We start from the raw sequence: 57,671 nt of genomic DNA, 5'->3' as shown, positions 1-57,671 counted from the left end.
CGGATGGCCGGTCAGCAGCAGCAACGGCTACAGCAATGTCGAGCTCGTGCGGGCGAGCCTGCCGCCTGGGTCCTGGGCCTACCTGCGGGTGAAGAGCTACGCGTCGAGCACCGGCTACTACCGGCTGAGCCTCTCCGAGCCCGGCGCCGAGAGGGGGGAGTCGTCTCACCTCTGGCCGGGCAGCTATGGCTACCCCGCGCTCCAGCACCCTGCCCGCTTCCGCGTGGACGCGAACGAGGTCGATTACTACGCAGTGTCGAGCTGGAACGGAATCGGGCAGATCACTGTCGAATTCAACCACGCGGCGGGCGACATCGACGTGGCCCTCTACTCCTGGACGGGGGCCATCGTCGCCTCCAGCACCGGCGTGACGAACAGCGAGACGATCACCCTGCCCGCCGCGCTCGACGGCCCCCACTTCCTGAAGGTCTACGGCTATCTGGGGGCCGTGAACGACTACTCCCTGATCGTGACCCCCCGCTGAGCGACCCGGGGGCCGGCGCGAGCGCATCGCGCCAGCCCCGCACGGCGATCCGCAAGCCACGCCGAGCGCATCGCACCGGCCCGGGTCAGCTCTGCAGGGCGGGAGACCCCGAGAGGCCGTCCCCTGCCCGCCCGCGCCGCGGCGGCGGCGCGCCGTGGCCCGCCGCCTGCGCCACGGGCTCGCCCGTCTCGAGGTCGATCTCCTTCTTGGGCCCGTCGGGCCGGGGTGCCCTCGAGTCGAGGAGCGTCACCCGGCGATATCCGAGCGCCACGAGCTCGCGCGCAGCCACGGCGAGCTCGAGCCCGATCGTGACGTCCGCTCCCGCGGCTATCGGCTCGGCCGGCGGGGGCACATAGACTACCGCGCCGGCGCCGGCCGCCTCGATGTCTCGCAGGGCGTCGAACAGAGGGGCGTCGCCGAGGAGGTCCGAGACGAGCGCGGCGCGGTGGGTGTACACGAGGGCGGGGTCGCCGGCGTGCGCCGGCGCGCCGTGCGTCAGGAGGAGCAGCTGCCTCTCGCGACGTAGCGTGTACGTGTGCGCCCGCCACTCGCCGCTCGGGCTTCCTGCAGGCCGGAACGGGGCGCTCCGGACGCGCGCGGCGACGTCCTCGGACCGCACCCGGCAGCGGATGAGGTCATCGATGGAGACGAGCGGCAGCCCCTGTCGCGCCGCGAAGCGCGCGAGGTCCCGGCGGCGCGCCATCGTCCCGTCGTCATTCAGGATCTCGCAGATCACGGCGGCCGGCAGCGCCCCGGCGAGCCGCGCCAGGTCGACGGCGCCCTCGGTGTGCCCCTCGCGCTCGAACACCCCGTCCCGGCGCGCCCGCAGCGGGAACACGTGCCCTGGCGACACGACGTCTCGCGGCGACGCGTCCCGCGCGATCGCGGCCGCGACCGTGCGCGCCCGGTCGCGGGCGCTGATGCCGGTCGTGACGCCCTCGCGCGCCTCGATGCTCACCGTGAACGCCGTCGACCGGCGGGCGCCGGGCCGGGTCGCCATGAGCGGCAGCCCGAGGCGGTCCACCTGGTCCTCGGTGAGGGCGAGGCAGATCAGCCCCCGGCCGTGGGTCGCCATGAAATTGATGGTGGCCGGCGTCGCGTGCTCCGCCAGGACGACGAGATCTCCCTCGTCCTCGCGCGCCTCGTCGTCGACGAGGATCACCATACCGCCGGACTGGAGCTGCTCGACGGCAGCCTGAACACGCAACGTGGATGTCGAAACGGCCATGGATTCCTCTTCGCTCAGCGGGCCGGGAGCGGCGCCAGTCGATCGATCTCTTCCAGATCGGCCCCGGTCAGCCGGAAGCCCACGGCGGCGGCGTTCGCGCGCACCTGCTCCGGCGACGTCGCGCCGGCGATCACGGAGGCCACCGCAGGCCGGCTGGCGAGCCACGAGAAGGCCAGCTCCAGCAGCGTGTGGCCCCGGGACGCCGCGTAAGCGCCGAGCGCCGCGGCGGTCTGCCGGTTCCGCTCGGTCAGGAAGCGCGCGGAGAGCGCCGTGTCCTGCGACGAGAGCCGCGCGCCGACGGGCGCCGGGGCGTCGGGCCGGTACTTGCCGGAGAGCAGCCCGCTCGCCAGCGGGAAATAGGGCAGAAAGGCGATCCCCAGGCGCTTGCTGTCCGAGAGCACCTCGCGCTCGGGCTCGCGCTGGAGCAGGCTGTACTCGTTCTGGACGCTCACGAAGCGCGCTTGCCCCGGGCGGGCGGCCTCCTCGGCGACGCGGATCTGCGCGGCCGAGAAGTTGGAGCTGCCGATCTCGCGCACCTTGCCGGCGCGGACCAGCGCGTCGAGCGCCTCGAGCGTGTCCTCGATCGGCGTCTCGGGATCGGGGCGGTGCAGCTGGTACAGGTCGATCCAGTCGGTGCCCAGCCGGCGCAAGCTGTCCTCCACGGCGCGCTGGATGTACGCCGGCCGCGCGCCGCCCCTGCGCTCGTCGTCGAGCGGGACGCCGAACTTGGTCGCGATGATCACCGAGCTCCGCCGGCTCCCGAGTGCCTTGCCGAGCAGCTCCTCGCTCTTCGTGCCGCCGTAGACGTCCGCCGTGTCGAAGAAGTTGATGCCGACGTCGAGCGCCGCGCCGACGACCGCCGCCGTCCTTTGCTCGTCGATTCGACCGCCGAAGTTGTTGCACCCCAGGCCCACGACCGACACGTCGAGCGAGCCAATCCGCCTCTTCTCCATCAGGTCATTCCTTGCAGCAAGTTGGGTTCGAGCGAGTCGCCAGCGCTGGCGGCGCAGGCCGCGCGTCGCGGCCCGCGCCCGCGTGCCGTCAGCCCTTCGGCTTGCCGTTCGCGTCCCACTCCGCCCAGAAGCGCTCGAGCCCGGTGTCCTTCAGCGCCCGGTTGAGGAAGCGCCGATCGGTCCAGGGCTCGACCTCGAACGTGCTCCTGATCAGGCCGTACTTCTTCGAGTCGGCGACCGCCGACTTGTACCGGGCGATGGCGTACTCGTCGAGCAGCGGGCTGGCGTTCTGCTTCATGTCCTCGCCCTGCTGCGCTTCCTTGTAGTTTGCGAAGGGCGTGCCGGACTTCGACCAGAGCTGGAAGGCCTGCGTGCGGTTCTTCTCGTCCGAGACCCACGCCGCCGACTTCACCGCGAGCGTGATGATCTTCTGCACGACGTCGGGGTACTCGTTGATGAAGTCCTCCCGCGCGATGATGCCTGAATTGCTCGGGTAGGTAGGGGAATCCCCCTTGGTCGTGTAGACGATCTTCCCGATCCCCTGGTCGCGCAGCGAGAGGTAGTCCGTGCCGCCGAACACCGCGTCGATGTCCTTCGTGGCGATCGCCGCCTTCGCGGTGGAGGCATCCATGCTGATGGACCGGATATCCTTCTCGGTCAGCCCGTGGCCCTCGAGGATCCGGTTCGCGGACAGCTGCGAGGCCGTGCCCTTCTGGAAGGCCACCTTCTTGCCGCGCAGATCCTTGACGCCGGTGATCGGCGAATCGGCGGGCACCACCAGGTAGGCGTGTCCGCGCCGGCTGGCGCTGGCCAGGAGCCGCGTCTTGAGGCCGCTCGCCCGGCCGACCACGGAAGGCAGGTGACCGTGAGTCCAGATGTCGAGCAGGTTGTTCGCGACCGCCTCGTTCACGGCCGGGCCGGCGCCGCGGAAGAAGTTCCACTTCACCTCGATGCCGTCCTTCTTGAACTCCTCGGCCAGGGTCCCCTGGAGGTGCAAGAGGGAGAAGAAGCTTCCTCCGGTGACGGGGCGATTGCCCACGCCGACACCGGGCACCCCGACGCGGATCACGCTGGGCCCGGCGGCCCGGGCCCTGCCTGCGAGAAGCGCTACCGACACCGCTGCTGCGGCGCCTCCCAAGAACTGACGTCTTTGCATGGCGCCGTGATGTGCACCGTGCGTGCCATTCCATGAAACGCTTGGAATCAAGGGTCTGCCGCGCGGCACTGTTGCCAGGGAAGCACCCGATCCGCAGGGCTGCTGGCCCAGCGGTCACCACCGTGAACGTGGTCGTGGTCGTGAACGTGGTCGTGGTCGTGGTCGTGGCCGTGGTCGTGGCCGTGGCCGTGGTCGTGGTCGTCGACGACACGATCGTAGACGTGAACGTTCCGCCGGTACCTTGGTCGACGAGTGTCGCTGCCCCCGGCGACTTCCGGGGACGTTCACGTTCACGACAAGCCGTTGACGACCACGACCACGACCACGACCACGTTCACGACCACGTTGGTGACCGGGGGGGCGGGCTTGGGGCTCCACGGCACTCCCGCGCAACGGGTGAGCCGCGAGGCCGCTTCAGCCGCCGAGCCCTCCCGGCCGGGCGCTCGCGAAGATCGCGACGTTCCTCGGCGTCACCTCGGTCTCGAACACGAGGGCCGCCTCGACCTCGTGCCCTCGCTCGCCGAGGGCCATCGCGCGATCCAGCGCGACCGCGACCTCCGTGAGCCGGGCCAGGAGCGCGCGCGGCAGCGTGAGCCGGCGCATCTGGCCGAACGCCGCGCGCGCCGCGACCTCGCGCTCGCGGAGCTCGGCCTCGGTCGCCGGGCCGAGGCCCCGCAGGGCGAGCGCCCGGGCCGCGAGCTCGCGCAGCCCGCCGTGCGCGCGCCGCCGGTTGATCCCGCGCATCTCCTCGCCCAGGGCGACGTCGAGCCCGCGGCCGCGGAGCAGCGAGAGCAGCGCGTGCCGCCGCTCGCGCGCCAGGAGCTCCTCGTCGAGGCTGGCCTCGACCCCCGCGGGGCGCGCCGTCAGGTTGGTGAGCCCCAGCGCCTCGCGCTTCAGGACGAGCCCCGCCGCCCTGGCCGCGGCCGAGAGCGGGGCGCGGGCCGGCGCGCCGATCTTCTGCAGGCAGCACGAGACGAGCGCCAGGTCGCAGGGCGCCTCGGCCGCCGCCGTCGCCGTGCGGTCCCCGAGCTCGCCGCAGGCGTGCAGGCCCACCGCCAGGTCGTCCGGACCGAACGCCAGCGCCTGCTCGAAGGCGTCGAACGCCACGAAGCGCGCCCGGCCCCCGGCGGCCAGCGCGGAGGCGGTGGCCACGCGGTCGGGCTCGCGCTCCAGGCCGACCGCATCGCGGTCGAAGCGCGCGGCGGCCAGGCGGGTGAAGTGGCCGTGCCCCGCGCCCACGTCGACGAGGCGGCGGGCGCGGGCAGCCATGGGGGCCACGGCGCCGAGCAGGGCCTCCAGCTGGAGCCGCTTGCGCGCGGGCACCGCCCGCAGCTCGTCCAGCGACGCCGGCGGGAGCGGCTGGACAGGCCGCCGCGGCAGCCTGGCCGCCTCGTCCGCGGCGCGCGCCAGGGCCACGAGGCTCGGGGGCGGGCGCTCGAGGCCGTCGATGCACGCGGCGAGCCCCTCGGCCTCGCAGCGGGCGAGCTCGGCGTCGGAGAGCGACAGGAGGAAGCCCGTCCAGCCCCGCGCCTCGCACCAGGCCGGCGGCGCGCCCTCGTCGACCCGCGCTTCGACGATGTCGAGCGCCGGCACGAGCACCGCTAGGGCGCGCGCGAGGCGCTGGGCGACGGAGGGAGGGGTGGTCGATGGAGGCATGCGCGGCCCGGAGGCGGGGCGAGGACTACCGGATCCGCGCGCCGCCAGGAAGACGCCTCTGGCGCGTCGCCAGGGGAGATCGCCGAGGCCTGAGCTCGGCTCCGATCGAGATTTGCCTGTGCACGGAGCTGCCGCAGCAGGCGCTGGATCCCTCGGCTTTCCCCCTCCCCTCACCGCCGCGCCGCCCCTACACCACCGCGAGGCGCGGCACCACGCGGCGGCGCTGCGCCGTCGCGTAGAGAACCGCGCCCTCCAGCGCCCCGGCGCGTGCCCGCCGCCCACGAGGACCCATGGGACGAACCTTCTCCGAGCTGGACGACGACCTCATCGGCTTCCTCGCCGAGCAGCGCCTCTTCTTCGTGGCCTCCGCCCCCTCGGGCAGCGGCGGGCACGTCAACCTGTCGCCGAAGGGGCACGACACCTTCCGCGTGCTCGACCCGCGGACCGTGGCCTACCTCGACCTGACCGGCAGCGGCGTCGAGACCATCGCGCACCTGCGCGACAATGGCCGCATCACGCTGATGTTCTGCGCGTTCGACGGCCCGCCCCGCATCCTGCGCCTCCAGGGCCGCGGCGAGCCCGTCTTCCCCGGCGACCCGCGCTTCGGCGCGCTGGCGGACCTCTTCCCGCCGTTCCAGGGCGTCCGCTCGGTGATCCGCGTCGAGCTCGAGCGCGTCGCCACGTCGTGCGGCTACGCCGTGCCGCGCATGGCCTACGAGGGCGAGCGGGAGACGCTGTCGAAGTGGGCGGAGCGCAAGGGGCCGGAGGGCCTCTCGCGCTATCGGCTGGAGAAGAACACGACGAGCATCGACGGCCTGCCGGGCCTGCCGCCGCCGTCGGAGGACGCGTGATCTCAGAGCCTGCGGGTCTCGCCGACGTCGAGGATCCAGAGGCGCTCCATGTCGCCGCGGCCCTTCAGGAAGGCCTCGCGCGCGAGGACCGGCGGCTCGCCGATCGGCTCGTCGGTGAGCTTGTACGTGCCCCAGTGCATCGCGACGAAGGTGCGCGCGCCGAGCAGCTTGGACGCCTGCACGGCCTCTTCCGGGCCCATGTGCTGCGGCTCCATGAACCAGCGCGGGGCGTAGGCGCCGATGGGCAACATGGCCCAGTCGATGGATCCGCCGTTGCGCTCGCCGATCTCGGCGAAGCCGTCGAAGAAGCCGGTGTCGCCCGAGTGGTATGCGGTGCCCTCGGGGCCGCGGATCACGAAGCCGCCCCAGAGCGCCTCGTTCCTGTCCCAGGGCATGCGCATCGACCAGTGCCGCGCGGGCACGAGCGTGATCTCGACCTGGCCGACGTGGACAGACTGCCACCACGCGAGCTCGTCGATCGCGCCCGCGCCCAGCTTCGCGAGGAGCGCGCCGTTGCCCTGCGGCACCACGAAGCGGGGCCGGAGCGTCGAGCTCTTCTTGCCGAGCTTGCCCGGGTGCACGGCGTGCGCCGCGAGGATGCGCGAGAGCGTCGGCGTGTCCAGGTGATCGCGGTGGTTGTGTGTGATCAGCACCAGATCGATCTCGGTGAGGTCCTCGAGCGGGATGCCCGCCGGGGCGAGCCGCTTCGCGGTGCCGAGGCCCATCGCGAGGATGGGATCGATCAGGATGCGCAGGCCGCCCAGCACGAGCAGGAACGACGCGTGGCCGATCCACGTGAGCGAGGCGCGGCCGCTCTCGACGAGCGAGCGGTCGTACGTGCGGTGCGGCGTGACGAACCCGTCAGCGACGGCCTTCTCGCGGGCGCCGAGCTTCCACTTGAGGACGTCGGCCGCGCCGCGCGCGGGCGTGGTGGCGAGATGATCGAAGCGTCCCACGCAGGGCGGTATACCACGTGGGGCGAGCGGCCCATGAGCCCGCCGACCATGACCACGCTCCCGCGCCCACGTCGCATCCAGGACGCCAGGGCGCCGGAGGATCTGACCCGTCACGGGGCGACCCTGGCTCCGCCCGGCTCGCCCGCCGGAGAGCGCGCGCGGGAGGACGGCAGCCACCCGTACGCGGAGAGGAAGCGGAGCAGCGCCGGGTCGTCGACCGACAGCGGCGGCAGGTACTCCTCGACGCGGACGCGGCGCCACCACGCGCCGCTCCCGTCGCCGATGCGGGTGAAGCTGTAACGGTAGCGCTCGGCGCGGATGTACCGGGGCGGCGCGCCGGGGAACGGGTTGCCGGCGAGGAGGCGCTGCGCGCCCGCGTCGCCCGAGAGGAGCTTGTAGATGAAATGAACGAGCCACGGCTCGCGCTCGTAGCTCCCGAACGCCGCGAACCATATCTGCCAGTCGAGGCGGTAGTGGTACGGCGAGATCACGCACGGGCGCCGGCGCACGTCGCCAGGCTTGCACGGCAGGTCGTACTCGAGCCACCGCGTCCCCTCGCCCAGCGCCTCGTCGCTCGTGCCCTCCAGGATCACCTCGTAACGCTCCCGGCCGACGCTGCCGAACGCGCCGTAGGTGTTCACCAGGCCGAAGCTGTCGAACGTCGCGTTCATCGCCTGCCGCGGCGAGAGCAGGTTCATGACCGGGTTCACGCTCAGGCAGAGCACGGTGATCGCGAGCGCGACGGCGGCGGCGCGGTGCGCCCGCGACGGGGAGAGCTGCGCCGCGAGCGCCGCGGCGCGCTCCCGGAGCCGCGACGGGAAGAGCCGGCCGAGCGCGCCGTCGTCGAAGCAGGCGATCGCCGGTACGATGGTGAGCCAGTTGAGGAAGGAGAGGTTGCCGCTCGCGATCAAGATCCCCTGGAAGAGCACGAGGAAGACGCCGGCGACGTGACGAGCGCGCCGGGGGCCGAACGCGAACCAGGGGACGACGAGCTCCACGAAGTGATTGAAGAGCACGCCGGCCGCGTGCACCGGCGCCGGGAGCTGGTGGAGGTAATAGCTCAGCGGGTTCGGGACCGGCTGCGTCTCGTAGTGGTAGACAAGGCAGGTCAGGTCGCGCCAGCACGGGTCGCCGCGGAGCTTGATGAGGCCAGCGCCGAGCATGATCCGGAAGATGAGCCAGCGAAAGAGCCAGATCACGACCACGGGCGGCGGCGGCGCCCGGAAGGGCCGGAATCCGCGAACCGGGCAGAGGAAGACGGCCAGAAAGCCGGTCTCGGCGAGCTGGTGCTCCCAGCCGTAACCGTAGAAGACCTGCCCGATGTGCACGAACGAGAGGTAGAGCGCCCAGAGCGCGAGCTGCACGACCGCGTTGGTGACGCCGGCGCACACCGCGAGCGACAGCGCCACGCCGAGCCACGCGGCGGCCTGGAGGACGCCCTCGGAGGCGCCGAGCCACAGGAACAGCGTGGGGAGCCGGCGAAAGGCCGCGCCCTCGGAGCCGGTCACGGCGACGAGGCGATCGAGGAAGCGGTCGGCGGGCAGGAGGCCTTGCGGGCCGAGCAGCGGGCCGAGCTGCCGGGCGAGCGAGAAGAAAGCGATGAAGTACACGAAGCCGAGGAGGCGGAGCAGGACGAAGCGCGTGAGGAGATATGTCTGCGGAGGGCCGAGGAAGCGGCAGAGCGGGTGGCTCCGGATGCGACGGAGCAGCGCGGCGTCGTCGTCGGCCCCATCTTGGGGCGGTGCTTCGCGGGCCATCGGGCGCGAGAGGATAGCCCTCCCGCGCGCCGGTCATCCACCGCGCTTCATCGTGGCGTGGATGAGCCCGTAGGGGATGAGGTCACGCACGGCCGTCGCACGTCGGACATGCCGCCTTGACGGGCGAGCGCCCCGCGCATTCTGGCGGCCATGTCGCGGCCGAAGGCGTGAGGGTCAGCCCGCGTTCGCGAGAGGCGCCGGCGCTCGCCGCAGCGCGAGCTTCTTCAGGAACGTCACCGGGTCGAGGTAGTACGGATTTTCGTGCACGTGGCCGCCGATGATCACGTGCGAGTGCGTGGCGAGCACATCGGCGATCACCCGGCCGCTGAAGCGATTGACGTCGTAGCAGCAAAGGAGCGTGCAGTCGTGCTTGGGCGCCAGCGTGTTCACCTTTGCTTCGTAGACCATCAGGTCCTCGGTGCCCGGCAGGCTCTTCAGCGCCCATTCCATGTCGCCGCAGGTGCGAACGGACTTGAACTCGCCTTCGGCTGCGCCCTGGAGCACGCCCTCGAGCGTCGAGAGCATGCGGTCCGCGACGAACACGTTGTCCTGGAGGTACGTCTGCTCGGAAGGCACGACCTTGAGCTGGCCACGCTGAATCGCGTCCTGCACCGGCACGCCGCCCTTTTGCATCCGATTTACATGGTCGTCATGTACGCTCGACTCGAGGATGGTCACCACCTCGTCGCCGATATCGATTCCTTCCTGGAAGTACGGATTGAGGACGTCGTACATTTCCTTGCGCGAATCGAAGAACGCGCAGATGTGCTGCAGGCCATGAAGCTCCTTGCCGCAGAGACTCACTTTTCGCGTGCGTGATGGCGCCATGTTGCACTCCTGAAGTCCGTACGCGTACCACCTCGTCGCATCCGCGTCGACCCATATCTCGGCGGCGCTCGGCGAGCTCGTGTGCTTCGGCGTGTGGCGGAACTCGAAACGCGAGGCAAGCGCGTGGTCCCGCTCGGTCCCGAAGGCCTCGATGAGCATCGCGAGCTCTGCCATGCATTCGGCCTCAGCCGCGCTGCAACGGCACAAGCTGGGGTGGATGCGCGAACCCTGCTTCGCCACGAACATGGATGGAGATCCCGGTGCATGACGAAAGGTGCACGCCGGGTCTGGACGGGGGCGGCCAAAGACCGGTCTGGCGCAAGCCGGGCACGGCGCCGGCCGTCCACCGAGCTACGAATGCGACAGCCGCGCCCTCTCGCCGGAGACGCCATCCTGTGCCCGGCGTCGCAGTCGGCTGTGATGCACGACAGATCTACACGACAAGGACCATGGCGGGAACACCGAGGCGAACGCGCATATCCGTTGCGAAGGACAGTTCATCCGTTATAGTGGACACATGCTGCCCGCCTCGCTCGTGCAAGCCACCGCCGTCGAGCTCCTCGCGCTCTATCGCTCCCGCAGCGCCTCCCCCGTCGAGGCGCTCCGCGCCGTCCTCGCCCATGTGGAGCGCCACGGAGCGCCGCTCAACGCGTTCGCGCTCCTCGACGAGGAGCGGGCCCTGGAGGCCGCGCGGGCGTCCGAGGCGCGCTGGGCTCGAGGCGAGCCGGTGGGGCGCCTGGACGGGGTGCCTGTCTCGGTGAAGGACCTCCTGCTCACGCGCGGCTGGCCGACCCGGCGGGGCTCGCGCACCGTGGATGCGGCCGGTCCCTGGACGGAGGACGCGCCCGCCGTCGCCCGCCTGCGGGAGCACGGGGCGGTGCTCTTCGGGAAGACGACGACCTCCGAGTTCGGCCTGAAGGGCCTCGGCGACAGCCCGCTGACCGGGATCACGCGCAACGCGTGGGACCCGCGGCGCACGCCGGGCGGCAGCAGCGCCGGCGCCGTCACGGCGGTGGCGGCCGGCTTCGGTCCGCTCGCCGTCGGAACGGACGGCGGCGGCTCGATCCGCGTGCCGAGCGCGTTCTCCGGGGTGGTGGGGTGCAAGCCGACCTTCGGTCGCGTGCCCGCGCACCCGGCGAGCGTGGTGGGGGTGCCCCCGCACGTGGGGCCGATCGCGCGCACCGTCGGCGACGCGGCGCTGCTCCTCTCGGTCCTCTCCGGTCCTGACGACCGCGATCCGTTCCGGGCCCCGCCGCCGCGCGAGGACGCGCTGTACCTGGGCGCGGTCGTCGCGGTCGACGCCTCCGACGCCCCCGACGCGTCCAACACGCTCGACGCGTCTGACGCGCTCAATGCAAGGTTCCTGCGCCGCGTGCGGGTCGGCGTGAGCGCCACGCTCGGGTACGTCGATCTGCCGGGCGAGACGCGGGCCCGCTTCGACGCGGCGGTCGCGCTCCTGCAACGGCTTGGCGCCGAGGTGGACGAGGTGGCGCCGCCGTTCGCGGACCCGGGGGGCGTGCTGCGGACGCTGTTCGCGGCGCGCGCCGCGCACACGGTGCGGGAGCTCGGACCGGAGCAGCGCGCGCTGCTCGATCCGGCGGTCCAGAGCGCGGCAGCCCAGGGAGAGGCGCTGAGCGCGGTGGCGTACCTAGAGGCGGAGCGGCAGCGCGCGGAGCTGGCGCTGACCATGGCCGCGTTCCACCGCCGCTTCGATCTGCTGGTGACGCCGACGTCGGCCGGGGCCGCGCCCCTGATCGACGGCGGCGCGCTCCCCCCCTCCTTCGCCGCGCCCTTCAGCCTGACGCGCCAGCCGGCGATCAGCGTGCCGATGGGACTCACCAGCGCCGGCCTGCCGCTCGGGCTGCAGATCGTGGGGCGCCACTTCGAGGAAGCGCTGGTCCTGCGCGCCGCGCTCGCGCTCGAGCGAGAGAGCGCTCCGCTGCAGGCGCCGCCGCTCCGCGCGAGCTGAGCGGTCGCGCAAGGCCACGACCCGATGGGCGCGATGGTCCGCTTCGTTGCGCGACGCTCTCGTTCATCCGGTGCCCGAGCTCGCGACCGCAGCCCGGGACCGGCGGAGCGCCGGCGAGGGCGCGGGCGGCATCCTCAGGATGCCGCTCGCGATGCGCGGCTATGCGCGCAAGTGAGCGAGGTTCCGCTTAACCACGCGCAAGTGAGCGAGGTTCCGCTCAACTACGCGCGCAAGTGAGCGAGGTTCCGCTCAACATGCCACGCACCCCTCCGAGGAATAGCCCGAAGAATCGGGGGGTTTGATGCGTGGGCACCTGCCTTGCTCTGAGGGAACAGCGAACCCTCACAAGGAGCTGCTCACATGAAGAATACCCTTCGCGCCGCGCTCGCCGTCTTGTCTCTTGCCTCCGGCCTCCTGGCCGGCTGCGTCGTAGCCCCCGAAGAAGCGACCACTCCGGAGGAGACGACGGCCGTGACAGAGGCGCTCGTGAACAACGGTGGGGGCACTGGTTCGCTCAGCTGGTGGTGCAGCGAAGACGGAAGCTGCACGTGCGAGGGTGGAACGCTGTCGTCAGACTGCTGGGGGCTCTCTCCGTACTGCATCGACAGGTTCGAGTGTCGCATCAACCCGCCGTACCTGTGCTATTGCCACTGGAAGGCCGTGCGACAAACCCCGGGCGTCAAGGCGACGACGGGGACAGTCGGGAACGCGACAGTCGGGACAGCGATCAGTCCGTGAGCGCCCGCGCGGCGGCAGGGCTCGCCTAGGCGGGCTATCCACCGGCATGCTGTCGAATTCACGCCATCGGGATACCCCGCCGTGCCGCCCCCGCCCACCGCGAAAAGGTAGCGTATCCGACCGCCGCCCCGTCCTGTCGAGGAGACCAGCCGAGCGCCGTGGAGGCGCGCGGGCTCCACACGGGACGACGAAGGCGCAAGCAGGGTGCCCCACGAGCGCCTGCGGGGGGGACAACGACCGCTCCGTAAGCCGAGCTCGCACCGCGGCCCATCCTCACCCTGGTCGCACGCCTCCGCACACAAGTTCTTGGGCCGCGCCTCTCGCTCTTCCTTCTTGCAACTGGTCAGCGGAGGTGGCCTCCTGAATCCTGGGGACGAATAGCCTGGTTGATGCTGGTTGAACACCACGGGAGGAGCGCTCCATGCAGCCTCGAACGACAGCGAGCAACGCACCCATCGCCCCGGTTCGCCGGTCCGGCGCGCCGCCCATCGACATGGCGCTGAACCACGGCACGTACTGTTCCGAGCGGTGCGCGGACGTCCTGCGGCGCCACGCCGGCAACATCTCGCTGCGGAGCTACCCGGCCGGAGACAACGGAGATCTCCGGCGCGCGCTCGCCGCGGACGCGGGCGTCAGGCCGGAGAACGTGCTGGTCGCCAACGGGAGCGGCCCGCTGCTCAAGACCTGCATCCCGTTCCTGATCGAGCGCGAGATCAAGCGTTCGGCGATGCGAACGCTGCGCTTCTTGCTGAAGCGCACGGCGTATCCCATCATCACCACGCGGCTCACCTACTCCAAGGTGCCTGCCTCCGGTGTCCGCGTGGGGCTGCGATGCGAGCTGCTCCCGCTCTGCCCGGAGAACGGCTTCGCGCTCGACATGAACATGCTCGAGTCGCGCCTCTCGCGGCAGGACGGCCTGGTTTACCTCTGCAACCCCAACAACCCCACGGGCAACGTCCTCATCACGAGGCAGGAGCTCGGTCCGCTGCTCACCCGGTTCCCGAAATCCCTCTTCTTCATCGACGAAGCCTACGTGCACTATCTCGAGGAGAGCCCGAACACCCGGATGGCGGACCTGGTGCTGCGCCATCCCAACCTGATGGTGCTGCGCAGCTTCTCCTTCGCCTACGGGCTCGCGTCGGTGCGCGTGGGGTACGCCATGGGGAACGCGAAGGTGGTGGCGCAGATGGAGGCCAAGATGACGCCGCACCGCGTCGGGCAGCTGGCCGCGGAGCTCGCGATGGCGTCGCTCCAGGACAGCGGACACCTCGGATTCGTCCGGCATCAGACAGCGAGGGAGCGAGCCAGGCTGATGGCAGCCATCGGAGCTCATCGCGCTCTGGAGGCCTATCCGTCACAGACCAACTTCATCCTGTGCCGCGCGCGCGGGGCGTGGTCCGGGGCGAAGATCCACGACGCGCTGCTCGCCCGAGGCGTGAAGGTGAAGGCCTTCGAGCCGTTCGGCGACGAGCGATACGATGAATACTTCCGCGTGACCGTCGGCCTGCCGGCGGAGAACAGCTGCTTCATCGAGCAGCTCGACGCCCTGATGAGCCCGCGCCGCAGGGAGGAGCCCTCCATGACGGCGGCGCCGGCGGTGCGCCAGGTCGAGCTCTCGGAGCTTGCTTAGCCGAGAGTTTGCTCAAGGTTCCGGGAATGGAGCCCCGAGGACCGAGACCCGTCCCTGCCTGCCTGATCGACACGCAGCGGGAGATCCTGGAACCCCTGGTACCAGCGCCTGAGCCCGCTCTCCAGCCTGTATGAAGCATGCGGAGCAGGTGACGCTGATACGGCGCACGCTCGATCTGATCCAGCGGCGGACCACGGACATGGACGCGGAGCCGGAGCAGAGGCCGGTGGACATCTACACGTCACCGACGCGGCTCGAGAGGGAGCGAGGGCAGCTGTTCCAGCGCTACCCCATCGTCCTGACGAGCGCGGCGCTCCTGCAAAGGCCGGGCGATTACGTCACCCACGACGGGCTGGGCGCGCCGATCCTGCTTTGCGTCGACAAGGAGGGCCAGATCAGGGGGTTCTTGAACGTCTGTCGCCACCGAGGTGCCCGGCTCCTCGACGGCCCGACGGGCGTCGCCCGGAGCTCCTTCACGTGCCCTTTCCACGGATGGACCTATGGGCTCGATGGCAAGCTGCTGCACGTCCCGCACGCCTACGGCTTTGCCGAGGGGCATTGCGAACGCACCGCGCTCACCCCGTTCCCTGTGCGGGTGAAGTTCGGCATGGTGTGGACCGATCCTGGGCCGGATCTGGACGCTTTTCTGGGTCCCCTCGCGCAAGAGCTCGCCGGCTGGAACCTCTCGCGCCTCCAGCCGGCATATCAGCTCACCTTCTCGCCCAACGCGAACTGGAAGCTCCTCATGGAAGTGGCATTCGAGGTCTATCACTTCCGGAAGACGCACGCGCAGACGATCGCACCCTGGTTGCACGACAATATCGCCTTGCATGACGACTTCTATCCCCACCAGCGCATGATCGTCCCCAGAAACAGGATCAACGCGTGCCTGGACCGCGATCCAGCGAGCTGGGATCTCCTCTCCGTCGCGAATGTCGTCTATCTGATATTTCCCAATACCGTCCTCATGCTACGAGAAGGGCCGACCATTCTCCAGACGGTGTTTCCGAGCAGCCTGGATCGGACGCTCTGGCGCACGTGGGCGAGCGCCGCCCGCGTCCCGCAGACGGAGCGCGAGGTGCGCCATACAAGAGCAGACAGAGAGAGCTTCGAGACGACACTGGACGAAGACTTCAGGAGGGTGACGTCGATCCAGAGCGGGCTGCGCTCCGGCGCGAACCAGGTCGTCACGTTCGGCCGCTTCGAGCTCGGGCCCATCCGGTTTCACCGCGCGCTCGACGACTTCCTCGCGAGGTGAACGCGCGTGTCCACCGGCACGCACCGGCTCCGGAGCTCGGTCGCCGGTGGATCAGGAGGAATCAGGAGCAAGACGATGACATCCGCGGTCACGCACAAGGAATGCTCAGTGGACAGCTTCGACGCGCTGGATCCCGCCTTCGTGGCGGACCCCTACCCGTTCTACGCGCGCCTCCGGGCGGAAGCGCCGGTCCATTTCGTCGCCTCGGTAGGGGAATGGTGGATCACGAAGTATTCCTACGCGAAGCTCGCCCTGGCCGACAGGCGCTTGACGACACAACGTGAAAAGGTCATGGCCGTCGTCCCGCGCCGCGGCTCCGGATCCTGCCCATGGACCCCGAACATGATGGAGCTGGATCCGCCGGAGCATGACCGGGTGCGCGCCCTCGTCGGCAAGGCGTTCACGCGCGAGGTGGTCCAGCGCCTCCGGTCGAGGATCGAGGAGATCGCGCACGAGCTCGTGGACCTCGTCGAGGGGGACGGGCGGATGGACGTCGTGGCCGACTACGCGTATCCCTTGCCGACGTTCGTGCTCTGCGAGCTGATGGGCTTGCCGGCATCGGAGCGAGAGCAATTTCGCGCGTGGACGACCCGGATTCATCTGAAGTTCGACCAGGCTCAACCGCCGGAGGTGCGGCAGCAGGGTGAAGAGGCCTATGACGCCGCGCGAGAGTACCTGAGCAGGGTGATCTCCGAGCGGCAGGTGCGCCCGGGCGCCGATCTGATCAGCGCGCTGCTCTCTGCCGACGACCACGGCGATCGGCTCGCGCTCCCGGAGCTCTTGTCGAACCTCACGTTCTTCCTCTACGCCGGCTTCGAGACGACGGCCCGGATGATCTCGGCTGGCGTGTACACCTTGCTCTCGCATCCCGATCAGCTGACGCTGCTTCGAGGCCACCCGGAGCTGACGCAGACGGCCGTCGAGGAGCTGCTGCGCTACACGTCGCCCGGGCAGCGAGGGATGGAGCGGTGGGCGCTCACGGATCTCGAGCTCGGGGGCAAGCTGATCCACAAGGGGGATCGGCTATCCATCGTGCTGGGCGCCGCCAACCGCGACCCCGAGGTGTTTGCGGAGCCCGATCGGCTGGACATCACGCGGAAGCACAACCCGCACCTGGTGTTCGCCCGGGGCACGCACGCGTGCCTGGGCTCCTTCCTCGCCATCACCGAGCTCGAGATCGCCTTCTCGGTGCTGCTGCGCCGGCTGCCGCGGCTCGAGCTCGCGACCCCGGCGCCGACATGGGAGCCCAACACCAAGCTCCGCGGGATGGCGGCGCTGCACGTCCGTTTCCAGGCCGGAGGAAGAAGATGACATCCGCGGTCACGCACAAGGAATGGTCAGTCGACAGCTTCGAAGCGCTGGATCCTGCCTTCGTGGCGGACCCCTACCCGCTCTATGCACGCCTCCGGGCGGAAGCGCCGGTCCATTTCGTCGCTTCGGTAGGGGAATGGTGGATCACGAAATATTCCTACGCGAAGCTCGTCCTGGCCGACAGGCGCTTGACCACACAACGTGAAAAGCTCATGGCCTTCCCCCCGCGCCACACCTCCGGATCATGCCCGTGGGCCCAGAACATGATAGAGCTGGATCCACCCGAGCATGACCGGGTGCGTTCCCTCGTCGGCAAGGTGCTCACGCGCGAGGCGATCCAGCGCCTCCGGTCGAGGATCGAGCAGGTCGCGCATGAGCTCGTGGATCGCGTCGAGGGGGACGGGCACATGGACATCATGGCCGACTACGCGTATCCCCTGCCGACGAACGTGCTCTGTGAGCTGATGGGCTTGCCGGCATCGGAGCGAGAGCTACTTCGCGCGTGGATGCCCGGAATTCATCTGCAGTTCGATCAGGCTCAACCGCCGGCGGTGCGACAGCAGGGCGAAGCCGCCGATGGCGCCGCGCGAGAGTACCTGAGCCGATGGATCGCCGAGCGGCAGGTGCGCCCGGGCGCCGATCTGATCAGCGCGCTGCTCTCCGCCGAGGACCACGGCGATCGGCTCGCGTTTCCGGAGCTCTTGTCGAACCTCAGCTTGCTCTTCTACGCCGGCTTCGAAACGACGGCCCGGATGATCTCGGCTGGCGTGTACACCTTGCTCTCGCATCCCGATCAGCTGACGCTGCTTCGAGCCCACCCGGAGCTGATGCAGAGCGCCGTCGAGGAGCTGCTTCGCTACGCGTCGCCTGTACAGCGGGGCGTGGAGCGCTGGGCGCTCACGGATCTCGAGCTCGGGGGCAAGCTGATCCGCAAGGGGGATCGGCTGTCCGTCGTGCTGAGCGCCGTCAACCGCGACCCCGAGGTGTTTCCGGAGCCGGACCGGCTGGACATCACGCGGAAGCACAACCCGCACCTGGTGTTCGCCCGGGGCACGCATGCGTGCCTCGGGTCTTTGTTTGCCATCACCGAGCTCGAGATCGCCTTCTCGGTGCTGCTGCGCCGGCTGCCGCGGCTCGAGCTCGCGACCCCGGAGCCGACATGGGGGCCCAACACCAAGCTCCGCGGGATGACGGCGCTGCACGTCCGCTTCTAGTTCCGCGTGTCAGAAATCCCGCCAGAGACACCGGTCGATGACGAGTGGTCGCTGGAAACAGCAGCGATTTTCGTGCTGTGCCTCGAGGAGGCGTTCTACCGCTTCTGCGAGTACGTCACGTCGGCCTGGGCAACCCGGCGGTGCGGCAGGACGAGTGGCTCACCGCCCAGCTGCGCGCCCTCGCGCTCTGTCCCGAGCCGGCCTTCGTGGTGCCCGCCGAGGTGCGCCGCGCGCCGCGCGGCTAGTTCGCCATTCGCCGGCGACCCGCCGATCCTGTACGCCGCGCTCGCCGGCCGCGCCATCCGCGGCGCGATCACCCCGAACATCGCCGCGGTGCTGCGCGGCGAGAAGGCTCCCGACGACGCGCTGGCCCGCGAGCTGGGCGCGATGGGGCTCCTCTGCGTCAGCGCGCGCGCCGGTAGTGCATCGCCACCGCGCCGCAGCGGAGCGGCTTGGCCGAGACCAGCTCGAGCCGCCGCGTGGCGGGCAGCCCGCTCTGGTACAGGGTCGGGCCGTGGCCGGCGAGCTTGGGGTGGACGAGGAACTTGTACTCGTCGATGAGATCCAGCCGATCCAGCTCGGTCGCGAGCTTGCCGCTGCCGAGGAGCACGCCGGCCGGGGTCGCGTCCTTGAGCTTCTGCACGCCCATGCGCAGATCGCCGGCGATGGGGTGGCTGTTGGTCCACGGGAAGTCCTTGCGCGTGGACGACACCACGTACTTCGGCTTGGTCTCCAGCTTGACCGCCCACTCGCGCATCGCCGGAGGCGCCTCCTCGTCGCCGCGGGCGACCGCCGGCCAGTAGCTCTCCATCATCTCGTAGGTGACGCGGCCCCACAGCATCGCGCCGCTCTCGTCCATGAGGCGGGTGAAGAAGGCGTGCGTCTCGTCGTCGGCGATCCCCTCCTGGTGGTCGACGCAGCCGTCCAGCGTGACGTTGATGGTGAAGGTCAGCAGTCCCATGCGGCGAGTCTCCTTCGGAACGAGGCATCGGTCAATGTTCCGGTATTGCAATGCGCACCGCGAGGCTCTCGGCTTTGTCATCTCGCAAGACTCTCGAGTCCGTGTAGTCGCAAAGTACAGGCCCAATCTGACGTTCTGGCAAGATGTGCAGCTGCAGGGATTCGTGAGTCCCCCCTACACTAGGTGGGACGTTTTCGGTAGCGGCCCAGGGGACAAGTCGGCTCACCTTCGAGGAGACTTGGGTCTCCTGCGTCGCCAAGGTTGATGTGAGCTTGTCTACCATCAGCGCAACGTCAAACCGGGTGCCTGCGGCTGCAGTGCCAGTGCGTAGGCAAATCAAGCCGGAGCGCGTAGGCAAATCAAGCCGGATCGCAGCGCGAGGAAGTGTAGCGCGGCAGAGCGAAAGGGTGGGACCGCGAGCGTCGTGATGGCTCGGTCCTGGGTCGAAAGAGCGTGGTCCAGGCGGCGCCGCGCGCGCTAAGGGGCGCATCGGCGTGCCGTGGGCACACGTGTCCGTCCGGGCGTTGGTCTGGCCCGGGAGGCGCGTCGCGAGACGCTATACGGAGTCACCGGGCGCCTTGCGGCGCACAACGGTGCTTTTCCAGTACGGTGGTCCCCGGTTGGGAGAGCGTGCTGGAACATCGGTCGGCTCGCCGAGCGCGCAGAGGAAGCGGACGATGTTCCGGGGCTCAGTGACCATGGCGACGAGCTTCATCCGCACCTTGCAAGCTGGGCACTCGAGGACATCGATCGCAAATGTGCGGCGGAAGAGCTCGGCGCTGTTTGTCGACCGCCCGATAGCCGCCACGCTTGCGTTTCGGAGCGGCGTCATCGTCCGCCTTCGTAGACTCTTCTGGCTTCGCAGGGCGCGGTCCGATGCGCTTGCGCCATGGACTCGCCGGGACGAGCACCCCCGCGTAGTTGACGGTGTGAAAGCGCGGAGGCGGGACGCTGGCCACGACACGGCCCCCGCCAGCGCGAGCGCGCCCGAGGCGGGCACCGCGGCGGCTCCTGCGGTGGTGCCGGCCCCGTTGCCGCTCGGCCCGAGCGCGGACGCGGGCGCGTCGAACGCCGCCTCCCTGGCGCCGGCGCAGGCATCGCCCGTCCCCTCCGGGGCAGCAGCGCGAAGCGCCGCGCCCGCGCGCCCCACGTCCCCGGCCACCGCTCGGACCGCGGCGCCGCGCAAGACACTACCGGGTCCTCGCAAGAAGTCCGGCGGGCGCGGGCCGGACTGGGGGCGATAGCGCCCGCGTCCCTGGATGAAGCGCTGCGTCCCTGGGTGACGAGCACGCTGCCGCATGTGCCCCCTGCACGGAGGCGGAACAATCCCGTCCCTGGAGCGGCGCTCACCTGCGCGCGGTACGGGCTCAGCCGAGGAGCTAGCCTGCGGCTAGGTGGTGCAGATCTGAAGCTTGAAAGGTCAGGCACGCTCGTTGCTCATGGCCCCAGCGACCCCCGCGAGAATCGGAGCGCGATGAGGGGCTATCCGGAAGCTCTGAGCTTTCGGCGGCGAGGAACACGCGCTCGTCGAGGGCAGGCGGCGTCAAGGCCGGACTCGCGGCCTCACACAGGCTGGATAGTACGGGGGCAACCAACAAAGAGAATGAAACATCGGTTTTCCCCAGCCTCAGGGCCATGTCGAGTTGACATCATTTACTGCGAGGTTCAAGCATGAAACGATTTCATTGTGAGACGCTTTCCGTGTGCATCCTGGCAGCAGGCGTCGCCGCTTGCAGCGGCTCGACCGGCGATCCTCTGCCGGTGGGCTCGACGAGAGGCCCCCAGCCCGACCAGGCTGCGCCGATCTCCTCCGGGGACGACGGCTCCGGAGCGGAGGGGGATGATCTCGCGCCCGCCGGAGAGCTGAACGAAGATACCAGCGCGACCGAGGAGGAGCTGAGGCCCAAGGAGGACGACTCCCCCCTGTCCACGCTCCCGTTCGACCCCATGGGGGGGGATCGCCTGAAGGGCCTCCCGCTCCCCTTGCAGAACGTGACCTGCCCCAGCTTCGAGGGATTCACGTGGCATGACGAGACGCCCACGACCGGCGCGGATCTCGGGAACGCGGTCGCCGCGTCCTGCGACGCCGTCTACGAGGTCGGGTCCACCACCGGGGCCATCTCGGGCGAGGTGAACAGCGGCGCGAGTGACGCCTTCATCCGCAAGGTCGGGCAGGACGGGAAACTAGTGTGGGGCGCGCAGATCGGCACGTCGGCGAACGACCAGGCGACGGGCGTCGCCGTCTCCTCGGCCCAGTGCCCCGCGAGCGGCAACGAGCCGCTCTACGTGGTCGGCCACACGAGCGGCGCGATCGAGGGCGGCCAGCACAAGGGATCTTCGGACGCCTTCCTCGTCAAGCTGAACGCAAACGGGACCGAGGCGTGGCGGCGCCAGCTCGGTACGGCTGCGGTGGATCAAGCGTGGTCTGTGGCCCACGCACCAGACGGCAGCGTCTACGTGGTGGGCTCCACAGGCGGGAATCTCGCCGGGGTGAACCCGCCGCCGACGAACGGCACCACGTCGCTGTTCGTGGCGAAGTATTCGGCGAGCGGCAATCTCGTCTGGACCAGGCAGCTCGGAGTGAACAACAAGACGACCATCGCGCGCAGCGTGTCCGTCGGAGCCGATGGGCAGGTCTACGTCGCCGGTTACACCACCGGCGCGCTGGCAGGCCAGCCGTACGCGGGCGGCAGCGCTGACGCCTTTGTCGCCCGCTACAGCGACAGCGGTGCTCTGGGCGGGGTGGCGCTCCTCGGAACGAACCTCCAAGACCAGGCGTTCAGCCTGACCACTGCGGTGGAGTCGGGTCAGACCGTCGTCTACGTCTCCGGCACGACCAACGGGAACTTCCCCTCTTATGCCTCTTCGACGAAGTATGACGCCTTCCTCGCCAAGCTGGACGCGAGCCTCACCACGCAATGGATCCGGCAGACAGCGGCGAGCGAGAACGTCTCCGCTACGTCGGTGGCCGTCGTCGGTGGATCTGTCGTGTTGACCGGCCAGACCTCCCGCGACCTCGACTCCGACGCGTCCCTCGGGAGCGAGGACATGTACCTGCGCGAGTACAGCGCGGCGGGGGCACACCTGCGCACCGAGTACATCGGCACGGACGCGACAGAGGCGGCGCAAGGCGTCGCCGTCGATCCGAGGGGCAACGTCTTCCTGACGGGCAGGACGGACGCGCCGTTCTGCGGTCACTCCTTCGGCGGCGGTGGTAGCGACGCCCTCCTCGTCAAGGTCATGAAGGGGTGCCGCGTGGACACCTCGGATTCGTGCAAGGCTGCCAGCTGCAACGGAGACCCCCATTACGTCAGCTTCGATCGTGTCGCCTTCGACTTCCAGGGGGAGGGCGACTTCGTGTTGGCGACCAGCGCGGCCACTCCCGATCTGGAGATCCAGATCCGGCAGTGCCCTGTGTCGCCGGGCATCTCGACCGGCCGGGCCGTGGGCGCGCGCATCGCGGGCGATCTCGTGGAGTTCCATGTGAACGGCGCGTTCTACCTGAACGGGCAACCGACGGTGGTGCCGTCGAGCGGCGCGCTCGCGCTCGCCGGCGGCGGGAGCGTCTACCGGTCCGCGAGCGGCAGGACCGTGCTGGCCTGGCCGACGGGAGAGCGGCTGGCGATGTATCCGAGGAGCTATGCCCTCGGCTTGTACCTGGACACGCTCTTCCTCGTCCCGCAGGCCAGCGTGGGCAGGATGCTCGGCCTCTTCGGGAACGCCGATAACGACCCCACCAACGAGTTCATGATGGCCCGGGACGGCAGCGCGCTGAGCAGCGCGCTGACGTTCTTCGAGATGTACCAGGACACGAACAGCTACGCGGACGTCTGGCGGGTGGACGCCGCGCAGGGCGACGTCGCGCTCATCCATCAGGGCACGCCGTGCGGCAATCCGGCCGGCACCGCGCAGCCGGTGTGGCTCAACGACCTGACCCCCGCGCAGAGGGCCGCGGGCGAGCTGGCCTGCGCCGGCATCACCGACGAGGCCATCAAGCAGACGTGCATCCTCGACGTGGGCCTCACCGGCGACCCGAGCTTCGCCGCCTCGGCCCAGCAGACCGCCACGGATCTCGCGAACCACGGGCAGGGCGGGCCGCTCATCAACAGCCCCCGCAGCGTCTACTTCAACAACTTCACCGGATCCATCGGCCCGGAGTGGGAGTCCATCGTCACCAGCGTGATCCCGCTCGGAGACCGCACCTTCCTGGGGCAGTTCGGCAACGAGACGGCGAACCTGACGCTCAACGATCTCGCCCCCCACACCGAGCTGACCGTCAGCTTCGACCTCTACCTCGTCAACGCTTGGGATGGCGATGGTCCCCTTGGCCCCAGCGTCTGGACCGCGTCCGCGGACGGCGTCGAGCTGCTCAGCGGGACCTTCTCCAACACCATGAGCTCCCAGAGCTATCCGCTGGACGGGAGCCTGGCCGGCTCGGGAGCGCGCGAGGTGAACACCCTCGCCTATCCGTACGGCGACTCCGTGTACCGCATGAAGCTGGTCTTCCCGCACTCCGCGCCCGACCTCGCGCTCGACCTGTCCGCGGCTGGGCTGACCGGCCTCTTCGATGAGGGCTGGGGCGTGACCAACTTCGAGGTCCAGGGGCGCTGACGCTCCCTGAAATAGCCGTGAAATAACCTCGACGGGCGGGCCTCTCCATAACCCGCCGGGCTATCGCCCATGGCCGCCGCGCTTGCCTCCCGGCACAGGCCTGCTGGTTGCCGACATCACTTTCCGGATGCCTCCGGGGCGCTTCGGCACGCAACCGCCGCGCGCGGGCGATCCCAGTAGAGCCTGCGGGCACTGGCGAGCGGCAAGGCTCCGGCAGCGAGTCGACGCGAGCGGCGGGCTCGACGTTCGGCCCAAGCTTGCTCACCCCTCCGGTGCCACCGGCAGCCCGAGCAGCCGACCGAGCGCCTCGTGAACGATCCGGGCCGCCACCTCATCCCCGAGGGCGACGGCGCGGTATAGGGTGCTGGCGAGCGAGGCGACCACCGCAGCCCTACGCGACGGATCGGTCACGGCGAGCTCCCCAAGCCCGGGGCTTGGCCGCTGGGCCCGGGTTGGGTCCACGCCCTCCGAACGGGTGCGATCCGTCGCCACGCTCTCCCGAAATCCCGCGGAAGCGACGGATCGCGACGGTTCACCCCCGCGGAAGAGTCCCGCCAGAGAAACAGATCGATGAATAGCGGCCTCCGGAAACAGCAACGAATTCCATAGTTTCCGCCAACTTTACCGCCGAGGGCGGCTCCGGTGTGGCCCAACGGGGCGCCCTCCGCCGCCGAGTCGCCGGCGGTTAGGGGCCCACGGCATCACCGATCGGGGGCGGCGCCTGGCCCGGTGACGCAACAGCTGGAGAGCATGTACCCGACGACGGGCGCAGGGGAGCCGCCGTATCCGCCGGCGCTGATGTGCATGGTCACCCTGCTGCAGGGCTACGTCGGCGCATTGAATGCCGAGGCCGTGGAGCTGTCCGTCGTCGGCCTGCGCTGGCAGAGGGTGCTCGGCTGCCTGGGTGCGGCCACGTCCGCGTTCTCGCAGGGCGCGCTGCAAGCGTTCCGGGAGCGAGGGTGACGATCTCGGCGCGCACGTCGAGGCGACGGTCCACGTCCGCCTGATCGAGCCCACGCCGGACTTCGGACCCGGGCGGAGCGGGCGGAGGGCGCCGTCGATTCGGGTCCTGGTCAGTCCTGCGTAGCCTGCGTCTCCGCGGTATTGCCGCCTGCGCTGGCGCCGGAGCAGTCGGCGGCAACCGCCCGGAGCGCCGCGACGCCTCCACGCGGAACGGCGTAGGTGATCGCAAAGGCCTCGCCGGACCAGGCGACCCGCGCGCGCGCGTCGCTCGCGTCCGGATCGGCCGCGCGCAGATCGATATCCTCGCCGACGGTGCGATGGAGCCACGTTCGCCGCCGGAAGCGCCCGCGCTCGCCGTGTGGCTCGATGTACTCGGCGAAGGGCATCCGGAGCGCGCCGCGCTCGGCGGCGCCGTCGGGGCGCAGCGCGAGGTGGTCGAGGGCGCCGCCGGCGCTGGCCGCGCCGGGAGCGTCGAGGACGGCGTACTGGACGGTATCCATGGAGCTCAGCCAGACCTGCCGCGCGACGTGGATCCTGCCGTCGGGCCCCCAGCGGGCCTGGAGGCGGGCGTCGAGGAGCCGCCCGGAGAGCGCGTCGGTGAAGTTGCCTTGTACCGAGCGCACGCCGCCGGGGCCGACGACGCGCAGCGCGCCGCCCTCGTCGAGGAGCAGGAGGGTCGGCGGGCCGGAGCCTCGCACGGGAAGCGCGTAGTCGGCGGCCGGCAGCTCGCTCCTTGTCACCTCGAGAGCGTCGCTGGCCGGCGCGCGTGCGGCGCACGAGCGCACGGCCGGCGCGCGTGCGGCCGGCACGTGGATTGAGATGAAGTCCTTGCCCGTGACGAGCGCGAAGGCGCGGTCCATCCCGGGGATCACGGCTTCGATGTCAAAGGGGCCGCCCTGGAGAGGCACCCACGCGCCGAGAGCACATCCTGCGGAGTCGGTGCGCTGGGCGACGAGGCCAACCGGCTCGAGCCTGGGGCACGGGCGCCAGCAGGGCCGGGAACAGACGTGCGGTTGCGGCGTGCCCGCCGGCCACGAGGAGCAGGTCGCGTCGACGCAGCGCGACGCGCAGGCGAGCGGGCGCACGACGAGGCGCTGGGCGAGCACGACGAAGCCGCCGGCGACGGGCACCACCTCCCGCGGCGCCGCGTCCTTCGGCAAGGCGAGCGCGACCTCGGCGCCCACCGTCTCCGCGAATGCCGTGAGCGGCCTCGCGCGTGCGCCTCCAGGGCCGGCCCACACCGCGAGCCCGCCGCGGTCGCCGAAGCCCAGGGCGAAGGCGCCTCCGGCGGCCAGGGCGCCAAGCTCGGAGGGGCCGCGGAGCTGGCAGCGCACCGCGCCGGCGTTGGCGGTGGTCGCCTCGGGCAGAGGGCGGTGAGGGGCGGCGGGAGGAGGTCCGCTCGCGGCCGCCGGAGCCGGAGCCGGGGCGAGCGTCGGGGCGGGGACGCAGCGGGCCGCGGCGAGCGAGGCGAGGACGGCAGCGCAGGTGCGTCGGGAGGGCATGATTCGGCGACACGCAGGGAGACGACCGCCTTGGGCTGCGCGAGGGCTGGCCGTGTGGATCGGCGGAGAAGATCGGCAGGATACAGCGATCGTGACGGAGCGGGGCGGGCGATGTCGGTCAGCAGCGCTCGTCGGCACGCGCGCACGCGCAGGCGGCGTGGCAATGGCGGCCGAGCTCGAAGGCGGCGGCGAGCCGGGTCGCGTCGGACAGCGCGATCCGGGTGCGAGGTCCATCTCTCAAGCAGGTTATTGCGAGCCGAGCTTCAAAGCGGCCTCCGCTTGCGCGCGCGTGAGGAGGTCATCGACGCGAGGCTGCTCAGCCCGCGTGCTGAGATGGCGGTCGTTGATCTCGGCTCCGCTGACTCGAAGCACCTCGACGACGTCGCGCCATTGCCTGGACGAGACTTCACCACGCTCGCGGTACCAGAGCAGCGCGCCGCTCTCCGCCGCTTCAGGCGCCCTGGAAGCCGCCCGCGCGGTACGTCAGCACCAGCGTGTCGCGATGGCCGAGCTCGCCGGCGGGCTGGATGGGCGTCGTCTCGTGGATCACGCGCTCGTCGTCCAGCAACAGCAGGCTCCACGGCTCGGTGAGCGTGAATCGCTGGCCTGCGGGCCCGTCCGCCTGGAAGACACGCGTCTCGCCACCCTTGATGCCCTCACGCCCGACGAGGAACACCGCCACGAGATCCACGCCGTCGCGGTGCGCGCCTTCCGGCGTGGGGCGGCCGATCCCCCCTTGCGTATCGATGCGGAACTGGTGCGCCTCGACGAACCAGGGCTGCTCGCCCTTGCGGCCGGAAGCGACCTGCCCGAGCGCACGCAGCAGGCGCGCCCAGGCGGGCGGATCCACCACCTGCGGCTGCATCGGCTCGAACCACCGCTGCATGCCGCCGTGCAGCGCGTTGTATTCGACGGGCTGCCAGTGCGCGCGACGCGGCGCCTGGCGCACCGCGCCGCCTTCGACCACGAAGCACGAGTGCCGCCGGCTGCGGTAGCGCCCGCCGTCCTTGAGGTAGCGGTCCGGCGGCAGGTCGTCCCAGGAGGGCCGCAGCGCATGCAGCTCGCCCAGGTCGCAGCCCGTGAGCTCGGCGACGCCCTGCGGGCTGAGCACCGCATAGCCCTGCTGGCGCAGCAGCACGGGCACCTGCGCGGGATAAGTGAAGGCGGGCGTGAGTTCCATCGCCTGCGAGTTTACCAGGCAGCCGGCCGCGCTGCCCGTGCTGCACCTGCGCAGCGCGGGCTTCGGCGGTCGCGCGGGCCGCTGATAGACCCGCCACCCTCCCTCAGCCACGCGGGCAACCGAGCGCGGAGTGACGATCCAGAGCGCGCCGTTCGGGCCGATATCGCTCTTGCGCCGAGGGGCGCGACTGTCTGCTCGTCCCCATGATGCGAGGTAGGCATGCTCCGACGGTGTGGTGTTGCGCGGTGGCACGCAGGGCGGATGGTGGGCCTTCTGCTTCCCGCGATGGGGCTGGTCCGGCCGACCTATCAGGCCAGCGTGCCCTCCTGTGCTAGTTCGGCGGGCAGCGGCGCGTTCAGGCGCTGCGACCGAGCCCCGGCGGCGCCGGGGTCACGGCTTCGCGTCGTCGTCGTCTGCGCACGCCGCCGCGCTTGCCTCCCGGCACAGGCCTGCTGCTTGCCGGCAGCACTTTCCGGAGGCCTCTTGGGCGCTTCGGCACGCAACCACCGCGCGCGGGTGATCTCAGTAGAACCTGCGGGCACCGACGAGCGGCAAGGCTCCGGCAGCGAGTCGACGCGAGCGCCGGGCTCGGAGGATCGGCCCAAGCCGGCGATGGAGCGCATCTTCGCGGAGGAGATCGCCCGAGTCTGAGCCGTGCGCGGGGCACGCGCCTCTGCCCGCCGCGCCCGCGCCCGCGCCCGCGCCCGCACCCGCGCCCGCCGCGCCGTGCGCTCTCAGCGAGGTCGCTCGCGCATGCCGAGCCCACGGTGCGAGTTGAGCCGACCCTGATCTCGGTCTTGCACTGGGGGCGGGCCTGACGGTGACAGAGGGTGTATCCGTCGAGATCCCGGCTGATCACGCCAGGCAGGAGCCGGCCCTCGGCCGCCACCTGCGCGAAGAAGGGGAGGATAGCTGAAAATGCAAAGGAGCACGTGTGTGCCTGCGGGTGCGGGGGGCGGGTCGCGGTGAAGCCGTGGCAATCGTGAACGACGGAGATTGGGTTCTCCTGCGAGTGGCGCGATGTCCTACGCCTGTCGGCGCGGTCCACTCGGACTTCAAGCCGGCGATGCGGATTCTCCGGGGCGCGATCAACCCTTCTTGGAACGACTTCGACGCCGCTCCTGTTCCGCAGCTCGGACGCACCACGTCCACGCTGCCCATAGCGCCCCTCCCGTGAGACCCCTGGCCGCCAAGGGGTGCGCCAAGCGTCCGGACTCCAGGGGGCGTTCGGAGTTTCCTGACGACCTCACGCGCCTGCACACCCAAGAGCCGCACGAGCTGGGCGTGGGCCAAACTCCGCCGGTGCCAAGTCACACCCTTTGGAATATATAAGTAGCTGGTCGTAGTGCGTCGCGTTGACGAGCGAGCGAGCAAGGTTTTCGATGATCGTCGAGAGAGGCTACGCGCTCCGCGAGAAAATCGAGGAAACTGCCGATTTCGCCCTGTACCGCGCATACCACGAGGGCGACGGCGTCCCGGTTTTACTGAAAATCCTGTGCGCGGAAAGATCGACCAGCGCCGAGGTCGTGCGCTTCAAGCACCAGTACGAGCGCATCGCGCGCCTCGCCTCGCCCCGCCTCGTCGCCCTGCGCGGCGTCGAGGCGCTCGCCGGCTCCTTGATCGTCGTCCTCGAGGACTTCCCGGGCCGCGATCTCGCGCGGATCCTCGCCGCGCGCCCGTCACGCAGGATGCCGGTCGGCGAGGCGCTCGATCTCGCGGCCGCGCTCGCCGAAGGTCTCGCCGCGGTGCACGTGGCCGGGCTCGTCCACCGCGATCTGCGCCCGCAGAACGTGCTCGTCGGCGCGCGCGGCGCGGTCAAGATCAATGGCTTCGGCGTCGACGCCGAGATCACCCACGCGCACGAACGGCTCTACGCGCCGGCGGTCATCGCCGACGTGCTGCCCTACGTCTCCCCCGAGCAGACAGGCCGCATGAACCGCGGCGTCGACTACCGGACCGACCTCTACGCGCTCGGCGTCATTCTGTACCAGATGCTCACGGGTCGGCGCCCCTTCGAGGCCCTGGACCCGATGGAGCTCATTCACGCGCACCTCGCCCTCGCGCCCACGCCGCCGTCCTGCGTCGATCCGACCATCCCCGAGGCCGTTTCCGACATCGTGCTCAAGCTGCTCGCGAAGAACGCCGAGGAGCGTTACCAGAGCGCCGAGGGCCTGCTCGCCGACCTCGAGCACTGCCGCGAGGCCCTGCGCGGCACGGGGACGATCGAGCCCTTCGTCGCGGGCCAGCGCGATCGTCAGGACCTCTTCCGGATCCACCAGAAGCTCTACGGCCGCGAGCATGACATCGAGGCGCTCACCGCCGCGTTCGAGCGCGCGCTTGAGGGGGGCCGTGAGATCGTCCTCGTCTCCGGCTACTCGGGGATCGGGAAGTCCTCGCTCGTACACGAGATCTTGAAGCCACTCGCGCGGCAGAAGGGCTATTTCACGAGCGGCAAATACGACCAATACAACCGCGGCGCGCCCTACAGCGCGGTGATCCAGGCGTTCGACGGCCTCGTGCGGCAGATCCTCACCGAGAGCGATGCGCGCATCCTCCGCTTTCGGAGCGCGCTCCTCGAGGCGCTCGGGCCGAACGCGCAGGTCGTCTGCGACGTCATCCCGTCGCTCTCCCACGTGATCGGCCCGCAGCCGCCCGTCCCGGCGCTCGGCCCGATCGAGGCGCAAAACCGCCTGAACCGGTGCTTCTTGCTGTTCGTCTCGGTGTTCGCGCGGCGCACGCACCCGTTCGTCCTGTTCCTCGACGATCTTCAGTGGATCGACCCCGCGAGCGTCGGGCTGCTCCGCGCGCTCCTCGCCGACGACTCGCTCGATGCCCTCTTTTTCTGCGGCGCTTACCGTGACAACGAGGTATCGCCCGGGCACCCGTTCGTCCTGGCGATCGAGGAGCTCAAGCAAGCCGGGCTCGTCGTGCGCAACATCGTACTCACCCCGCTCGCGCGCCCGCACCTGATCGAGATGCTCTCGGATAGCCTCAAGCGCAGCGACTGTGGGCCGCTCGCCGATGCGGTGCAGAAGAAGACCGGCGGCAACCCGTTCTTCGTCAAGGAGTTCATCCGGCCGCTGCACGACCACGGCGTCCTCGCGTACGCAGCCGGATCAGGCTGGCGCTGGGACCTCGCCGCGATCGACGCACTCGGGTACACGGACAACGTCGCAGACCTCATGGTGCGCACCATCGCGCGCCTGCCGCCGGCGACGGTAAAGGCGCTCAACCTCGCCGCGGCGATCGGCAACCGGTTCGACCTCGACGTGCTCGCCGCGGTGAACGAGTGCTCGCCGGAAGACGCGTATGCCCGCCTCGATCCCGCCGTGAGCGAGGGGCTCGTGATCGCCGGGCGCGGCGGCTACCGCTTCGCCCATGACAAGGTCCAGGAGGGCGCCTACGCGATGATCCCGGAGGCGGACCGACCCGCCTTCCACCTCCGGATCGGCCGGCTGCTCGCGGGCAAGCTAGACCTCTCGGAGAGCCAGAGCCTCTTCGACGTCGTCGGCCACCTGAACAGCGCAGGCGACCTCGTGTCGGACCCCGCGGAGCGCCTGCACCTCGCCCGCATGAGCCTCGAGGCCGCATGCCGCGCCGAGGACTCGGCCGCCTTCGGCGCCGCGCTGCGCTACCTGCAGTTCGGCCTCCTGCACCTTCCGGAGGACGCCTGGGCGTCACAGTACCCGCTCCGCCTCGAATACGCGAAGAGAGCCGCCCTGATGCTCTCGCTCTGCGGCCAGCATGACGACGCCCTCGCGATCCTCTCCGAAGGCCTGGAGCGGGCCGCGAGCCGGCTCGATCGTACCGAGGTGCTGCGGCTCAAGATGAACGTGCAGGTGCTCAAGAACGACCTGCCAGCCGCGCTCGCGGAGGGGCTCGAGGCCCTGCGCCCGTTCGGGATCGACCTGCCTCTCTTCCCGGACGACGCCATGCTCGACGCCCAGGTGCGGGCGACGATGGATCTCGTCCGGGAAAGGACGATCGAGGCGCTGCCAGGCCTGCCGCCGCTCGCGGACCCGGAGATCCTCGCCATGCAGGACGTGCTCCAGGAGCTCTTTCTCCCCTGCTACTTCCTGGCCACGAACGACCTCGGCATCACGGTCGCGAAGATCCTCGAGAACACGCTGCGCCACGGGCTCTCGAAGAACTCGATCTTCGGCTGCATGAACTTCGGGATGCTCCTCTGCGCCCGCGGCGACATCGCGCTCGGCTACCGCTTCGGCCGCGCCGCCATCGACCTCGCGGACCGCTACACGGACAAGAAGTCCGAGGCGATGCTCCGCAATATGTGGGGCGCCTTCGTGCAGCATTGGCGAGAGGGCTACGCCGCCTGCAAGGCGTCGCTGGTCGCCGGGATGCACACCGGGCTCGAAACGGGCCAGTACATCTGGTCGTTCTACAACACGGCCAATGGCATCACGAACAGCCTCCTGCGCGGCCTCCCGCTCTCCGACCTCCTCGCCGAGGCGCGGAGCTACCAGCCGATGCGCAAGCTCGACGAGTTCAATGCCATCACCTGGGCGGTCGGCGCGGTCGGACAGATCGCGCACCAGCTCTCGGTCGAGACCGAGCGCCCCGCCGCGCTCAAGGGGGCGTGGGTCGATATCGACGAGGTGATCGAGGAGTCCCGCCGCATCGACAACCAGGCCTCGTTCTTCTTCGCCCACTTCTACATCGTCATCCTCTGCGTCTTCCAGGGCCTGTTCGAGCAAGCGGCGCGCGCTGCGCTCTTGCCGAACATCGAGATCCCGGCCGTGGCGGCCTGGCATGGCAACCCCGCGTTCCATTGCTACGCAGGCATCGCGTTCACGCAGGCGGCGGACGTCGTCTCCCCAGCGGAGCGCGCGCTCTTCCTCGCCCGCGCCGAGGTCTCCGCCGAAAAACTCTCGCGCTGGGCGGACCTCTGCCCGGAGAACCTGGCGCACCGCCGCGCCCTCCTCCGCGCCGAGCTCGAGCGCGTCCGCGGCGACGCGCGCGCCGCCGGGGACCGCTACGACGAGGCGATCGCTCTCGCGCAGCGCGGCGGCTATCTCCACGACGAGGCGCTCGGCAACGAGCTCGCGGGCCTCTGCTTCCGCGCGCTCGGCAAGGAAACCATCGCCGGCGCCTACCTGACCAAGGCGCACAAGGCGTATGGCCGCTGGGGCGCGACGGAGGCGATGCGGCGCCTCGAGAACGCGTACCCCGACCTCGTCCCGGGCGAGAGCCTCCGCGGCGAGAGGAGCCCGCAGGCCGGCGCCGCGCTCGACGTCGGCTCGGTGCTCAAGGCCTCTCAGGCCATCTCGGGCGAGATCGTCCTCGACCGCCTGCTCGACGCGCTCATGCGCATCATGGTCGAGAACGTCGGCGCGCGGCGCGGCGTCCTCCTGCTCCTGCGTGACGGACGGCTCGTCGTCGTGGCCGAGCACCACATCCGGGATGCGTCGGTCCACGTGCTCGGCGCGGCGCCCCTCGAGGGCCGCAAGGACCTGCCGGCCAGCGTCGTCACGTACGTGGCGCGGACGCGCGAGACCGTCCTGCTCGACGACCTCGCGATCGACGGGCCGTTCGGGCGCGATCCGTGCTTCGCCGGCGGTGCGCCGCGCTCCTCGCTCGCCGCGCCCATCGTCTACAAGGGCCGCCTCGCCGGCGTGATCTATCTCGAAAACGACCTCACCCGCTCTGCCTTCACCCCCGATCGCGTCGAGGTGATCCGGCTGCTCTCCGCCCAGGCGGCCAACTCCATCGAAAATGCGCGCCTCTATGCGGATCTGCAGCAGGAGAACGCGGAGCGACGGCGCGCCGAGGAGGTGCTCCGCCATTCCCTCTCGCTCCTCGAGGCCACGCTCGAATCGACGGCGGACGGCATCCTGGTCGTCGACGACGAGCAGCGCGTCCTGTGTCAGAATCACAGGTTCACGGCGATGTGGCGCATCCCGGACGAGATCCTCTCCACCGGGTCGGACGACACGTTCCGTACGTTCGTCTGCGACCAGGTCCTCGATCCCGAGGCGTTTCTGCAAAGGATCCGCGCTCTCTATGCCTCGCCCGAGGAGTCCAGCGTCGATGCCATCCCGTTCGCGGACGGGCGCGTCTTCGAGCGTTATTCGCAGCCCCAGCGCCTCGGCGGGCGCGTGGTCGGGCGGGTCTGGAGCTTCCGCGACATCACCGCGCGCGTGCGCGCCGAGCAGCAGCGCGATCAGCTCCTCCTGGACGAGCGGCGGGCGCGCACGGCAGCGGAGGAGGCCGTGCACCTGCGGGACGAGTTCCTTTCTATCGCCTCGCACGAGCTCCGCACCCCGCTCACCAGCCTGCAGCTCGCCATTCAATCGCTGGGGAAAAGGCTCGCGCGGGGCATGGACGTCGAGCGCGTGCGATCCGCGGTCGCCCTCTCTGGCCGCCAGGTCAAGCGCCTCACCGACCTCATCGATATGCTGCTCGACGTCTCCCGGATCCAGGCGGGGAGGCTCGAGCTGTATACGGCGCCCGTCGAGCTGCGCGCGCTCGTCGACGAGGTCGTCGCCCACCTCGGCGATCAGATCGCGCAGTCAGGCAGCGTGGTCGCCGTGCGCGCGGAGCAGCCGGTCATCGGCCGGTGGGACCCGCAGCGCCTGGAGCAGGTCGTGACCAACCTCCTCACCAATGCGATCAAATTCGGGGAACGCCAGCCGATCGACATCACCATCACCCGGGAAGATCGGGTCGCGCGGCTCTCGGTGACCGACCGTGGGATCGGGATCTCGGCCGAAGTGCAGGCGCAGCTCTTCGAACGATTTCGCCGCGGCGTCTCGTCTAAGCATTACGGGGGGCTCGGGCTCGGCCTCTACATCACCCGCACCATCGTCGAGGCGCACGGCGGCCGAATTCGCGTGTCGAGCGAGGTCGGCCGGGGCTCGACCTTCTGCGTCGAGCTGCCGCTCTCGACCGAGCGCGCGGGGGATTTGTCGTCGTAGCGGTTGCCTCGAGCGGCTTCGTGAGTTCGGCTTGGTCACCTGTCCCTCGGTTTGTCCGTTGCTCCACCTCTCGGTGAGCGCGGCCCTGACTGCGCGCTCGTCGCGGCAGAGCCCCGCGGCGAAGTCGCGAAACTCGACCAGCGAACTCGCCTTGGCTTGCTCCAGCCAGGGCACCAGCGCAGCGGTATCGCGGGCGCGGACCAGCTGGGTGAATTTCTGCGCAAGGCGTTGTCCGGCAGCGATCGTGGGGCAGTCTTCGAGCAGGTGGTAGATGTAGCGACGTTGGTCGGGGTTCAGCTCGAACGCGGGCTTCGCCGGGTCGGAGTTCGGCGCGGCGGCAGTCGTCAGCAGCCACCAGCGCAGGTTTCGGGGCGATGGAGCGCGCATCTCTGTCGAAGTCGTGGCGCGCGAGGGCGCGCGGCCAGCTGGCTCGTGCGGATCGTCGACCCGCCTCCACGAGGTCACGTGGCGCTGGACGGTCCGCAGAGTGCCTCGGAAGCCTTGCTGGACGAGAATGATGCCTCAAAGCAATGCCGGTCGGCCAGGACTGCCGCTGGCTACCAGCGATCGCGCAAGCGCTCCGGACAGCCAGGCGCCATCGGGAGCGCATCCTTTCGACACGACGCCTCCGGACGAGCGCCTGCAGAGCCTGCGGGAGCCGGCGAGCGGCAAGGCTTCGGCAGCGAGTCGACGCGAGCGGCGGGCTCGACGTTCAGTCGGGGCGGGCGACGGATCGCACCGGTTCGCCCCCGCGGAACAGTCCCGCCAGAAGCACCGCGCGATGACGAGCGGTCGCCGGAAACTCGAGCTCGGTATGCTCGCGAACCTCCCCTGCTCGATGGAGAGTGGTTGAACAGCGTCTTCTTCGCAGCCGGGGGCCGATGGAGCACCTGTCATGCTGGTGGATCGAGTTGCCGCCGGCAGACTGGCGCGTGTAGCATTTGACAATGCGAGCGGTGCTCTCGATCTGCCTCTGGACCGTCTTGGTCGTGCTCTCCAGCGCCGGCTGCAAGCGCCTCAAGACAGGCGCCCGCGAAGACTTCGCGGAGAGGTATAGCTGCCCGGAGGACAGGGTCGAGGTGCGCGAGCGTGACGACGTCAAGTGGAGCACGGTCGTGCTCGGCGACGCGCCGCGGGAGGCCCCGCCGGCCGAGGTGAAGAACGACCCGGGACGGCTCGCCAAGTGGCACGCAGACCGCGCCGAGCAGGACGCGGAGACGAGGGAGACGCTCGACGATCTCGACGTGTTCCAGGTGCGCGGGTGCGGGCACGACGAGCTCGTCGCCTGCAGCCACCCGGCGGACGGCGATGGCGTCGCGACCGACAGGGTGGTTTGCTTCCAGGGGCCGAAGCGACCCAACCCCTGACCGGACAGGCCGTGCTCACGTGAGCCAGGCAGCCGGCGTCGAGCCGAGGTCGATCATGGGCGCGCCGAGAAGCGCGGTGCGGCGCCACGCCAGCTCGCGCTGAGGCTGGTCCGCGCGGTCCACGGCATCGGGCAGGGCCACCCAGCGTGTTCTCACAGGCCCGCTCGGGCTTGCAAGCGCGCGAATTGATGCGCTTGCCGATCCGACCCGTGAACGGATATCCACTGTGCTGATGGGTGGAGCCACCAGCTGGAGGCCGTCGCCTCCATCCAACGCTTGACGGACGCACACGCCCTCGTCCCCAGGACCACATTTTCCCGGAAATCGACGTGGATCGACGCGACAATCACCGGTCGCCCCGCGCCGGCATGGTTGTTGCCGAAGCACGATGCGTAAGACGGAGAGCCATCATGAACAAATCACTCGCAGTGATCATTGTCGCCGCCTCCTATTCCATCGCCGGATGCGTCCTCGATGCCCCCAATGGCCCCGACACGCACCTCGGCGCCGAGCTGACGAACGAGCACGCTGGAGCACTTACGAACGGCGAATCCCCCGTTGCCGACAAAAGCCCCCTGGCAAAATCGACGGTTCGAGTCTCAACTCAGACGCACCCATCGTGGTTCCCCCCCGGAATCGACTGGGTAGATGACTGCACGGGGGTCATCGTCGGCCCTCGGCACGTGCTGTCGGCGTCGCACTGCGTTCCGCCAGCGGGCGACACCACGGTGACGTTCTATGACGGTCCGCTGCCAACGGGGGACTTCGCCACGGTGGTCGCGACCGTGGCACCGAGCGGGGTCGAGCTGGGCTCGCATTCGGATGACGGCCGCCGGGACACCAACGGCAAGTTCGCCGACATCGCGGTACTCACGCTCGACTCGGATATCCCGAGCTATACGCGCCCGGCGTTGCTCCCCCTGGGCTACCCCGGCAATGATGTTTCCGGTTACATGGTCGGCATCGGATATCACGACAATCAGCCGAACGACGACGACTGGGATATGCGGAAGCTCTCTGAGGCCACGTATTCGAGTAACGTGAATGACGGGCACTTCTTGGTCAATGACGGGCGCCTTTTGACAGATTGGCCGAACGCCAGCCATGGCGACTCCGGAGGCCCCTTCCTGGTCTGGGCGAGCACGCCGGGCCGATACGTCGTTCACGGCGTGGCAGCCTCGAGCGTCGACGAGTGGGGTACGTGGAAGACGAAGTACACGAGCATCACGTACCGGCTGAACTGGGTCCTCAACAAGATCAGCTATACCGGAGGAATGACCCGCAATGTGGGCGTCCGACTCGTGTCAAGCAGCTTCACTGTCGCTCCGTCGGTCGATCAGAGCCGCAAGTGTGCCTTGTATTGCGAACACGCCCCCAGCTGCTCAAGCTATTCCTATTCACTCACTGGCCAGTTGTGCACGCTCAACCTCGGGAGCGCGACGCCTGTAACGGCGAGCGGCTTCGTCTCGGGAGAGAAGCCATGAACGACGCCCCCCGGCGCCCGCTACGTCAGGGAAGATGTCGCCGAAGGACCACGCGCGGCGAAATCTCGCAAGCTCCCCAGCTCGCCTCCAGCAGGTGGATATCGCTTTCCCTTGCGTCCCTTACGCTCTTGCGGTGTCCTCTCCATGGATCACGTCGTTGGTGGCGCGGGATCGCATCGGAGGACGAGCATGGAGAGCTTCTTGCGGTGGACGATGGGGGTGTCTGGGCTCGGGCTGGTCGTGGCCCTGACGGGAGCCGCCGGCTGCCTCGGCACGGCCGAGGGGGAGGACGCAGCGCTGGCCGAGCCGAGCGCGGCGGGGGCGCAAGCGCTGACCGGGTGGCAGTGCGCGGCGTGCGCCAGCGGCGAATACACGCACTCCGTGTCGCTGAGCCAGGGCAGCGCGCTCGGCTGCGCGAACGGCGAGGCGTACCGCTGCGAGCTCATCCCCTGGGCCACGCGGGCGTCCTTCGCGCATTGCGACGCCTCCGTCGCCTGTCCGCCCGGCTGGTACGTGAGCAGCTCGCAGAGCGGGCCGAGCTACTGCGCCGGGATCTACGATCGGATCTCGTGCGGCGCGGTGCCGTACCCGAGCGGGGCTTACGCGACGTGCGACCCGATCTGTTACCCTGGCTTCACCCAGACGGTGGTGAATGCCGGCGTGCCGAGCTGTGATTTCCAGGACAAGCGCACCTGCGTGAAGTGAGCGGCGGCGCCACCTCCCGCCGCGACCCAGCTCCCTCCGGCGAGCGCGCACACGAGCCGCGGCGACGGCATCGGTCCTGCCCGTCGTCAACAGCCGGGCGCTGGCGAGCAGCACGGCTGACGCGGCTCCCGCTGCGCTTCCGCGCCGCGCCGCCGTGAGCCGACCTAGCCGCCGGCGACCGGCGGGATCAGCGCGACATCGTCACCGCAGCGGATCTTCTCGTCCGCATGGGCGTAGGTCCCATTGACAGCAAGGCGGATCGAGCGCCGATGCGGCGTGAGCGCCGGATAGCGCCGGCACACCTCGCCCATGAACTCCTCCACCGTGCAGGGGCCGCTCAGCTCGAAGCGTACCTCCGAGGCCCCGACGATGTCGCGCGCGCCTCCGAAGGCGAGCAAGTTGACGGTGTTTCCCATGGCTGAAACGTACCATCCCATGAAGCTCGACGCCGCGACGCCCGATCGATCATCCCCGCTCCGCTGAGGCATCGCACACGCTCGAGCTCGAACGCGGAGCGGCTGAGCTCTGCGGAGGTCATCGCGAGCGACCAGCCGACGTCGGGGGCCGAGTGGATCGCAGTGCCGTCGAGTCGAACATGATCAGGAGGAGACTGATTTCCATCGAGTCTCGCCTTCCGCGAGCTGGAAACGCGGCCGCCCTCCCTTGCGGGGCCGCGCCTGGAACACCATCAGCGTTGCATGCTCGGCGCTGCCATCGATGTGTGAAATCGGCCAGGTGGACGCAGGAGGAAGGTGGCATGCTCGCGACAATGCCGCTCCCAGGTGCCGCCGGTGCCCGGCGATCGGAGGGCCAGACGTCGACGGTCGACGTGCACGGCCGGCCGATCGGCGATCTGCGAATCTCGGTCACGGATCGGTGCAACCTCCGCTGCTCCTATTGCATGCCGGAGGAACAGTACGCCTGGCTCCCCCACGATGACATCCTCCGGTTCGAGGAGATCAGCTTCCTCGTCGACGTCTTCGCGGAGCTGGGCGCCGCCAAGGTGCGCCTGACGGGCGGCGAGCCGCTGCTGCGCCGCGATCTGAGGACGCTCGTGCGGTTCATCGCCGACAAGCCCAGGATACGAGACATCGCGATGACCACGAACGGCGTGCTCCTCGCCGAGCACGTCCACGGGCTCCGGGCGGCCGGCCTGCGCCGCCTCACCGTCAGCCTCGACACCCTGCGCCCCGAGCGCTTCAAGGCGCTCACCCGCCGCACGACCCACGCCCAGGTCCTCGAGGGCCTGCGCTCCGTGCCCGCCGCCGGGTTCACCGACACCAAGATCGACGCCGTGGTGATCCGCGGCGTGAACGACGACGAGCTCGCGGATCTCATCGAGCTCGGCAAGACCATCCCCGCCGAGGTCCGCTTCATCGAGTACATGGACGTCGGGGGCGCGACCCAGTGGTCGCACGACAAGGTCGTCTCGCGCGCCGAGATCCTCAGATCGCTCTCGCGCCGCTACGGCCGGGTGGAGGCGATCTCGGGCGAGGGCACGGCGCCGGCCGCCCAGTATGCGCTCCCCGGCGGGACGACGTTCGGCATCATCTCCTCGACGACACAGCCGTTCTGCAGCGCTTGCAATCGCTGCCGGCTGACGGCCGACGGGATGTGGTATCTGTGCCTCTACGCCCCGCGCGGCACCAACCTGCGCGAGCCGCTCCGGCAGGGCGCTTCGCTGGAGGAGATGAAGGCCATCGTCGCCCGCGTGTGGGGCGCTCGCTCCGACCGCGGCGCCGAGGCCCGCCTCGCCGACCGATCACGCGGCGCGCTGCTCCCGGCCATCCAGCTGAAGCGCGACGCGCACCTGGAGATGCACACCCGCGGCGGGTAGGTGTGATCCGCTCGAGCGAGGCGGATCCACAGGGCACCTGGGTGACGCGGCGCTCAGGCGACAGCCCCCTGGCGCTCCAGAGCCCACGCGTCGGCGAGCGCGAGCGCGCGGGCGTTCTCGGGGATGCTCTCCAGGAAGCTCTGCCGCAACGCCGGCCTGCCGATCTTCGCGGCGCGCTCGAGGAGCCGCGAGCGCGCCGCCTCGATCATCTTCGCGGCGCGCTCGCGCTCGCCGGCGGCGCGCAGGGCCTCGGCGTAGGTCAGGCGGATCAGCGACTCTCCCTCCTCGGCCATCCCCGCGTCCTCGATGAGGCGGAACGCCTCCTGCGCGTCGAGGAGCGCCTCGGCCGCCCCCTCGGGCTCCCCTCCCATCCGGGCGCGCGCGAGGAGGGCCAGCGCCACCGCGCGCAGGAGCGGCGCCACGTCGAGCAGCGCCGCCGCCGCGCCGGCCTCGCGCGCGGCGGCCTCGCGGTCGCCCGAGAGGAGCGCCGCCCGGGCGAGGTACGCGCGCGAGAGCCCCTCCATGCGCCGGTTGCCCTGCCGGCGCGACGCGTCGATGGCCTGCTCGAGGAGCGCGCGGGCCTCGTCGATCTGGCCCGCCTGGAGGAGGACGTTCCCGAGGTTCTGCCGCGCGGTCGGGAGCACCTCGTGCAGATCCATCTGTGTCGCCTGGGCGACGGCCGCGCGCAGCAGCTGCTCGGCGCGCTCGAGCGCGCCGAGCTCCGTGAGGATGAAGCCCATGTTCAGCTGGACAGAGCAGGCCTGCCGGCGGTCGCCGGCGCGCCCGAACGCCCCGACCGCCACCTCCAGGGCGTCCACCGCGGCGGCGTGGTCACCCGCGAGCGCGGCGCGAAACCCGACGGCCTGGTGCAGCCCGCCGAGCGCCTCGTCGTCGACCGTCGGAGGATCGCCCGCGAGGCGCAGGCACTGCTCGAGCAGCGCGTCGGCGGTCGCGTGCTGGTTGGCGAGCATGAGCTCCGCCGCGCACCCGGAGAGGCAGAGCACCACCACGCTCAGCGCCTCCTCGGCGGGCGCCGTCGCCGCGAGCCTCTCGGCCCACGCCCCGGCGCGATCGACGGCGCCCTGCTTGCTGGCGCCGAGCAGGGCCGCGGTGAGCGCGCGGTACCATGCGCCCGACCCCGGATCGAGCAGCGCGATCGCCTCCGTCGCGCGCGCCTCGGTGGACGACAGCTCGCCGCGCCACAGGTGCGCCTCGGCCTGGACCAGGCGCAGCGCGCCGAGATCCCGCCCGCTCGCGCCGGAGGCCACGCCCCGCTCCGCGCGCGCGAGCGCGGCCGCGAGGTCGTTGCCGCGGAGCGCCTCCTCCGCCGCGGCGCAGAGCCACCGCACGGCCCGCTCGGGCTCGCCGCCGCGCTCGCAGTGCCCGGCCAGGACCAGCGCGTCCCGCTCCCCGGCGTGCTCCAGCCACTCGGAGGCGAGCCTGTGCCCGAGCCGCTGATCCGCCTCGGTGAGCATCATGTACGCCGCGTCGCGCACGAGCCCGTGCCGGAACGCGTACTCCACCTCGCCCGGGAACCGGGACGCAGGCCGCCGCGCGATCCACTCCTGCTGCTCCAGCGCGAGGAGGCGGCCCGCGAGCGCGGCGTCGTCCCGGTCCACCCCGAGCAGCCGGGCGATCGCGCCCCACCAGAACACCTCGCCCAGCAGGCTCCCGGCGCGCAGCGCCCGGCGCGCCTCCAGATCGAGCCCCTCGAGGCGCGCCTGCACCATGGCGAGCGCGGTCTCGGGCGCCTCGCCCGCGTCGCGGCCCTCGGCGCCCTCGGCGCCCTCGGCCGCCACGCGCAGCATCTCCTCCAGCAGGAACGGGTGCCCCGCCGCGCGCCGGACGAGCCTCTCCACCTGCGCCGCGGGCGCCTGCTCCCCGAGCGCCGCGCGCACCAGCCGCTCGCAGGCGAGGGCCGGCAGCGCCCCGAGCCGCATCGCGGTCGCGCCCCGCTCGGCCCACAGCCCCGGGAACACCTCGTCCACGTCGGGCCGCCCGAGCCCCAGCACCAGGAGCGGGCTCGACCGGAGCTGCCCGAGCGCCGCGTCCACGAGCTGCACCGTCGGCAGGTCGCCCCAGTGCAGGTCCTCGAGCACCAGGAGCACCGGCCCGGCGCGGCACTCCGCCTCCAGGAAGGTGAGCCAGGCGCGCCGCACCTGGTCGGCCATGAGCATCGGGTTCTGCCGCGCGGCGCGCAGCTCGCGCCGATCCGCGTCCGGGAACGGCGCGCCGATCACCTCGCCAAGAAACTCCGTCACCCGCGCCTGCTCCGCGGCGTCCACGGATCGCGCGACGCGCGCGGCGAGCTTCTCCCGGCCGCGCTCCCGGGGCTCGCCCTCCGCGATCTGGGCCGCGCGCCGCACCACCTGGGCGAGCAGCCCGAGCGGCGCCCCGGCCCGCACCGCGTCGCCCTGCGCCGTCCAGATCTGGGGCGGCGCCTCGCGGCCGCGCATCCTGCGCGCGAGCTCGATGCGGAGCCGCGATTTGCCCACGCCGGCCGCGCCGATCACGAGCGCCGCCTGGGCGCACGGCTCCGAGGCGCACTGGTCGAAGAGGAGCTCGAGCCAGCGCAGCTCGCTGCTCCGCCCCACGAACGGCGTCGGCTTGCCGAGCAGCGCGCGCGCCTCCTCCAGCGGCTCCTGCTCGCCGAGCAGCGCCGCCCCGCGCTCGCCGTGCGCCACCTCGAAGCGCGGGCCGAGGAGGGACGCGGTCATCGCGTCGATCGCGATCGGCCGGAGCGCCTCCTCCGCGCCCCGCTCCGCGGCCGTGAGGTTCGCGACGGCGCGGTCGATCACGGTCCCGAGCGGCTGGGTCCCGTCCACGACCTCCCAGCCCGTGGCGAGCGCCACGTCGGAGGCCTGCAGCAGCGCCTTGAGCGAGAGGGCGCACCGGGCCGCGCTCGCCGCGAGATCCGTGGGCGCCTCGGCCCCCGTGAGCAGGGCCGCGATCGATCCGTCCTGGAGCAGCTCCACGCGCGCGCCGTGCAGGTCGGCGGTCCTCCGGATCTCTCGGAGAAGGGCGAGCGGCCAGCGGCGCTGATGGGTCAGGCCGCGCGCGGGTGCCGTGCTCTCGTCGCTGGCCACGGCCTGCGCCGGCTGTGGAGGCCGCGCCGGCTCGGGCTGGCGCGTCGCCAGCACCACGGTGACCAGCCGCCGCTCGGCCGTGGTCAGCCCGACCGACGGCGCCAGGGGCGCCGCGCTCGCCTCCCGGATCTCCGGTGAGCGCAGCTCTGCCGCGATCGTGAGCGCGTCCCCGGGCCGCAGCTGCCGATCCTTGCCCAGGAGGCGCGAGAGCAGCGTGTCGAGCGCCGGAGGCGCGCCGGGCCACAGCTCGCGGAGGCGGGGCGCCTGCGCGAAGAGCACCTTGGTGAGCAGCGCGACGACGTGCGACCCCACGAACGGCGGCCGCCCGGTGAGGCACTCGAACAGCACGCACCCGAGCGCGTACAGGTCGGCGCGCGCGTCGATGTCGGGCTCGCCGCGGACCTGCTCCGGTGCCATGTAGGCGGGGGTCCCGACGGGAGCGTCGGGGTTGGTCAGCGTGTAAGTGACGTCGGAGGCCCGCGCGATCCCGAAGTCGAGGATCTTCACCGCCGCGACGTCCCCACCCGGCAGGAAGAGGTTCGCCGGCTTGATGTCACGGTGGACCACCCCGCGCAGGTGCACGGCGCCGAGCGCCTCGGCGGCGCGCGCGGCGAGCGCGAGGCTCTCGTCGAGGCCCAGCGGCCCCCGCCGGAGGCGCGCCGCGAGATCCTCGCCGTCGAGCCACTCCATGGCCAGGTACTGCCGGCCCTCGGCGGTGACGCCGTGGGCGACGTGCCGCGCGATGGCGGGGTGGTGGAGCCCCGCGAGGACCCGCGCCTCCCGGCGGAACCGCTCGGTCTGCTCGCCTTCCGCGTGCTCCGCGTGCAGCCCCACCTTGACGGCGACCGGCTCCCCGGTCTCGCGGTCGATGGCCCGATAGACCGCGCCCATTCCCCCGGATCCTGCGACGCGATCGAGCTCGAAGCGACCTGCGAGCAGGTCCCCGGGGCGCATGCGCGGAGTATCGGGCAAGCGCGCGGCGCGTGCCAGGGCGGCGCGCGCGGGCAGGACCGACGCAGCGCCCTCTGGCTACTTGCCTGAAATCTTCCTGCCTTGGAGCAACTGGCTCGGGGACGCGCACAGCACGAGCACACCACCACGGCTCGGGCTCTTCATCGTCAAATCGATCGTCGACGCGCACCGAGGCTCCATCCAGGTCACGAGCACGCTGGAGGAGGGCACCGCGTTCCGCGTCAAGCTCCCCCGTTCGTCGTAGCGCGGTGCGCGGTCGTTTCGCCGACACACGCCGTGGCGCGGCGCTGGCTCATACCGGCCTCAGCGCCGGCCAGGCCAGCTCGATGCCCTCGCGGACCAGGAGCGCCTGGAGCTCTTCCCGGAGCGAGCGCCGGGCGCGCACCTGCCGCGGCAGCACGCCGCGCTCCAGGCAGAACGTCGCGAGCAGCCCCGCCGCCTCGCCGACGCTCCACTCCACGGGGTGGACCCGGTAGGCGCCGTTCGTGATATGCGTGACGCCGAGGTTCTTCCCGCCCGGCAACAGGTTCTCCACCCGCACCGGGATGAGCGACCCCAGCGGTATCTGGAACGGCCAGCAGCCGAGATCGAGGTACCCGGCGCCCCCGACGCGCGGGTGCAGATCGATGCGATAACACCCGATCCCGACGCTGTCCTCGAACGTCGCAGGGCCGTCGGGCCGGAGCGGATACGCGATGTGCTGCTCAAGCACCGTGAGCTCGGCCCGGATCCGGCGGGACTCGCGGATGTAGGGCGCCGGCGCGAGGCCGTCGACCGTGCCGCCGACCACGTCCCCGCGGAGGCGCAAGCCTGGATAACCGACCCCGCCGTCTGGACGAAGCGCCTCGGTCTGCATCCAGTACAGAAGGCTCAGGCTGAGCTGCCGCGCCGCGTCCAGGTGCCGCGCGGCCTCCGCCTCGTCGACGCCGCAGACGGGCCCGAACCAATAGTCGTTCTGCGGCCAGTTCACGATGGTGATGTCGCTCGGCGCGAACCCCGCTTCGAAGACCGTCCTGTCGAGGATCCGCCGGAAGCTCCACCAGGGATGCCGGTCTTCCGCGGCGAACAGACCTCGAGTCAGCGGCTCGAGTGTATCGGGTCGAACCGCCGTCCAGTCCAGCAGCCGTCCCGGCCAGCCGGGCGGCTCGAGGGAGCGCCAGCGCTCGTACTGAGAGGGCCTGTCGATGGTATGGTCCTCTCCCGGGTGGTGCTCGATCGCAAAGCACACGGTGATCGCCTGCTGGGCCCCCGGATCGGCGCGGTCGGGGGCGTGCGGCTCTCCGGTCTCCGCGCGCGACTCCGCCCCGAGCGCGTGCTCCACGCCCGCGAGCGAGAGGAGCTCGCCATGAGGCGTGGCATCGATGAAGAGGTCGGCCACGAGGAGGACATCGCGCCCCGATTCGAGCCCTCGGACCACGACGCCGGTCACCCGATCGCCGTGCGTCGACGCCGAGATGGGCCGGTGAGCAGGGAGCGCGAGGAGGCGCCCGTTGAGCCGATACGGCGCGGTCATCTCGTGCAGGACCGCCACCGCGACCCGCGGATCGTGGCAAAGGCGGCTGACCCAGCCGTTGCCGGGGTTGAGCTCGCGGAGCGCCCTGGCCGACGCGGTGAGCGGCAGATGCCTGCGGTAATACTCGCGGATCCCCTGGCGCAGCGCGCGGTAGCTCCGGGTCGCCCCGATGTCCTCGATCCACGGGTGCTCGTCCGGAGGGACCGCCTGGTTCGTCAGCTGGCCCCCGAGCCAGTGAGTCGCCTCCGTCAGGACGACGCGGCGGCCCGTCCGCGCCGCCGCGAGCGCAGCCGCGCAGCCGCCGAGCTCTCCGCCGATGACGGCGACGTCGGTCCGGATCACGTCCATCGCCAGCTCCCCGCGCTCACGCGCTCTTCCGCACGGGCTGCGCCGCCGGAGCTCGCCGCGCGAGGAGCTCGGTGACAAGCTGGTTGGTCTCCCTCGCCCTGGCCTTCAGGCCAGGGAGCAGCCGGCGGATCTTCGCGCGGATCTCGTGACGCGTGTCCCACGAGCGATCGAGCCTGGCGATGAGCTGCCCGGAGCTGATGCTCCCGAGGGGCGGGGTCTCCATCTCGAGGTCCTCGATGAACCCCGCGACCTTGGACGCGTAGGGCAGCGCCACGAACGGGGTCTCGCGGAGCGCCGAGAAGATCAGGAAGTGGAGGCGCATGCCCACCACGAACTCGAGGTGCCCGACGAGGCTGAGGATCTGCTGCGGCGTGTACCGGCGCCTCAAGACCTCTGCCCGCTCGGCGTTCTTCATGTGGGCGACGACCGCGTGGCTGTGCTGCACGTCCGTCCGTTCCATGGACACGAACACGACGTCCGCGTCGAGGCGCTCGACGACGAAGTCGGCGGCGTTGGCGAGCAGGCCATAGTACTCGTCAGGGTCGATGTCGGGCGCCGCCGGGCCCGGCTCCCTGACGGAGAAGCCGACGAGGTGCCGCTCGAACTCGACCCCCTCGGCCCGGATGGCCTCGATCGGCAGCGCCTCCTCGCGCAGCAGCAGGGCCGGATCGGCCGTGAGGCGGATCTCGCGGTTCACCCCCACCTCCTCGAGGAGGCGACGCCCCTGCTTGTCTCGCACGGTGACGATGTCCGCGGCGTTCAGCGCCGCCCGCACGGCTTGCTTCGCGCTCGGGTCCGACAGCGGCCCGGCGCTCACGGCGTAGATCACGACGGGGACGCCGCGCTCCTCCGCGATGAGCGCCTCTCTCAGATAGACCGGCGCGTCCCGATCGTACAGGATGCCTCCCCCGCCGAGGACGAAGAGATCGAGGCGCTCGATCTCGGCGGTCGATTCCATTCGTGTGAGCTCACGGACCGGGACGACGCGCTCGACCTGGTGGCGCGCCTTCGTGTCCTCCGGGCACAGCGAGAACACGGTGATCTCCGCTGGTATCGACGCCCGGAGCTGCGTGACGATGCCATCGAGGATGGCCTCGTCGCCGAGGTTCATGCCGCCGTAGGACCCTGAAATCCCGACTCGGAACGGTTGGTTCGCCTTGTCCATCGTGGGCTCCTCCCGCGAGCGCCTCCGCTCGATCGCCACGCCGTCATGTCGGCTCGAGCGCTGCGCTCCGGCAGCAGCAGCCTGCCCGGTCGTCCGAGATCGACAGCGCGGTGCGGGAGCTTGCCACCGCGGCAGCGAGGCGCAATGTCCGTGGGCGGAGGAGGCACCATGGGGCACGCGCAGGCGCGGACGACCTGGAGTGGCTCGGGAGAGCCAGGCGACGAAGCGCGCCCGGCCAAGGAGCAGCGCGCGAGGCGAGCTGCGGCGCGGGTCGCGCCGGCCGTGCCCGTGGCTGACGTCGTGGAAGAGGCCTGTCAGCAATCCTTTCCTGCGAGCGACCCACCCGCCTGGACGCCTGCGAGAGCCGGCATGCCGCGCGACGACCGGTAAGCCGGACAGCGGACACCTCGGGATCGAGGGCCCGGACGCGAGGCTCAGTCGGGTGTCGCTACCTTCACGTGCGTCAGGCCGACGCCGACGGCAACGGGACGGCGCGCCCTCGTCGACGCGCGCCTCGAGAGAACGGTCATGATACCGTGATCGGCCGATGCTTCCTCGCACCCTCGCCGTGCTCGCCCTGTGGACCTGCGGCTGCGCGCCGGCGCTCTCCACGTTCCAGCCTGCCCATGTGGCCAAGAAAGGCCATGTCCAGGCCGAGCTCGGGCTCGACGTCTCGATCCCGACCGGCGCGCTCGCGTCGATGGTGGACGCCGGCGTCGTGCTGGCGGACGTCGCGGAGTCACGGGAGCTGTCCGAGGCCGAGCGGCAGGCGCTCTTCGAGGCGGGCGGCGCGCTCGCGTTGAACCCGCCCTCGGTCACGCCGCACATCGGCATCGGCTACACCGCGCTCGACCGCTGGGAGCTCAACCTCCGGTATACTGGCAGCGCGTTCCGCCTGGGCACCCGCTACCAGCTCCTGAAGAGCGACGAGCACGGCGTCGATCTGACGGCCGGCGCAGGCATCGGGCGCTACGTGATGGAGTTCCCTGTCGGGAGCATCCTTGGCATCGTCGAGCTGGAGGACTTCACGCGATGGCAGGTCGACCTGCCCATCCAGATCGGGAAGGCGGGCACATGGTACCGGGTCTGGGGCGGCCCGCGCCTGATGTTCACGACCTTCGGCACGTCGCTCGTCCTGGACCTGCCCGCCTTCACCGGCTATCCGGGCGAGCGGGAGCTCGCGTCGTTCTCCGGCACCGGCTTCTACGTGGGCGGCCAGGCCGGCGTCGCGCTCGGCTATAAACACGTATTCTTCGGCTTCGAGCTGACGATGGCGGAGATCTTCTCGAGCGGTGAGCTCACGGTGCTCGGTCAGCGGACGGTCGCGCTCGATCTCGACAGCTTCATCGTCTACCCGTCGATAGGGCTGATGGCTGAATTCTAGATCCAGAGCACCGGACGCTCGAAGCGCGCCACCTCAGCGGAGCGCCGCCGCGTGATCCACGGCGAACCGCTCGAAGTCGATCGGCTCGCGCCCGGTGACGTCCTTCACCGCCGAGGTCACGCCGGCGCCGGCGCCGCTCCGGTAGAGCCGGTTGAGGTCGATCATCGCATCGGCATAGAGATCGGGAATACCGCCGGCGACCATACCGGCCTTCGCCGCCTCGTCGGACACCGCCACATAATGCACCTCCTTGCCGAGCACGCGAGAGAGGATGTCCGCCGCCTCGCTGTAAGAGAACGCCCGCGGACCCGAGAGCTCGTATGCCTTGCCTTCATGGCCCGAGGTCGTCAGCGCCAGCGCCGCGACCCGCGCGATGTCGCGCACGTCGATATGGCTGATCTTCGCGTCCGCCGCGGGCAGGTAGAAGGCGCCCTGCGCCCTGATCGAATCCGCCATGTAGGTCACGAAATTCTGCATGAAGCCGTTCGGCCTGAGGAACGTCCAGGCGAGACCCGACGCCTCCACCGCGCGCTCGATCGGGCGATGGATCTTCGCGAACGAGTACGCCTCGCCCGCGGCGCCCCAGACCGACAGCTTCACGAGCCTCTTCACCCCGGCGACCCTGGCCTCTTCGACGACCCGGATCTCCGCTTCGATCTGCCCGGCGCCGCCGGACCCCAGCAGAAACACGGCATCGACACCATCGAGCGCCGGCCGCAGCGTCTCCGGCTTCGCGAAGTCGAGGAGGACGGCGTCGTGCCCCGCGGCCTTCGCCCTCTCGGCCTTGTCGCTGGAGCGGTGGGCGACGCGGGGCTTCACGCCCATCGACTTCAGCTCATCGAGGAGGGCGCCTCCGACAGTCCCTCCGGCTCCCGTCACGAGAATCATGGGTGGTTCCTTCCTGATAGCTAGTCTCGGCGCGCTCGAGGCGCGCCTCGCAGCGTCACGCGGCGCCCGAGCGCCCGTGCAACCTCACGATGCGGGCAGGCAGCCTTTTTGACAATAGGCCACATCGGCGCCAGACTGGAACGCGTGGAGTACCAATCCGGCCGCTCGCTCGAGGAGCTCGCCGCCTTCGTCGCCGTCGTCGAGGCCAATGGATTCACCGCGGCTGCCCGCGCGATGCGGGCGCGCAAGGCGACGCTCAGCGCGCGGGTGCAGGAGCTCGAGCAGCGGCTCGGCGTCTCGCTCCTCGTCCGGACGACGCGCTCCCTGCGCCTGACCGACGAAGGGCGCGCGTACTTCGAGCACGCGCGAAGGTCGCTCGCCGCCGCGCGCGACGCCGAGGCCGTGGTCGCGCTGGCCAGGTCGAAGCCGAGCGGGCTGCTGCGGATCACGACGTCGTCCGCGCTCGCGGGGGCGCTGCTGGAGAGCGTCATCACGCCGTACCTGGCCCGTTACCCCGATGTCGTCGTCGAGCTGGACACCTCGGCGCGGAGGGTCGATCTGGCGCGAGAGGGCTTCGATCTCGCCATCCGCGTCGGCCCGCTCGACGACTCCTCGCTGGTCGCCCGGCGGCTCGGCACGGCGACGGGCGGCTATTACGCGAGCCCCCGCTACCTCGACCGCCGCGGCGTCCCGGCGCGCCCCGAGGAGCTCGGCCACCACGAGACGATCGTCGTCGCGCGCGAGGAGGGGCCCAAAGATTGGCCCTTCGTCGCTGGCTCGAGGACGCGATCCATCGCCGTGCGCCCGCGCCTCTCCGTCGGCAGCTTCGAGCTGGCCGCGCAGGCCGCCGCGGCCGGCGCCGGCATCGTTCGAGCGCCCCTCTACTTCGTCCGCCCGTTCCTCTCGAAGAAGCGGCTCGTCCAGGTCCTGAAGGAGTGGACGCCTCAGGGGTTCGACGTCCACGCCGTCTTCCCGCCCGGCGGCACGCTCGTCCCGAAGACCCGCGTCTTTCTCGACATGCTAGCGGCCTGGTTCACGAGGAACGGGAGCTGCGCATAACGCGCTGCCCCTCGTGGCGCCTTGCGTGGGAACGGAACCGCGCGGCGTTACGATAGCTTATCGCTCCTGAAAAGCGGTCGAAACAGGCGCCGTCGGACGATGGAAGCGTCCCCGCGGCGGTGCTCGCCGGAGGGGCGCTGTTCTCCCCACCTGGAGGCATTGCGCGTGGTGACCCCTGCCGACCTCGCCATCAAGGATCTCGGCCCTTGCCGGCACCCCTCGCCCGTCGCCGAGAAGCTCGGCGAGAAGGCCACGGTGTACGTCGGCGAGGCCGACAAGGTGCTGTTCAACGATCGCCTGTCCGCCGTCCTCGCGGACGCCTCCGGCGAGCGGCCGCCTGCGTTCGAGCTGGCCGGGCCGCGCAACCGCGTCTTCTGGGATCCGAAGGAGGTGCGCGCCGGCATCGTGACGTGCGGCGGGCTCTGCCCCGGCGTCAACAACGTCATCCGCGGCCTCGTGCTCACGATGGCGCAGAGCTATGGCGTGCCGGAGATCTTCGGCTTCCGCTACGGCTACGAGGGGCTCGTCGCCCGCTTCGGGCACGCCCCGATGCGCCTGGATCCCCGGAGCGTCGAGGAGATCCACCGCATGGGCGGCACCGTGCTCGGCACCTCCCGCGGCAACCAGGACCCGCACCAGATGGTGGACACCCTCGAGGCCCTCGGCATCAACGTCCTCTTCGTCGTCGGCGGCGACGGCACCATCCGCGGCGCGATGTCGCTCGTCCGGGCCATCGAGGAGCGCCGCCTGTCGATCGGGGTCGTCGGCGTGCCGAAGACCATCGACAACGACATCAAGTTCATCGACCGCAGCTTCGGCTTCGAGAGCGCCTTCGCCGCCGCCGTGGACGTCATCCGCAGCGCGCACGTGGAGGCCTCGGGGGCGAAGAACGGCATCGGCCTCGTCAAGCTGATGGGCCGGCACTCGGGCTTCATTGCGTGCGCGGCGGCGCTCGCGTCGGCGGACGTGGACGTGGTCCTCATCCCCGAGGTCCACGCGGAGCTCGACGGCCCCTGCGGGCTGCTCGCGCACCTCGAGCGCCGGCTCGCCCGCCACGGCAACGCCGTGATCGTCGTCGCCGAGGGCGCCATGCAAGAACACTGCACCTCCAGCGCGGAGCCCATGGCGACGGACCTCAGCGGCAACCTCAAGCTGAAGGACATCGGCCTCTTCCTGCGCGACCGCATCAACGCCCACTTCCGGGCGCGCGGCGTCGAGGCGACGCTGAAGTACCTGGACCCGAGCTATCATATCCGCAGCGTCCCCGCGTCCCCGTCGGACAGCGTGTATTGCTGGAACATGGCCCGGAACGCGGTCCACGCGGCCATGGCGGGCAACACCGAGATGCTGATCGGCCGGTGGCACGGCCGCTTCGTGCACGTGCCGATGCCCCTGGCCGTCCGCATGCGCAAGCAGGTGAACCCGACGGACGACCTGTGGATGGCCGTCGTGGAGGCCACGGGGCAGCCGCTCTCATTCTACTAACTGCTAGCAGGGGTCCGGCCAGGGATCCGGAGAGAGATTTCAACACAAAGTCGCAAAGCCGCAAAGTCGCAAAAGAACGATTGGATCGGCCATCGCCCCGCGCGCCGCGGGCTCGCTCCGTGCCATCATGGCCGGCATGAAGATCTCGCTGCCCTCTCGCTCGCTCGTGCTCGCCGGCCTCGCCGGCCTCGCCTGTCTCGCCGGCTGTACCAAGGAACCCGCGCCGCAGGCCCCGTCGGGGGCCCAGGCCCCGTCGGGGGCCGAGGCCTCACCCGCGTCGCAGGCCCCGCCGGCGGCCGAGACCTCGCCGGCGGCGGAGCCCCCGCCGGCGGCCGGCGAACCGCGCGCCGCGGCGTCCGAGGCTCGGTGCGAGGCCGACGCCGACTGCGTGGTGTCCTGCGCGCAGGCCGGGCAGTGCTGCGACCAGCTGTGCCCGCCGTGCAACCAGGCGTTCCACCGCGATGCGCTCGCGGAGCTCCAGAAGTGGCGCGCCGCGAGCTGCGCCGCCGCGAGCTGCCCGGTCGCCAAGTGCATGGCGCCGAAGGAAGACTCGGTCGCCCGCTGCAAGGCGGGCGCATGCGTGGTCGAGCGCGTCCCGCACGTCGACCGATGAGCCGGCGCCCAGGGTGAAACCTGCCCGACACCTGCGCGAAACGCAGGGAACCCCCTCGCACAGCGCCCACGGCGCGTTTTGCCACAGGCTGCATCGACGCCACACCGATCGAGCTCGACGCCGGCGGGCGGCCGTCTCCGCCTTCCTTCATGCCGAGACCGCCGTCCGTGGCCCTGCGCTTGCATTGCGCGGCGCGTAGGGCGCGGGAACATCGCGCTCCCGGCTGCGAGCTCTCCTGAAGCCCACGGCGCTCGCCGTGCTGGCGGACGGGCCCTCGCCGGGATCGCAGGGGAGGTCCCTTGGGCATCGAGATCCAGCAAGACCATTTCAAGACCGTGGATTATCGGCTCTTCAAGACCCGGCTCCAGCAGAACCTCGCGGCGCTGGAGATGGTGCTCGCGCGGCCGGGGTTCGGCCACGGGGAAGCGACGATCGGCACCGAGCTCGAGATGTTCCTCGTCGATCGCGAGGCGCGCCCCGTGCCGATCGGGGCGGAGATCGCGCGCGCCGCGGCGAGCCCGATGATCACGCCGGAGATGGGCGCGTTCGACATCGAGCTCAGCACGCAGCCGGTGCCGCTCGCCGGCAGGCCGCTCTCGGCGCTCCGCGAGCAGATGCGCGCGACCGTCGAGGCGATCCGCGAGCGCGCGGCCGCGCGGGGCGCGCGCGTGGTCCCGGTCAGCATCCTGCCGACCTTCCAGCGGCGCGACTTCAGCCCTGCGACCATCACCAACCTGCCCCGGTATCGCGCGCTCGCCGCGGGGCTCAGCCGGCTGCGCAAGGCGCCCTTCCATATCCGGATCGACGGCGCCGAGCCGCTCGAGCTCACGTCGGACGACCCCGCGATGGAGGCGGCGAACACCGCCTTTCAGATCCACCTCCGGGCCACGCCCGACGCCTTCGCGCGGCTGTTCAACGCCGCCATGATGATGACCGCGCCCGCGCTCGCGGCCGCGTGCAACTCGCCCACCTTCCTCGGCCACCGGCTGTGGCACGAGACGCGCGTGGCGGTGTTCAAGCAGGCCGGCGACGATCGCCCGCCGGCGCCCGGCGCGGACTGGAAGATGCCGGCCCGCATCGGCTTCGGGACCGGCTGGGTGCGCGACGGCGCGGCGGAGCTCTTCATGGAGAGCGTCGCGCTGCACGAGCCCATCCTCCCCGTGTGCGGCGACGAGGACGTCGTGGGCTGCGCGCGGGACGGGGGGATTCCGCAGCTCCACGAGCTCCGCCTGCACCACGGCACGGTCTGGAACTGGAATCGACCGGTGTACGATCCGGACGGCGACGGCCACCTGCGGATCGAGCTGCGCGCCTTGCCGTCCGGGCCCACGCTCGATGACATGCTCGCGAACGGGAGCTTCCTGCTCGGGGGCATCCTCGCCCTCGCGCCCTCCATCGGAGAGCTCCTGCCGTCGTTCCCGTTCGAGCTCGCCGTGAGGAACTTTTACCATGCGGCGCACTACGGCCTCGACGCCGAGCTCATCTGGCCGGCCGTACCGGGGGCCGCGCCGAGGTGCGTCCGGGCGCGCGATCTCCTCCTCTCGCTCTTGCCGCGGGTCGAGGAGGGACTCGTGACCGCGGGGGTCGACGGGGACGAGGCCCGCCATTATCTCGGGCTCTTCGAGGCGCGGGTCGCCAAAGGCATCACGGGCGCCACATGGCAGCTCCGCGCGCTCTCGGCGCTGGAGATGGGCTCCGCGTCGCGCGAGGAGGCGCTGAGGAAGATGCTGGAGCGGTACATGGCCGAGGTCGACTCCGGCGCGCCCGTGCACGCCTGGGGGACCCCGCGCGCGGGCGCGACATGAGGTCGCCATGAGCCAGGACGCCACGAGATCCCTCGCCGAGCAGCTCGACGCCCGGCTCGCCGCGCCGGGGGCGATGGATGCGGCGCGGTTCGAGGCGTTCCTCGATGCCCAGCGGAGGCTCGGGCTGGTCCACGGCGCGCGCCCGCTGTGCCGCCACCTGCGGCCCTACCTCATCGCCGAGCACGACCTCGCCGCGATCGCCCGCGCGGCCGAGCAGATCGCCTCCGCGCTGGAGAGGGTCGCGCAGCGCGCGATCTGGGACGACTTCCTGGCCGAGGAGATCGGGCTCTCCGCGGACGAGCGCGCCCTCGCGGCCATCGTGCCGGGCGCGGGGCCGCTCCACACGGTCGGGCGCCTCGACATGCTGATCACCGACGGCGGCTTCTCCTTCATCGAGTACAACGCCGACTCCCCCGCAGGCCTCACCGACCAGCTCCTCGTCGAGCGGACGCTGATGGCGCTCCCCCACCTCGCGCCGCTCCGGGACGGGCATGGCCTGCGCACGCCGGCGCCGCACCGGGCGCTCCTCGGCGCCCTGCGCGAGGGCTACGCCGCGTGGGGCGGGCGCGAGGCGCGGCCCGCGATAGCCATCGTCGACTGGGCCGCGGTCGACACCTCGGCCGAGCTCAGGGTGCTCGCCGACCTGTTCTCGGCCGAGGGGCACCGGACAAGGATCGTCGATCCGGACGAGCTCACGTACGACGGCCGCCGCCTCGAAGCGCGCGGGGAGCGGATCGATCTCGTCTACCGGCGCGTGATTACGCAGGAGCTCATCGAGCGGCGCGGCATCGATCACCCCCTCATCCGCGCCTACCGCGACCGCGCCGCGTACGTGGCGAACTCGTTCCGGATCAGGCCCCTCAACAAGAAGGCGGCGTTCGCCGTGCTGAGCAACCCCATGTTCTCGGGCATGTTCTCGCCCGAGCAACGCGCGGCCATCGCGGAGCACATCCCCTGGACGCGCAGGGTGACCGCCAGCCGCGCCGCGTGGCGGGGCCGTGAGGTGGATCTCGTCGAGCTCCTCCTCGGAGAGCAGGAGAGCTTCGTGCTGAAGCCCAACGACGAGTACGGCGGCAGAGGCGTGCTGCTCGGGTGGACGGCGACGCCGGCGGCGTGGAGGGAGGCAGTCCGGGCCGCCGCGGATCAGCCCTGGATCGCGCAGGAGCGGCGCCGCCCGCGCACGGCGCGCATGCCGACGTTCCGCGGCGGCGCCGTGGAGGAAGAGCAGGTCTATTTCGACCTTTGCCCCTTCGTCTTCGCCCGCGGCGCGGAGGGCCCGCTCCCCACCTTCATCTCGCGCATGGAGGGCGCCATGGTGCGGCTCTCCGCCTCGGAGGTCAGCAACGTCTCCGCCGGAGGCGGGGTCACGGGGCTCGTGATCGTCGATGGCGCGCGCGCGCCACGGGAGGGTGCCCGCGATGTGTGAGCTCCTTGGTATGGTGTCGAACGTGCCGACGGACATCGTGTTCTCGTTCACGGGGCTCGCGCTCCGCGGCGGGCAGACGGGGCCACACGCGGACGGCTGGGGTGTCTCGCTGTACGATGGGCTGTTCGCGCGGACGTTCCTCGAGCCTCACCCGGCCTTCTCGAGCCCGCTCGCGCGGTTCATCCGCGAGAACCCGATCCACACGGCCCTCGCCATCGCGCACGTGCGCAAGATGACGCGCGGGGGAGCGGCGCTGAAGAACACGCACCCTTTCATGAGGGTCCTCCACCGCCGGCACGTCGTGTTCGCGCACAACGGCACCTTGCCCACGGTCAGGGATCGGAAGCTCCACGTCGAGACGCCTGTCGGCGACACCGACAGCGAGCACGCCTTCTGCGTCCTCCTCGAGGCGATCCGGAGCGCGTACGGCGCGAGCTACCCGGCCGACGGGCGGGAGCTCGGGCGCACGCTTTACGAGCTCGGGAACGAGCTCGGCGCAGATGGCGTCTTCAACTTCCTGTTCGCGGACGGCGAGCACCTCTTCGCCCGCTGCGGCGACCACCTCTCCTGCATCCTGCGCCAGGCCCCGTTCGGCGAGGCCACGCTCGTGGACGCGGATCTCAAGGTGAATTTCAACGATCTCCACGGCGTGGGCCCCGACGCGCGCATGGCGGTCGTGGCCACCGAGCCGCTCACGCGCGACGAGCTCTGGCGCAAGGCGACGCCCGGCACCCTGTGGGTCTTCCGCGCCGGCGAGCTCCTGGCGACGTTCCCCGAGGCCCGCGAGGGCTCAAGCGCCGAGGAGTCCGGCCGCGAGGCCCCCTGATCGAGAGCGCGCCGGGGGCCGCCGGGCGGGCTCCTCGAGGCTGAGCTGCACGGCAGAGGAGAGCCCGTGTCCGCGGCTCCGGGCGCGGCACGCCGTCAGCTGCGCGGGCGCGCGAACAGGTCCCGAAAGAAGTCGCTCAGCGTGTGCTCCTTGTAATCGCGGAACTCGCCGGCATCGAAGTAGACGCCGCCGCAGACGCTGCAGTTCTCGTACCAGATGTGCGACTGCTCCGGGTCGACCATGCGCACCATCGGCGTCGTGCAGCGGGGGCACGGCACCCGCCGGATCTGGTTGTTCTTCCGCCCGACCGACGGGTCGCCGGTGTCGATCTGCTGGGAGCCCGCCATGGCCTTGAGGGACTCTTTCTCCCGGCTATCGAACCAGATCCCGCCGCACGCAGTACACCGGTCGACATCGATCCCGCCGAAGGTGACGACATCCATCGAGGCGGTGCATTTCGGGCAGTTCACGTCATGCTCCAGTGCGGCAGGCGCCGCGGTCGGGAGCGATGGTATCAGACGACCCGGATCGCTGGAAGAGCGTCGATCGCCACGCGCCACGCTGGAGAGAGCCGGCGCCGCGCACGGTCGCCGGCCATCGGGCGGGCTGCCGCTGACGGCGCGCCGTAGGGCGTCATTTCGAGCCCATCTTCTCTTTCACGATCTGCTGCAACCGCTCGAAGTACGGGCTGTCGCGCCGGACGGCGATGCCGAACTGGGATGTCCCGAGCTTGGACTTCGAGTAGACGATATAACGGGACATCTCGCGGTGGGCCGTCAGATCCTCGGTCATCTGCACGTAGTGAGGGTGCGGCATGTAGATGAGATCGGGCTTGTAGGCCTCGAAGAACCTGTCCGCGGAGAACGGCTCCAGCGCGAAGCGCGTGTCGTTGAGGCCGGCCATGTCGATGATCGTCTTCTCGAGGTTCATCGCGCCGAGCATCCCGACCTCGGTCGTGGCAATGACGAGGTCGTCCGGGAGCTTCGAGACGCGATCGATCGCGAACCAGTATTTCTGCGGTCCCGAGGTGTTGCCGTGCTTGACGATGTTGAAATGCCCGAGCCGGTTCGCCGCGATGGCGCCGGCGAGGTCCTTCCCTGCCGTGGCGAGCGGCGTGGACAGCTGGAGCCAGAGGATCGCCGCCGCAGCGACGCCGGCCAGGGGCAGGGCGGCCGGCGCGTGCTGGCCGACCGAGTCGGCAAGCGTCTGCGCGAGCCGGGCAGCGCTCCGGCCAGCGAGGTAGATGAGGCCTGGCAGCGGCGCGAAATAGAACCTCTGCGAGAACCCCATGATCGGCACGACGAACAACCACGAGTAGGCGAGGCACAGGAGCGTCGCGGCGAGGACCCCTTTGTCGAACGCCGAGGACGCCGCCCAGAAGGCCCGGGGGCCGCTCCTCCGCCCCTCACCTGCCGGCGCGCCGGCGCCCGCCTGCCGCGCGCCGAGGCCCACGAGCACGTCGAGCGCGATGACGCTGAAGAGCGGCCAGAAGAAGTCGAGCCAGTCGAGGAGATCGATGGTCGGCCGGCCGCGGTAGGCGCGGAGGATCCCTGATCCGTAGAGGTTC

45 protein-coding genes and 1 pseudogene (2 of these 46 cut by a window edge) are annotated in these 57,671 nt (G+C 70.7%); 25 read left to right on the top strand and 21 right to left on the bottom strand.

All coding sequences use genetic code 11. From position 1 onward, the window contains the following. Positions 1 to 484, top strand: the 3' portion of a protein-coding gene (locus POL72_RS45095) for a Ca2+-dependent phosphoinositide-specific phospholipase C (RefSeq protein ID WP_272103097.1). Its footprint begins 2,744 nt before the window's first position; 484 of the gene's 3,228 nt are visible here — the last part of the coding sequence; its start codon lies off the left edge, out of view; it ends in the stop codon at positions 482 to 484. A gap of 85 nt (positions 485 to 569) precedes the next feature. Here POL72_RS45095 and ribB read toward each other — a convergent pair whose 3' ends face one another. The 4 genes from ribB to POL72_RS45075 all read right to left on the bottom strand — a co-directional run bounded on the left by ribB (position 570) and on the right by POL72_RS45075 (position 5,477). Continuing rightward, a complete protein-coding gene (gene ribB / locus POL72_RS45090) occupies positions 570 to 1,712 on the bottom strand; it encodes a 3,4-dihydroxy-2-butanone-4-phosphate synthase (RefSeq protein ID WP_272103096.1) in 1,143 nt (380 codons plus the stop codon). A 14-nt stretch (positions 1,713 to 1,726) separates the two neighbouring features. Then, positions 1,727 to 2,665 carry an aldo/keto reductase gene (locus tag POL72_RS45085; protein WP_272103095.1) on the bottom strand — a complete coding sequence of 313 codons (939 nt, stop codon included), beginning with the start codon at positions 2,663 to 2,665 and terminating at the stop codon, positions 1,727 to 1,729. Positions 2,666 to 2,753: 88 nt separating this feature from the next. Then, on the bottom strand, positions 2,754 to 3,782 hold the full coding sequence (locus POL72_RS45080; RefSeq protein WP_272103094.1) for an ABC transporter substrate-binding protein: 1,029 nt from the start codon (positions 3,780 to 3,782) through the stop codon (positions 2,754 to 2,756). A gap of 453 nt (positions 3,783 to 4,235) precedes the next feature. Continuing rightward, the gene (locus POL72_RS45075) at positions 4,236 to 5,477 is read right to left on the bottom strand and encodes a methyltransferase (protein WP_272103093.1); all 1,242 of its coding nucleotides are present in this window, start codon (positions 5,475 to 5,477) and stop codon (positions 4,236 to 4,238) included. Between the two features lie 290 nt (positions 5,478 to 5,767). Between POL72_RS45075 and POL72_RS45070 the strand changes: the two genes are divergently transcribed. Then, complete coding sequence (locus tag POL72_RS45070) at positions 5,768 to 6,328, top strand: pyridoxamine 5'-phosphate oxidase family protein (RefSeq protein WP_272103092.1); 561 nt, start codon at positions 5,768 to 5,770, stop codon at positions 6,326 to 6,328. Positions 6,329 to 6,330: 2 nt separating this feature from the next. On the opposite strand, the gene POL72_RS45065 is transcribed toward POL72_RS45070, so the two are convergent. The 3 genes from POL72_RS45065 to POL72_RS45055 form a co-directional block, all read right to left on the bottom strand. Next, positions 6,331 to 7,284, bottom strand: a complete 954-nt coding sequence (locus POL72_RS45065; RefSeq protein WP_272103091.1) for an MBL fold metallo-hydrolase — start codon at positions 7,282 to 7,284, stop codon at positions 6,331 to 6,333. A 110-nt stretch (positions 7,285 to 7,394) separates the two neighbouring features. Further along, positions 7,395 to 9,041: a lipase maturation factor family protein gene (locus tag POL72_RS45060; RefSeq protein ID WP_272103090.1), complete on the bottom strand. Its 1,647-nt coding sequence runs from the start codon at positions 9,039 to 9,041 to the stop codon at positions 7,395 to 7,397. A gap of 174 nt (positions 9,042 to 9,215) precedes the next feature. After that, positions 9,216 to 10,043, bottom strand: coding sequence for an MEDS domain-containing protein (locus POL72_RS45055; RefSeq protein WP_272103089.1), 828 nt, complete (start codon positions 10,041 to 10,043; stop codon positions 9,216 to 9,218). Positions 10,044 to 10,386: 343 nt separating this feature from the next. Between POL72_RS45055 and POL72_RS45050 the strand changes: the two genes are divergently transcribed. From POL72_RS45050 to POL72_RS45020, 7 genes are all read left to right on the top strand, one after another. Continuing rightward, the gene (locus tag POL72_RS45050) at positions 10,387 to 11,838 is read left to right on the top strand and encodes an amidase (RefSeq protein ID WP_272103088.1); all 1,452 of its coding nucleotides are present in this window, start codon (positions 10,387 to 10,389) and stop codon (positions 11,836 to 11,838) included. A gap of 46 nt (positions 11,839 to 11,884) precedes the next feature. Further along, positions 11,885 to 12,013 (top strand): hypothetical protein, encoded by a 129-nt coding sequence (locus POL72_RS45045; protein ID WP_272103087.1) that lies wholly within the window; start codon positions 11,885 to 11,887, stop codon positions 12,011 to 12,013. A 185-nt stretch (positions 12,014 to 12,198) separates the two neighbouring features. After that, positions 12,199 to 12,576 carry a hypothetical protein gene (locus POL72_RS45040; protein WP_272103086.1) on the top strand — a complete coding sequence of 126 codons (378 nt, stop codon included), beginning with the start codon at positions 12,199 to 12,201 and terminating at the stop codon, positions 12,574 to 12,576. Positions 12,577 to 12,997: 421 nt separating this feature from the next. Then, the gene (locus POL72_RS45035; protein ID WP_272103085.1) at positions 12,998 to 14,206 is read left to right on the top strand and encodes a pyridoxal phosphate-dependent aminotransferase; all 1,209 of its coding nucleotides are present in this window, start codon (positions 12,998 to 13,000) and stop codon (positions 14,204 to 14,206) included. Positions 14,207 to 14,336: 130 nt separating this feature from the next. Further along, positions 14,337 to 15,464 carry an aromatic ring-hydroxylating oxygenase subunit alpha gene (locus tag POL72_RS45030; RefSeq protein WP_272103084.1) on the top strand — a complete coding sequence of 376 codons (1,128 nt, stop codon included), beginning with the start codon at positions 14,337 to 14,339 and terminating at the stop codon, positions 15,462 to 15,464. A gap of 108 nt (positions 15,465 to 15,572) precedes the next feature. Further along, positions 15,573 to 16,775, top strand: a complete 1,203-nt coding sequence (locus tag POL72_RS45025) for a cytochrome P450 (RefSeq protein ID WP_272103083.1) — start codon at positions 15,573 to 15,575, stop codon at positions 16,773 to 16,775. Further along, positions 16,772 to 17,989, top strand: coding sequence for a cytochrome P450 (locus POL72_RS45020; protein WP_272103082.1), 1,218 nt, complete (start codon positions 16,772 to 16,774; stop codon positions 17,987 to 17,989). Before POL72_RS45025 ends, POL72_RS45020 begins: the two co-directional genes overlap by 4 nt. 95 nt (positions 17,990 to 18,084) lie before the next feature. Here POL72_RS45020 and POL72_RS45015 read toward each other — a convergent pair whose 3' ends face one another. Then, positions 18,085 to 18,315, bottom strand: a complete 231-nt coding sequence (locus POL72_RS45015; RefSeq protein ID WP_272103081.1) for a hypothetical protein — start codon at positions 18,313 to 18,315, stop codon at positions 18,085 to 18,087. Positions 18,316 to 18,392: 77 nt separating this feature from the next. Continuing rightward, on the bottom strand, positions 18,393 to 18,950 hold the full coding sequence (locus POL72_RS45010; RefSeq protein ID WP_272103080.1) for a dihydrofolate reductase family protein: 558 nt from the start codon (positions 18,948 to 18,950) through the stop codon (positions 18,393 to 18,395). 1,671 nt (positions 18,951 to 20,621) lie between these two features. Here POL72_RS45010 and POL72_RS45005 point away from each other — a divergent pair. Further along, positions 20,622 to 23,561, top strand: coding sequence for an SBBP repeat-containing protein (locus POL72_RS45005; protein ID WP_272103079.1), 2,940 nt, complete (start codon positions 20,622 to 20,624; stop codon positions 23,559 to 23,561). Between the two features lie 261 nt (positions 23,562 to 23,822). On the opposite strand, the gene POL72_RS45000 is transcribed toward POL72_RS45005, so the two are convergent. After that, the gene (locus POL72_RS45000; protein ID WP_272103078.1) at positions 23,823 to 23,972 is read right to left on the bottom strand and encodes a hypothetical protein; all 150 of its coding nucleotides are present in this window, start codon (positions 23,970 to 23,972) and stop codon (positions 23,823 to 23,825) included. Between the two features lie 318 nt (positions 23,973 to 24,290). Here POL72_RS45000 and POL72_RS44995 point away from each other — a divergent pair, with 318 nt between their 5' ends. Next, on the top strand, positions 24,291 to 24,524 hold the full coding sequence (locus POL72_RS44995) for a transposase (RefSeq protein WP_373372322.1): 234 nt from the start codon (positions 24,291 to 24,293) through the stop codon (positions 24,522 to 24,524). Between the two features lie 110 nt (positions 24,525 to 24,634). Here POL72_RS44995 and POL72_RS44990 read toward each other — a convergent pair whose 3' ends face one another. Both POL72_RS44990 and POL72_RS44985 read right to left on the bottom strand, forming a co-directional pair. Further along, on the bottom strand, positions 24,635 to 26,026 hold the full coding sequence (locus POL72_RS44990) for a hypothetical protein (protein WP_272103077.1): 1,392 nt from the start codon (positions 26,024 to 26,026) through the stop codon (positions 24,635 to 24,637). Between the two features lie 451 nt (positions 26,027 to 26,477). Beyond that, the gene (locus POL72_RS44985; RefSeq protein ID WP_272103076.1) at positions 26,478 to 27,458 is read right to left on the bottom strand and encodes a 2OG-Fe dioxygenase family protein; all 981 of its coding nucleotides are present in this window, start codon (positions 27,456 to 27,458) and stop codon (positions 26,478 to 26,480) included. A gap of 264 nt (positions 27,459 to 27,722) precedes the next feature. On the opposite strand from POL72_RS44985, the gene POL72_RS44980 reads away from it, so the two are divergent. Beyond that, positions 27,723 to 27,857, top strand: coding sequence for a hypothetical protein (locus tag POL72_RS44980; protein ID WP_272103889.1), 135 nt, complete (start codon positions 27,723 to 27,725; stop codon positions 27,855 to 27,857). A gap of 731 nt (positions 27,858 to 28,588) precedes the next feature. After that, on the top strand, positions 28,589 to 34,141 hold the full coding sequence (locus POL72_RS44975) for an AAA family ATPase (protein WP_272103075.1): 5,553 nt from the start codon (positions 28,589 to 28,591) through the stop codon (positions 34,139 to 34,141). Between the two features lie 51 nt (positions 34,142 to 34,192). Here the strand turns inward: POL72_RS44975 and POL72_RS52075 are convergent. After that, positions 34,193 to 34,528 (bottom strand): annotated as a pseudogene (locus POL72_RS52075) (hypothetical protein); the annotation flags it as partial. Positions 34,529 to 35,088: 560 nt separating this feature from the next. On the opposite strand from POL72_RS52075, the gene POL72_RS44970 reads away from it, so the two are divergent. Continuing rightward, complete coding sequence (locus tag POL72_RS44970; RefSeq protein WP_272103074.1) at positions 35,089 to 35,508, top strand: hypothetical protein; 420 nt, start codon at positions 35,089 to 35,091, stop codon at positions 35,506 to 35,508. Positions 35,509 to 35,523: 15 nt separating this feature from the next. Here POL72_RS44970 and POL72_RS44965 read toward each other — a convergent pair whose 3' ends face one another. Beyond that, positions 35,524 to 35,649: a hypothetical protein gene (locus POL72_RS44965; RefSeq protein ID WP_272103073.1), complete on the bottom strand. Its 126-nt coding sequence runs from the start codon at positions 35,647 to 35,649 to the stop codon at positions 35,524 to 35,526. 269 nt (positions 35,650 to 35,918) lie between these two features. Between POL72_RS44965 and POL72_RS44960 the strand changes: the two genes are divergently transcribed. Together POL72_RS44960 and POL72_RS44955 are read left to right on the top strand one after the other, a co-directional pair. After that, complete coding sequence (locus tag POL72_RS44960; protein WP_272103072.1) at positions 35,919 to 36,992, top strand: trypsin-like serine protease; 1,074 nt, start codon at positions 35,919 to 35,921, stop codon at positions 36,990 to 36,992. Positions 36,993 to 37,181: 189 nt separating this feature from the next. Continuing rightward, complete coding sequence (locus tag POL72_RS44955; protein WP_272103071.1) at positions 37,182 to 37,697, top strand: hypothetical protein; 516 nt, start codon at positions 37,182 to 37,184, stop codon at positions 37,695 to 37,697. Between the two features lie 164 nt (positions 37,698 to 37,861). Here POL72_RS44955 and POL72_RS44950 read toward each other — a convergent pair whose 3' ends face one another. Then, positions 37,862 to 38,113: a MoaD/ThiS family protein gene (locus POL72_RS44950; protein ID WP_272103070.1), complete on the bottom strand. Its 252-nt coding sequence runs from the start codon at positions 38,111 to 38,113 to the stop codon at positions 37,862 to 37,864. A 341-nt stretch (positions 38,114 to 38,454) separates the two neighbouring features. On the opposite strand from POL72_RS44950, the gene moaA reads away from it, so the two are divergent. Beyond that, on the top strand, positions 38,455 to 39,534 hold the full coding sequence (gene moaA / locus POL72_RS44945; RefSeq protein WP_272103069.1) for a GTP 3',8-cyclase MoaA: 1,080 nt from the start codon (positions 38,455 to 38,457) through the stop codon (positions 39,532 to 39,534). 53 nt (positions 39,535 to 39,587) lie between these two features. On the opposite strand, the gene POL72_RS44940 is transcribed toward moaA, so the two are convergent. Next, positions 39,588 to 43,574, bottom strand: a complete 3,987-nt coding sequence (locus POL72_RS44940) for a protein kinase domain-containing protein (RefSeq protein WP_272103068.1) — start codon at positions 43,572 to 43,574, stop codon at positions 39,588 to 39,590. Between POL72_RS44940 and POL72_RS44935 the strand changes: the two genes are divergently transcribed. Continuing rightward, entirely contained in the window at positions 43,573 to 43,836 is a 264-nt protein-coding gene (locus POL72_RS44935; RefSeq protein WP_272103067.1) for an ATP-binding protein, read from the top strand. The genes POL72_RS44940 and POL72_RS44935 overlap by 2 nt on opposite strands. A 48-nt stretch (positions 43,837 to 43,884) precedes the next feature. Here the strand turns inward: POL72_RS44935 and POL72_RS44930 are convergent, their stop codons facing one another. Then, positions 43,885 to 45,453 (bottom strand): FAD-dependent oxidoreductase, encoded by a 1,569-nt coding sequence (locus POL72_RS44930; protein WP_272103066.1) that lies wholly within the window; start codon positions 45,451 to 45,453, stop codon positions 43,885 to 43,887. 16 nt (positions 45,454 to 45,469) lie between these two features. After that, on the bottom strand, positions 45,470 to 46,618 hold the full coding sequence (locus POL72_RS44925; RefSeq protein ID WP_272103065.1) for a polysaccharide pyruvyl transferase family protein: 1,149 nt from the start codon (positions 46,616 to 46,618) through the stop codon (positions 45,470 to 45,472). A 547-nt stretch (positions 46,619 to 47,165) separates the two neighbouring features. On the opposite strand from POL72_RS44925, the gene POL72_RS44920 reads away from it, so the two are divergent. Next, positions 47,166 to 48,002 carry a hypothetical protein gene (locus POL72_RS44920; RefSeq protein ID WP_272103064.1) on the top strand — a complete coding sequence of 279 codons (837 nt, stop codon included), beginning with the start codon at positions 47,166 to 47,168 and terminating at the stop codon, positions 48,000 to 48,002. Between the two features lie 33 nt (positions 48,003 to 48,035). On the opposite strand, the gene POL72_RS44915 is transcribed toward POL72_RS44920, so the two are convergent. Then, a complete protein-coding gene (locus tag POL72_RS44915) occupies positions 48,036 to 48,890 on the bottom strand; it encodes an SDR family oxidoreductase (protein ID WP_272103063.1) in 855 nt (284 codons plus the stop codon). A gap of 144 nt (positions 48,891 to 49,034) precedes the next feature. Between POL72_RS44915 and POL72_RS44910 the strand changes: the two genes are divergently transcribed. The 6 genes from POL72_RS44910 to POL72_RS44885 all read left to right on the top strand — a co-directional run bounded on the left by POL72_RS44910 (position 49,035) and on the right by POL72_RS44885 (position 56,104). Then, positions 49,035 to 49,949, top strand: a complete 915-nt coding sequence (locus tag POL72_RS44910; RefSeq protein WP_272103062.1) for a LysR family transcriptional regulator — start codon at positions 49,035 to 49,037, stop codon at positions 49,947 to 49,949. 165 nt (positions 49,950 to 50,114) lie between these two features. Continuing rightward, positions 50,115 to 51,434: an ATP-dependent 6-phosphofructokinase gene (locus tag POL72_RS44905; RefSeq protein WP_272103061.1), complete on the top strand. Its 1,320-nt coding sequence runs from the start codon at positions 50,115 to 50,117 to the stop codon at positions 51,432 to 51,434. A 136-nt stretch (positions 51,435 to 51,570) separates the two neighbouring features. Continuing rightward, positions 51,571 to 52,047 (top strand): hypothetical protein, encoded by a 477-nt coding sequence (locus POL72_RS44900; protein ID WP_272103060.1) that lies wholly within the window; start codon positions 51,571 to 51,573, stop codon positions 52,045 to 52,047. Between the two features lie 299 nt (positions 52,048 to 52,346). Then, on the top strand, positions 52,347 to 53,852 hold the full coding sequence (locus tag POL72_RS44895; RefSeq protein ID WP_272103059.1) for a glutamate-cysteine ligase family protein: 1,506 nt from the start codon (positions 52,347 to 52,349) through the stop codon (positions 53,850 to 53,852). Positions 53,853 to 53,859: 7 nt separating this feature from the next. After that, positions 53,860 to 55,278, top strand: a complete 1,419-nt coding sequence (locus tag POL72_RS44890; RefSeq protein WP_272103058.1) for a hypothetical protein — start codon at positions 53,860 to 53,862, stop codon at positions 55,276 to 55,278. Between the two features lie 22 nt (positions 55,279 to 55,300). After that, entirely contained in the window at positions 55,301 to 56,104 is an 804-nt protein-coding gene (locus tag POL72_RS44885; protein ID WP_272103057.1) for a class II glutamine amidotransferase, read from the top strand. Between the two features lie 95 nt (positions 56,105 to 56,199). Here the strand turns inward: POL72_RS44885 and POL72_RS44880 are convergent, their stop codons facing one another. Together POL72_RS44880 and POL72_RS44875 are read right to left on the bottom strand one after the other, a co-directional pair. Beyond that, on the bottom strand, positions 56,200 to 56,574 hold the full coding sequence (locus POL72_RS44880) for a TFIIB-type zinc ribbon-containing protein (protein ID WP_272103056.1): 375 nt from the start codon (positions 56,572 to 56,574) through the stop codon (positions 56,200 to 56,202). A 163-nt stretch (positions 56,575 to 56,737) separates the two neighbouring features. Beyond that, a protein-coding gene (locus POL72_RS44875) for a hypothetical protein (protein WP_272103055.1) crosses the window boundary here: on the bottom strand, positions 56,738 to 57,671 show its 3' portion. The gene runs 866 nt beyond the window's last position; only the last 934 of its 1,800 coding nucleotides appear in the window; its start codon lies off the right edge, out of view; it ends in the stop codon at positions 56,738 to 56,740.

Origin of the sequence: Sorangium aterium, assembly GCF_028368935.1 — a bacterium.
Lineage (GTDB): Bacteria > Myxococcota_A > Polyangia > Polyangiales > Polyangiaceae > Sorangium > Sorangium atrum.
Note: the sequence above shows the minus strand (reverse complement) of the source record. Positions and strands in the feature narration are given on the sequence as shown.

Bases quoted from the DNA above. Each gene is read 5' to 3' on its own strand.
- ribB (WP_272103096.1), bottom strand. From the start codon at position 1,712: ATGGCCGTTTCGACATCCACGTTGCGTGTTCAGGCTGCCGTCGAGCAG.
- POL72_RS45085 (WP_272103095.1), bottom strand. From the start codon at position 2,665: ATGGAGAAGAGGCGGATTGGCTCGCTCGACGTGTCGGTCGTGGGCCTG.
- POL72_RS45075 (WP_272103093.1), bottom strand. From the start codon at position 5,477: ATGCCTCCATCGACCACCCCTCCCTCCGTCGCCCAGCGCCTCGCGCGC.
- POL72_RS45070 (WP_272103092.1), top strand. From the start codon at position 5,768: ATGGGACGAACCTTCTCCGAGCTGGACGACGACCTCATCGGCTTCCTC.
- POL72_RS45060 (WP_272103090.1), bottom strand. From the start codon at position 9,041: ATGGCCCGCGAAGCACCGCCCCAAGATGGGGCCGACGACGACGCCGCG.
- POL72_RS45055 (WP_272103089.1), bottom strand. From the start codon at position 10,043: ATGGCAGAGCTCGCGATGCTCATCGAGGCCTTCGGGACCGAGCGGGAC.
- POL72_RS45050 (WP_272103088.1), top strand. From the start codon at position 10,387: ATGCTGCCCGCCTCGCTCGTGCAAGCCACCGCCGTCGAGCTCCTCGCG.
- POL72_RS45040 (WP_272103086.1), top strand. From the start codon at position 12,199: ATGAAGAATACCCTTCGCGCCGCGCTCGCCGTCTTGTCTCTTGCCTCC.
- POL72_RS45035 (WP_272103085.1), top strand. From the start codon at position 12,998: ATGCAGCCTCGAACGACAGCGAGCAACGCACCCATCGCCCCGGTTCGC.
- POL72_RS45030 (WP_272103084.1), top strand. From the start codon at position 14,337: ATGAAGCATGCGGAGCAGGTGACGCTGATACGGCGCACGCTCGATCTG.
- POL72_RS45020 (WP_272103082.1), top strand. From the start codon at position 16,772: ATGACATCCGCGGTCACGCACAAGGAATGGTCAGTCGACAGCTTCGAA.
- POL72_RS45015 (WP_272103081.1), bottom strand. From the start codon at position 18,315: ATGTTCGGGGTGATCGCGCCGCGGATGGCGCGGCCGGCGAGCGCGGCG.
- POL72_RS45010 (WP_272103080.1), bottom strand. From the start codon at position 18,950: ATGGGACTGCTGACCTTCACCATCAACGTCACGCTGGACGGCTGCGTC.
- POL72_RS45005 (WP_272103079.1), top strand. From the start codon at position 20,622: ATGAAACGATTTCATTGTGAGACGCTTTCCGTGTGCATCCTGGCAGCA.
- POL72_RS44990 (WP_272103077.1), bottom strand. From the start codon at position 26,026: ATGCCCTCCCGACGCACCTGCGCTGCCGTCCTCGCCTCGCTCGCCGCG.
- POL72_RS44975 (WP_272103075.1), top strand. From the start codon at position 28,589: ATGATCGTCGAGAGAGGCTACGCGCTCCGCGAGAAAATCGAGGAAACT.
- POL72_RS44970 (WP_272103074.1), top strand. From the start codon at position 35,089: ATGCGAGCGGTGCTCTCGATCTGCCTCTGGACCGTCTTGGTCGTGCTC.
- POL72_RS44960 (WP_272103072.1), top strand. From the start codon at position 35,919: ATGAACAAATCACTCGCAGTGATCATTGTCGCCGCCTCCTATTCCATC.
- POL72_RS44955 (WP_272103071.1), top strand. From the start codon at position 37,182: ATGGAGAGCTTCTTGCGGTGGACGATGGGGGTGTCTGGGCTCGGGCTG.
- POL72_RS44950 (WP_272103070.1), bottom strand. From the start codon at position 38,113: ATGGGAAACACCGTCAACTTGCTCGCCTTCGGAGGCGCGCGCGACATC.
- moaA (WP_272103069.1), top strand. From the start codon at position 38,455: ATGCTCGCGACAATGCCGCTCCCAGGTGCCGCCGGTGCCCGGCGATCG.
- POL72_RS44935 (WP_272103067.1), top strand. From the start codon at position 43,573: ATGCGCGGAGTATCGGGCAAGCGCGCGGCGCGTGCCAGGGCGGCGCGC.
- POL72_RS44940 (WP_272103068.1), bottom strand. From the start codon at position 43,574: ATGCGCCCCGGGGACCTGCTCGCAGGTCGCTTCGAGCTCGATCGCGTC.
- POL72_RS44930 (WP_272103066.1), bottom strand. From the start codon at position 45,453: ATGGACGTGATCCGGACCGACGTCGCCGTCATCGGCGGAGAGCTCGGC.
- POL72_RS44925 (WP_272103065.1), bottom strand. From the start codon at position 46,618: ATGGACAAGGCGAACCAACCGTTCCGAGTCGGGATTTCAGGGTCCTAC.
- POL72_RS44920 (WP_272103064.1), top strand. From the start codon at position 47,166: ATGCTTCCTCGCACCCTCGCCGTGCTCGCCCTGTGGACCTGCGGCTGC.
- POL72_RS44915 (WP_272103063.1), bottom strand. From the start codon at position 48,890: ATGATTCTCGTGACGGGAGCCGGAGGGACTGTCGGAGGCGCCCTCCTC.
- POL72_RS44900 (WP_272103060.1), top strand. From the start codon at position 51,571: ATGAAGATCTCGCTGCCCTCTCGCTCGCTCGTGCTCGCCGGCCTCGCC.
- POL72_RS44890 (WP_272103058.1), top strand. From the start codon at position 53,860: ATGAGCCAGGACGCCACGAGATCCCTCGCCGAGCAGCTCGACGCCCGG.